Annotated in this window: 37 protein-coding genes (1 of these 37 only partly in view); 21 read left to right on the forward strand and 16 right to left on the reverse strand. The window is 65.7% G+C overall.

What is annotated here, in order from left to right:
• Nucleotides 1-1,434, forward strand: partial view of an NRAMP family divalent metal transporter gene (locus tag EET13_RS01085; RefSeq protein ID WP_168991038.1) — the 3' portion only. It extends 339 nt beyond the left edge of the window; 1,434 of the gene's 1,773 nt are visible here — the last part of the coding sequence; the start codon falls outside the window, past its left edge; its stop codon occupies nt 1,432-1,434.
• 92 nt (nt 1,435-1,526) lie between these two features.
• Here EET13_RS01085 and EET13_RS01090 read toward each other — a convergent pair whose 3' ends face one another.
• Complete coding sequence (locus tag EET13_RS01090) at nt 1,527-2,282, reverse strand: L,D-transpeptidase (RefSeq protein ID WP_122440577.1); 756 nt, start codon at nt 2,280-2,282, stop codon at nt 1,527-1,529.
• 252 nt (nt 2,283-2,534) lie between these two features.
• On the opposite strand from EET13_RS01090, the gene EET13_RS01095 reads away from it, so the two are divergent.
• On the forward strand, nt 2,535-3,467 hold the full coding sequence (locus EET13_RS01095; RefSeq protein ID WP_122440578.1) for a LysR family transcriptional regulator: 933 nt from the start codon (nt 2,535-2,537) through the stop codon (nt 3,465-3,467).
• On the opposite strand, the gene oxc is transcribed toward EET13_RS01095, so the two are convergent.
• Complete coding sequence (gene oxc, locus EET13_RS01100) at nt 3,451-5,202, reverse strand: oxalyl-CoA decarboxylase (RefSeq protein WP_122440541.1); 1,752 nt, start codon at nt 5,200-5,202, stop codon at nt 3,451-3,453. The genes EET13_RS01095 and oxc overlap by 17 nt on opposite strands.
• Before the next feature lie 293 nt (nt 5,203-5,495).
• Here oxc and EET13_RS01105 point away from each other — a divergent pair, with 293 nt between their 5' ends.
• Nucleotides 5,496-7,091, forward strand: a complete 1,596-nt coding sequence (locus tag EET13_RS01105; RefSeq protein ID WP_122440579.1) for a FadD7 family fatty acid--CoA ligase — start codon at nt 5,496-5,498, stop codon at nt 7,089-7,091.
• A gap of 6 nt (nt 7,092-7,097) precedes the next feature.
• On the opposite strand, the gene EET13_RS01110 is transcribed toward EET13_RS01105, so the two are convergent.
• The 3 genes from EET13_RS01110 to EET13_RS01120 form a co-directional block, all read right to left on the reverse strand.
• Nucleotides 7,098-7,565, reverse strand: a complete 468-nt coding sequence (locus tag EET13_RS01110; protein ID WP_122440542.1) for a DUF2231 domain-containing protein — start codon at nt 7,563-7,565, stop codon at nt 7,098-7,100.
• A gap of 8 nt (nt 7,566-7,573) precedes the next feature.
• A complete protein-coding gene (locus tag EET13_RS01115) occupies nt 7,574-9,721 on the reverse strand; it encodes an elongation factor G-like protein EF-G2 (RefSeq protein WP_122440543.1) in 2,148 nt (715 codons plus the stop codon).
• Nucleotides 9,722-10,046: 325 nt separating this feature from the next.
• Nucleotides 10,047-10,454: a TIGR03668 family PPOX class F420-dependent oxidoreductase gene (locus tag EET13_RS01120; RefSeq protein WP_122440544.1), complete on the reverse strand. Its 408-nt coding sequence runs from the start codon at nt 10,452-10,454 to the stop codon at nt 10,047-10,049.
• An 80-nt stretch (nt 10,455-10,534) separates the two neighbouring features.
• On the opposite strand from EET13_RS01120, the gene EET13_RS01125 reads away from it, so the two are divergent.
• The 5 genes from EET13_RS01125 to EET13_RS01145 all read left to right on the forward strand — a co-directional run bounded on the left by EET13_RS01125 (nt 10,535) and on the right by EET13_RS01145 (nt 16,589).
• Nucleotides 10,535-11,020 (forward strand): nuclear transport factor 2 family protein, encoded by a 486-nt coding sequence (locus EET13_RS01125; RefSeq protein ID WP_122440545.1) that lies wholly within the window; start codon nt 10,535-10,537, stop codon nt 11,018-11,020.
• 119 nt (nt 11,021-11,139) lie between these two features.
• Complete coding sequence (locus EET13_RS01130) at nt 11,140-12,213, forward strand: S1C family serine protease (RefSeq protein WP_122440546.1); 1,074 nt, start codon at nt 11,140-11,142, stop codon at nt 12,211-12,213.
• Between the two features lie 108 nt (nt 12,214-12,321).
• On the forward strand, nt 12,322-14,136 hold the full coding sequence (gene treS / locus EET13_RS01135; protein ID WP_122440580.1) for a maltose alpha-D-glucosyltransferase: 1,815 nt from the start codon (nt 12,322-12,324) through the stop codon (nt 14,134-14,136).
• Nucleotides 14,137-14,448: 312 nt separating this feature from the next.
• Complete coding sequence (locus tag EET13_RS01140; protein ID WP_122440547.1) at nt 14,449-15,807, forward strand: maltokinase N-terminal cap-like domain-containing protein; 1,359 nt, start codon at nt 14,449-14,451, stop codon at nt 15,805-15,807.
• A gap of 95 nt (nt 15,808-15,902) precedes the next feature.
• Nucleotides 15,903-16,589 carry a YoaK family protein gene (locus EET13_RS01145; RefSeq protein ID WP_122440581.1) on the forward strand — a complete coding sequence of 229 codons (687 nt, stop codon included), beginning with the start codon at nt 15,903-15,905 and terminating at the stop codon, nt 16,587-16,589.
• A gap of 107 nt (nt 16,590-16,696) precedes the next feature.
• Here EET13_RS01145 and ag85C read toward each other — a convergent pair whose 3' ends face one another.
• Nucleotides 16,697-17,692, reverse strand: coding sequence for a diacylglycerol acyltransferase/mycolyltransferase Ag85C (gene ag85C, locus EET13_RS01150; protein WP_122440548.1), 996 nt, complete (start codon nt 17,690-17,692; stop codon nt 16,697-16,699).
• A 640-nt stretch (nt 17,693-18,332) separates the two neighbouring features.
• On the opposite strand from ag85C, the gene EET13_RS01155 reads away from it, so the two are divergent.
• Nucleotides 18,333-20,519, forward strand: a complete 2,187-nt coding sequence (locus tag EET13_RS01155) for a glycosyltransferase family 2 protein (RefSeq protein WP_168991207.1) — start codon at nt 18,333-18,335, stop codon at nt 20,517-20,519.
• A gap of 122 nt (nt 20,520-20,641) precedes the next feature.
• On the forward strand, nt 20,642-21,097 hold the full coding sequence (locus EET13_RS01160) for a MaoC family dehydratase (protein WP_122440550.1): 456 nt from the start codon (nt 20,642-20,644) through the stop codon (nt 21,095-21,097).
• 34 nt (nt 21,098-21,131) lie between these two features.
• On the opposite strand, the gene EET13_RS01165 is transcribed toward EET13_RS01160, so the two are convergent.
• On the reverse strand, nt 21,132-22,430 hold the full coding sequence (locus EET13_RS01165; RefSeq protein ID WP_211186319.1) for an acyl-CoA dehydrogenase family protein: 1,299 nt from the start codon (nt 22,428-22,430) through the stop codon (nt 21,132-21,134).
• A gap of 191 nt (nt 22,431-22,621) precedes the next feature.
• Entirely contained in the window at nt 22,622-22,843 is a 222-nt protein-coding gene (locus EET13_RS01170; protein ID WP_122440552.1) for a hypothetical protein, read from the reverse strand.
• A gap of 269 nt (nt 22,844-23,112) precedes the next feature.
• Here EET13_RS01170 and EET13_RS01175 point away from each other — a divergent pair, with 269 nt between their 5' ends.
• From EET13_RS01175 to EET13_RS01185, 3 genes are all read left to right on the forward strand, one after another.
• On the forward strand, nt 23,113-23,718 hold the full coding sequence (locus tag EET13_RS01175) for a GNAT family N-acetyltransferase (protein WP_122440553.1): 606 nt from the start codon (nt 23,113-23,115) through the stop codon (nt 23,716-23,718).
• A 70-nt stretch (nt 23,719-23,788) separates the two neighbouring features.
• Nucleotides 23,789-24,130, forward strand: coding sequence for a hypothetical protein (locus tag EET13_RS01180; RefSeq protein WP_122440554.1), 342 nt, complete (start codon nt 23,789-23,791; stop codon nt 24,128-24,130).
• Nucleotides 24,131-24,214: 84 nt separating this feature from the next.
• Nucleotides 24,215-26,326, forward strand: coding sequence for a catalase (locus EET13_RS01185; RefSeq protein WP_122440555.1), 2,112 nt, complete (start codon nt 24,215-24,217; stop codon nt 26,324-26,326).
• Here the strand turns inward: EET13_RS01185 and EET13_RS01190 are convergent, their stop codons facing one another.
• Nucleotides 26,327-27,001: a TetR family transcriptional regulator gene (locus EET13_RS01190; RefSeq protein ID WP_122440556.1), complete on the reverse strand. Its 675-nt coding sequence runs from the start codon at nt 26,999-27,001 to the stop codon at nt 26,327-26,329.
• A 69-nt stretch (nt 27,002-27,070) separates the two neighbouring features.
• Here EET13_RS01190 and EET13_RS01195 point away from each other — a divergent pair, with 69 nt between their 5' ends.
• The 4 genes from EET13_RS01195 (at nt 27,071) to EET13_RS01210 (ending at nt 31,038) form a co-directional block, all read left to right on the forward strand.
• A complete protein-coding gene (locus EET13_RS01195) occupies nt 27,071-28,153 on the forward strand; it encodes a ferredoxin reductase (protein ID WP_122440557.1) in 1,083 nt (360 codons plus the stop codon).
• An 82-nt stretch (nt 28,154-28,235) separates the two neighbouring features.
• Nucleotides 28,236-29,336: a fatty acid desaturase family protein gene (locus EET13_RS01200; protein WP_122440558.1), complete on the forward strand. Its 1,101-nt coding sequence runs from the start codon at nt 28,236-28,238 to the stop codon at nt 29,334-29,336.
• A 146-nt stretch (nt 29,337-29,482) separates the two neighbouring features.
• Complete coding sequence (locus EET13_RS01205) at nt 29,483-29,998, forward strand: SRPBCC family protein (RefSeq protein WP_103849640.1); 516 nt, start codon at nt 29,483-29,485, stop codon at nt 29,996-29,998.
• Nucleotides 29,998-31,038, forward strand: a complete 1,041-nt coding sequence (locus EET13_RS01210) for an LLM class flavin-dependent oxidoreductase (protein ID WP_122440559.1) — start codon at nt 29,998-30,000, stop codon at nt 31,036-31,038. The genes EET13_RS01205 and EET13_RS01210 overlap by 1 nt, the downstream gene beginning before the upstream one ends.
• Here EET13_RS01210 and EET13_RS01215 read toward each other — a convergent pair.
• The gene (locus tag EET13_RS01215; protein WP_122440560.1) at nt 31,035-32,138 is read right to left on the reverse strand and encodes a DUF1214 domain-containing protein; all 1,104 of its coding nucleotides are present in this window, start codon (nt 32,136-32,138) and stop codon (nt 31,035-31,037) included. The genes EET13_RS01210 and EET13_RS01215 overlap by 4 nt on opposite strands.
• The gene (locus tag EET13_RS01220; RefSeq protein ID WP_122440561.1) at nt 32,135-32,722 is read right to left on the reverse strand and encodes a TetR/AcrR family transcriptional regulator; all 588 of its coding nucleotides are present in this window, start codon (nt 32,720-32,722) and stop codon (nt 32,135-32,137) included. The genes EET13_RS01215 and EET13_RS01220 overlap by 4 nt, the downstream gene beginning before the upstream one ends.
• A gap of 28 nt (nt 32,723-32,750) precedes the next feature.
• On the opposite strand from EET13_RS01220, the gene EET13_RS01225 reads away from it, so the two are divergent.
• Nucleotides 32,751-33,986: a sulfotransferase family protein gene (locus tag EET13_RS01225; RefSeq protein ID WP_211189005.1), complete on the forward strand. Its 1,236-nt coding sequence runs from the start codon at nt 32,751-32,753 to the stop codon at nt 33,984-33,986.
• Between the two features lie 136 nt (nt 33,987-34,122).
• On the forward strand, nt 34,123-35,007 hold the full coding sequence (locus tag EET13_RS01230) for an alpha/beta fold hydrolase (protein WP_122440583.1): 885 nt from the start codon (nt 34,123-34,125) through the stop codon (nt 35,005-35,007).
• Here the strand turns inward: EET13_RS01230 and EET13_RS01235 are convergent.
• From EET13_RS01235 to EET13_RS01245, 3 genes are read right to left on the reverse strand one after another with little or no spacing between them, the layout of a single operon-like run.
• Nucleotides 34,997-36,037, reverse strand: coding sequence for a zinc-binding dehydrogenase (locus EET13_RS01235; RefSeq protein ID WP_122440562.1), 1,041 nt, complete (start codon nt 36,035-36,037; stop codon nt 34,997-34,999). The two genes, EET13_RS01230 and EET13_RS01235, sit on opposite strands and share 11 nt — an antisense overlap.
• Before the next feature lie 2 nt (nt 36,038-36,039).
• Nucleotides 36,040-36,252 carry a TOBE domain-containing protein gene (locus EET13_RS01240; protein ID WP_122440563.1) on the reverse strand — a complete coding sequence of 71 codons (213 nt, stop codon included), beginning with the start codon at nt 36,250-36,252 and terminating at the stop codon, nt 36,040-36,042.
• A 53-nt stretch (nt 36,253-36,305) separates the two neighbouring features.
• Nucleotides 36,306-36,911: a TetR/AcrR family transcriptional regulator gene (locus EET13_RS01245; protein ID WP_122440564.1), complete on the reverse strand. Its 606-nt coding sequence runs from the start codon at nt 36,909-36,911 to the stop codon at nt 36,306-36,308.
• Between the two features lie 140 nt (nt 36,912-37,051).
• On the opposite strand from EET13_RS01245, the gene EET13_RS01250 reads away from it, so the two are divergent.
• Complete coding sequence (locus EET13_RS01250) at nt 37,052-38,377, forward strand: cytochrome P450 (protein ID WP_122440565.1); 1,326 nt, start codon at nt 37,052-37,054, stop codon at nt 38,375-38,377.
• A gap of 21 nt (nt 38,378-38,398) precedes the next feature.
• Here EET13_RS01250 and msrA read toward each other — a convergent pair whose 3' ends face one another.
• Both msrA and EET13_RS01260 read right to left on the reverse strand, forming a co-directional pair.
• Nucleotides 38,399-38,911, reverse strand: coding sequence for a peptide-methionine (S)-S-oxide reductase MsrA (gene msrA, locus EET13_RS01255; RefSeq protein WP_122440566.1), 513 nt, complete (start codon nt 38,909-38,911; stop codon nt 38,399-38,401).
• A 46-nt stretch (nt 38,912-38,957) separates the two neighbouring features.
• Nucleotides 38,958-42,146, reverse strand: a complete 3,189-nt coding sequence (locus tag EET13_RS01260; RefSeq protein WP_425294212.1) for an MMPL/RND family transporter — start codon at nt 42,144-42,146, stop codon at nt 38,958-38,960.
• Nucleotides 42,147-42,520: 374 nt separating this feature from the next.
• Here EET13_RS01260 and EET13_RS01265 point away from each other — a divergent pair.
• Nucleotides 42,521-43,307: FHA domain-containing protein (locus EET13_RS01265; protein ID WP_122440568.1), on the forward strand; the 787-nt coding region annotated here is incomplete at its 3' end.

The following is a 43,307-nucleotide window of genomic DNA, read 5'->3' on the forward strand; positions in this document are numbered from 1 at the left end:
CAGGAGATGGTGCTGCGACTCGGTGCTGTGGCACGGGTCGGCCACGCCCGGTTGATATTCGAACGCTTCGGCAAGTTCTGGGGCGCGTTCAGTGTCGGTGATCTGCTGATACTGAACGCCCTGACGATTGTCACCGAATTCATCGGGGTGTCAATGGCACTCGGCTTCCTAGGCTGTCCCAAGGTGATCGCCGTTCCGGCCGCCGCGGTGCTGCTGTTCGCCGTGGTGGCCGGCGGTTCGTTCCGCCGCTGGGAAGCGATGATGTTCCTGCTGATCGCGGTGAACGTGGTGATCATCCCGATGGCACTGCTGGTGCATCCGACCTTGACCGGGACCGTTGACGGACTGATGCCGCAGTTTCCCGGCGGGCTCGACGCCACAGTGCTGTTGCTGATCGTCGCGATCGTCGGCACCACCGTCGCGCCATGGCAGTTGTTTTTCCAGCAGTCCAACGTGGTCGACAAGCGCATCACCACACAGTGGATCTCTTATGCGCGAGCGGACTTGGTGCTCGGCATCGTCGTGGTGATGGTCGGCGCGACAGCGCTGATGGCGGTGACCGCCTTCGGTTTGTCCGGCAGCGCCGACGCCGGGCACTTCACCGACGCGGGGGCGGTTGCAACGGGGCTGGCGCACCACTTCAGCGGCACGGTGGGCATGCTGTTCGCGATCATCTTGCTCGACGCTTCACTGATCGGGGCCAACGCGATCGGTCTGGCCACCACCTATGCCGTCGGTGACGCCATGGGCAAGCGGCATTCACTGCACTGGAAGGTCAGCGAAGCGCCGCTGTTCTACGGCGGATACGCCGTTCTGCTGGCGGTGTCGGCCGCCATCGCGTTCAGTCCCGACCAGGTGCTTGGCCTGGTCACTCAGGGCGTGCAAGCCCTGGCCGGCGTCCTGCTGCCGTCGGCGACCGTCTTTCTGGTACTGCTGTGCAACGATCGCGCGGTTCTGGGGCCATGGGTAAACACCATGCGGCAGAACATCATTGCCTGGTCGACGGTGTGGTGCCTGGTGTTACTGTCGCTGGCGTTGACCGCCACGACATTCTTCCCGAGCCTGTCGACGACCACGCTGGTGGCCGGGCTCGCCGCCGGAGCGGCGGCCGGCATCATCGGCGGCGCCGGCGTGCTGATCGCCGGCCGGCGAAAGGGCGATCGTCGCAAGGCGGAGACGATTTCGCGGGCATTCGGCGGCGGCCTGGATCCGCACGACGTCGACGAACTCGACCACACCTCGCTGCTTACCCGTGCCGAGCGGCGCGCTGTTCGCCGGCAGGACCGGGCCACTTGGCGAACCCCCGATCTGGCCACCATCGCCCGCCCAAGCATGTCGCCGGCCCGTCGTGCGGGCCTATTCACTCTGCGCGCCTACCTGGTGCTGGCAGTCGTGCTGGTCGTCATCAAGGTCGTCGAGGCCGGCCTGGCTTGATCTGCCGGCGCGACCGTTCGCCGATCAGGGGACGGCCGGTCGCCCGTTTGGGGGATGCGTGGATAAGAAGCGCACGTCGCCGCGACGCTCCGCTATGCCACCACTTCGATCGGATCGCCCACGTTGACGGTGTTGAAGTACCAGGCGGCGTTGTCGGGGCTGAGGTTGATGCACCCGTGGCTGACGTTGGCGTAGCCCTGCGAATTGACCGACCACGGTGCCGAATGCACATAGACACCGCTCCAAGTGACGCGAACAGCGTACGAGGCGGTGATCAGATAACCGTCAGAAGAGTTCAGCGGGATACCGATAGTACGTGAATCCATCACCACGGTGCGCTCTTTCGACAGCGCGCTGAAGTTGCCGATCGGGGTGGGGCGGCTGGGCTTGCCCATCGATGCCGGCATCGTGCGAAGCACTTCGCCATTTCGGCTGACGGTGAACGTGTGCGCGGAGATGCTGGCCACCCCGAGCAACTCGTCGCCCGTTTCGAAGCCGTCCGTCAGCTCCTGCACACCCACCGAAATACGGGTGTGGGCCGGCCAGTAGTGGTCGGGAACCCACTGCACGACAAGGCTGTCGACCCACTCGAAATGGCCGGTCATATTGCTCGGTGACATGACGCGAATGGTCCGTTCGGCGGCGCGGCGATCCATGACCGGAGTGGCGAATGTCACCACGACGGGATGTGCCACACCCACCACCGCGCCGTTGCCGGGCAACACCGAAGCGACGCCCGGTACGGGCTGCGGCAGGGGCACCGCGGCGCTTGCCAGGGCACCCGACCCGGCCAGGGCCATCGTCGTGATTGCAACCATAACGAATAGATAACGAACTGCGTGGCGCATGACGGTCACCCTTCGGGACGGTGCAATCAACACAACCGCATTCTAGTGGCTGTCTACCCGCCGCGTGCTGCAGCAAACATCTCGGACTGGCAACGTGACTTTGCTCCGATTGTCATGGCAGCGGTCCGTCGCTAGGTGTTCCCGACCCGCGGCACATGCCCCGATTTTGTAGTCTTGGGCGATTGACACTGGCTGACCGGCCTGTGACACGTTAGCCTCAGCGAGATCGTGCTCCCGGCCGAGGAGGTGCAAGTGCTCTTTCGTCAGCTGGAGTACTTTGTGGCGGTCGCCCAGGAGCGGCACTTCGCGCGGGCGGCCGAGAAGTGTTACGTCTCCCAGCCCGCGCTGTCGTCGGCGATCGCCAAGCTCGAACGCGAACTCAACGTCACCCTGATCAACCGTGGCCACAGCTTCGAGGGCCTCACCCCGGAGGGGGAGCGGTTGGTGGTATGGGCCAAGCGGATTCTCGCCGAGCACGACGCGTTCAAGGCCGAGGTGGACGCGGTGCGCTCCGGTATCACCGGGACGCTGCGACTGGGTACCGTGCCGTCCGCCTCGACGACGGCTTCGCTGGTGCTGTCGGGGTTCTGCTCGACCCATCCGTTGGTCAAGGCGCAAATCTGTTCCCGCTTGGCCTCGACCGAGCTGTACCGCCGGTTGCGTGAGTTTGAACTGGACGCCATCATCGTGCACCCGGCGCCGGACGACAGCCGCGACGTGGATTTGGTGCCGCTGTACGAGGAGCGCCATGTGCTGATCGCGCCGGCCGACATGTTCCCCGTGGGTACATCGGCGCTGCGTTGGCCGGATGCCGCGCAGCTGCCACTGGCATTGCTCTCACCGGACATGCGGGATCGGCAGCTGATCGACGCAGTGTTCGCCAAGCATGACATCAGGGTCAGTCCGCAGGTCGAGACGGATTCCGTCGCAGCGCTCTTCGCGCAGGTTGCCACCGGCCACTGGGCTTCCATCGTTCCCCATACCTGGCTGTGGACGACGCCGACCGGAGGCGAGGTGCGCCCGGTTCAACTGGTGGATCCGATTATCAAAGCTCAGATCGCCCTGGCCACCAACTCAAGCGGGCCGGGATCGCCCGTGGCCCGGGCGCTCGTTGCCGGCGCGCGGGAGCTGGCCCTCGACGAGTTCTTCGAAGTGCGGATGTCGGGAATCAGCCGCGGACGCTGACCGGTGCCGGCGGGGTGGTGGCCGCGCTGGTGGGGTTCAGGCTCGCCAGATGGCCGCTCTCCACGCCGGCGGCGGGGTCGAGTTCGCAGTCGATGATCGACGGCCCCCCCGACGCCACCGCCGCGGTCAGCGCCGCGGTCAGCTCCGCGGGGGTAGTGACGTGATATCCCTTGCCGCCGAAGGCATCTGCGAGTAGCTCATGGCGGGCGCGAGCATTGAGCACGGTAGGTGCCGGATCGCTGCCGGACGCCGGAGCCTCGTCCCCGCGGTACACGCCGCCGTTGTTGAGGATGACCACGGTCACCGGCAGGTTGTACCGGCAGATGGTCTCGATTTCCATGCCGGAAAACCCGAATGCACTGTCCCCTTCTATCGCGACGACCGGTCGCCCGGTCTCCACCGCGGCAGCGATCGAATAGCCCATGCCGATGCCCATCACTCCCCAGGTGCCGGTGTCGAGGCGGTGGCGCGGCAACTGCATGTCGATGACATTGCGCGCCAAATCCAGCGCGTTGGCGCCTTCGTTGACCACGTAGACGTCGGGATTGTGTTGCAGCACGGCGCGAATGGCGCCGAGCGCGTTGTAGAACCGCATCGGATGCGGGTTTTCGGCCAGCCGCTCGCGCATCTTGGCGTCGTTGCGCGCCTTGCGATCCGCCAGCTCGGCGGTCCATGCCGTCGGCGCTGCGATGAGGCGTCGGGTCAGGCCGCCCAGCAGCGCCGACACCACCGAGCCGATGTCACCGGTCAGCGGTGCCGCCACGGGCCGGTTGCTGTCGAACTCCGAGGCCTCGATGTCGACCTGGATGAACTTGGCGTCGGCCGACCACTGCGGCGATTCGCCATGTCCGAGTAGCCAATTCAGCCGAGCGCCGACCAGGACGACGGTATCGGCACGTGCGATCGCCAGCGACCGGGCTGCGCCCGCGGACTGCGGATGCGAGTCCGGCAGCAGCCCCTTGGCCATCGACATCGGCAGGAACGGAATCCCGGTGGTCTCGATGAACTCGCGAATCACGTTGTCGGCCCGAGCATAAGCTGCACCCTTGCCGAGCACGATCAGCGGGCGCCGGGCCGCCGCGAGTAGCTGCAGGGCACGGTCGACCGCGTCGGCCGCGGGCAGTTGTCGCGGCGCCGGGTCGACCAGCCGCCAAACGCTGTCGTCGGCAACGGAGACATCCAACGCCTGACCGAGCACCTCGCCGGGGATGTCGAGGTAGACCCCGCCGGGCCGTCCCGAAATCGCGGCGCGAATGGCGCGCGCAACCCCAAGCCCGATGTCCTCCACCCGGTTGATCCGGTAGGCCGCCTTGACGAATGGGCGGGCGGCGTTGAGCTGGTCGATTTCCTGGTAGTCACCGCGCTGCAGATCCACGATGGACCGCCGGCTCGATCCCGAGATCTGGACCATCGGGAAGCAGTTTGCGGTTGCGTTGGCCAGCGCGGGCAGGCCGTTGAGAAACCCGGGGCCCGACGTCGTCAGGCAGATGCCGGGGCGCGCGGTGAGGAAACCGGCGGCCGCGGCCGCATTCCCGGCCGAGGCCTCATGGCGGAAGCCGACGTAGCGGATACCCGCGGCCTGGGCGGTGCGGGCGAGGTCGGTGATCGGAATGCCGACGATCCCGTAGATGGTGTCGACGTCGTTGGCCTTGAGGGCGGCGACCATGAGGTGGAATCCGTCGGTCAGGACCGGTCCGGCCGCCGTTTCGCCGGGAGATGCCGATTGGGTGGCCATGGTGGCGACTCCTCGTGTCCATGTCTGAAGCGGGGAGCGGAGTGCTCCGGGCCGCGGATGTCTCGATCATCACTTTCTTTCAGTACCGGCGCGGTGTCCAAGACCGAGCTGCTATTCAGTGATTTACGTCGTCTATCGAGGGTCCTGGGCCGGTGCCCCCGCCGGCGGGAGCGCAGTCGATAGCCGCCGGCTATCGAGCGGTAGCGGATCAATATTGGACAAGCGGCGTTGTCACCGGCAAGGTGCTGACCAGGAGCCGATGCGGCACCAGCAACACCGGAGAGGAGCGTGCGATGTCATCCATCACCAAGTCGGTGGCTGAACAGTTCGATTCCGAGGGCTCCGGCGAATCGTCGAACCCACGGATTGCCGATCTGGTGACGGTGTCGGCGACCCGGCGGCCGGAGGCGGTGGCGCTGGTTGTGACCGCCGACCGCGTCGCGATCACCTACCGTGACGTGGTCCGGTTGGCCGACGACCTGGCCGGGCAGCTGACCAGGGCGGGCCTTTTCCCGGGGGACCGCGTGGCGCTGCGAGCGGGCAGCAATGCCGAATTCGTCGTCGCGCTGGTGGCCGCGTCGCGAGCAGATCTGGTGGTGGTCCCGTTGGATCCGGCGCTGCCCGTCGCCGACCAGCGGGCCCGCGCCGAGGCATCCGGAGCGCGCGTGGTGCTGGTGGACGGCGGCGGTCCCGACGGGGACGACGCGGCGATCAGCTGGTGGCCGCTGGCGGTGAGGGTGGGCCGCGATGACGGCGCCCTGTCGGTGCATCTGGATGCTGCCGGGGAACCGAAGCCGGTCACGTCGTCTCCCGAGGGGCTGCGACCCGACGACGCCATGATCATGTTCACCGGCGGCACGACGGGCCTGCCCAAGATGGTGCCCTGGACGCACGCAAACATCGCCAGCTCGATCAGGGCCATCATCGCCGGGTACCGGCTGGGTCCGCAGGATGCGACCGTGGCGGTGATGCCGCTATATCACGGCCACGGATTGATGGCCGCATTGCTGTCGACCCTGGCATCAGGGGGCGCGGTGCTGTTGCCGGCGCGCGGCAAGTTCTCGGCCCACACGTTCTGGGACGACATCGAAGCCGTGCAAGCCACCTGGTACACGGCGGTGCCCACTATTCACCAGATCCTGCTGGAGCGCGCGAAGACGGAACCGTCGGGCACCAAAGCCGCCCTGCGGTTCATCCGCAGTTGCAGCGCCCCGCTCACCCCGGAGACGGCGCAGGCGCTGCACGCGGAATTCAGCGCGCCGGTGGTCTGCGCGTTCGGCATGACCGAGGCCACCCACCAGGTGGCCACTACAGGGCCCGACGAGAAGGAAAATCCGGCAGTGTCAACCGGTTTGGTGGGCAAGTCGACGGGGCCCGAGATCCGGATCGTCGGATCCGGCGGAGTGCCGGTCGGCGCCGGCGAGGTCGGCGAGGTCTGGCTGCGCGGCCCCACCGTGGTGCGCGGCTACCTCGGCGACCCAAAGATCACCGAAGCCAACTTCACCGACGGCTGGCTGCGTACCGGCGATCTGGGGACATTGTCGGCCGACGGCGACCTGAACATCCGCGGCCGGATCAAAGAGCTGATCAACCGCGGCGGGGAGAAGATATCGCCGGAGCGCGTCGAACATGTGCTGGCCACCCATCCCAACGTCTTGGAACCAGCCGTCTTCGGCGTTCCCCACCCGCTCTACGGCGAAGCCGTCGCGGCAGTGATCGTGCCTCGTCAGCCTGCGCCGACTCCCGAAGAACTCACCGAGTTCTGCCGGGAACGCTTGGCGGCCTTTGAGATTCCCGCCACCTTCGAGCTGGCGAGCGAGCTGCCGCACACCGCGAAAGGTTCACTCGACCGTCGCGCCGTGGCCCAACGGTTCGCTCCGCCGGCGTAACCTGGGTCACCGCGGCGACGCGACCGAACCCCACGCCGCTCGCGCGCCGGAGTCGCCGACGCGATACGTCTGGACCAGCGTGGCCGCGGCGGCGGCCACCACCAGCAGCGTGATCACCAGGTGCACAACGGGTTTGACGGCGAGCCCGCGTACCCGGCGGCGGTGGGCGACCGCCAGCGCCACGACGGCCGCAGCCAGTGCTGCCACGAAGTAGGACATCGTCTCGCCGAGATCCGCGTGCTTATCAATCGCCGGCGCCTGGCCGAGCTTGCCGGCCAACCACTCGCCCGAGTCCGCGGTCAACGGCGTCACCACCAGGGTGATGACGGCCAGGGCCAGGGTCAGCCAGACCAGTTGCCGGCGGGCGGCCGGCCACAGCGCGCAGATGATCGCCAGAATCGCGGTCAGCGGACCCAGCACGACGACCAGATGGTTGAGCAATATGTGAGCCGGTAGTCCGTCGACCGTCGACATGAGCCCAGTTACGCGGTCGTCTTCACCCGGGCCGCAGCGGATTCCGGCATGGGTTCGTAGCGGGCGAACGTGCGGGTGAATGATGCGGCGCCATGCGCGAGCGAGCGCAAGTCGATGGCATACCGGGTCAACTCGACCTGCGGCACTTCGGCTCTGACCACCGTGCGTTCGTTGGCGGCGGTCTCGGTGCCCAGCACCCGGCCGCGGCGTCCGGAGAGATCACCCATGACTGCGCCCACGAAATCATCGGGCACCAGCACCGAGATCTCGTCGATCGGCTCAAGCAGGACCACCTTCGTCGCCGCAGCAGCATCCCGCAGCGCCAGTCCGCCGGCCATCTGGAACGCGAAGTCGGAGGAGTCGACGCTGTGGGCCTTGCCGTCGAGCAGGGTGACCCGCACGTCCACCACCGGATAGCCGGCGTGCACCCCCTTTTCCATCTGCGCCCGGACGCCCTTCTCCACGCTTGGGATGAATTGGCGTGGCACCGCGCCACCAACCACCTTGTCGACGAACTCGAACCCGGAGCCCTCCGGCAACGGCTCCACCTCGATGTCGCATACCCCGTACTGTCCGTGCCCGCCGGATTGCTTGACGTGACGGCCGTGGCCTTTGGCCTTGCCGGCGAGCGTTTCCCGTAGCGGTACCCGCAGTTGCACGGTGTCCACGGTGACGCCGTACCGATTGGCCAGCCCGTCGAGCACGACGCCGGCATGGGCCTCGCCCATGCACCACAGCACGATCTGGTGGGTCTCCTGGTTCTGCTCGATCCGCAATGTCGGGTCTTCGGCGGCCAGCCGGCCCAAGCCGACCGACAATTTGTCCTCGTCGGTCTTGGCGTGCGCCTGAATCGCGATGGGCAGCAATGGCTCCGGCATTGTCCACGGCTTCAGCACCAACGGCTCGGCCTTGTCCGAGAGGGTGTCACCGGTTTCGGCGCGGCTCAGCCTGCCGATGGCGCAGATGTCGCCGGCCACCACCGCGGCGGCTGGCCGCTGCTGCTTGCCCAGCGGGAACGACAACGGTCCGATGCGTTCGTCTTCGTCGTGGTCGGGGTGGGTGTTCGCCGACCCGTTGGGGCCGCCGAAAAAGGACGAGAAATGGCCTGACACATGAACAGTGGCGTCGGGCTTGATGGTTCCGGAGAACACCCGCACCAGGCTGACCCGGCCGACGTACGGGTCCGACGTCGTCTTCACCACCTCGGCGAGCAACGGCGCGTCCACGTCGCAGGCCAACCCGGCATGTGCGGCACCCTGGGGGGTGAACACTTCCGGTAGCGGGTGTTCCATCGGAGACGGGAAGCCGCGGGTAGCCACCTCCAGCAGTTCCAGGGTGCCGACGCCGGTGCCGCTGCACACCGGGATCACCGGAAAGAACGAGCCGCGGGCAATGGCCTTCTCCAGATCCTGGATCAGGACGGCTTCGTCGATGTCTTCGCCGCCGAGGTAGCGCTCCATCAACGACTCGTCCTCGGACTCCTCGATGATGCCTTCGATCAGGCTGCCGCGGGCCTCCTCAATGCGATCGGCCTCCGAGGGGTCCGGTGGCCGCGCGGTGCGCTTGCCGCCGGAATACTCGTAGTGCGTTTGCGACAGCAACCCGATCAGGCCCTCGCCGGCGGGCAGGTAAAGCGGTAAAACCTTGTCGCCGAACGCCTCTTGCGCAGCAGCCAGTGCCTCCGGGTAGTTCGCCCGGGCGTGGTCCAGCTTGGTGATCACCACGGCGCGCGGCATGCCGACTTGGCTGCATTCCTGCCAGAGAGACTTGGTCGGCTCGTCGACGCCCTCGTTCGCCGCGATGACAAACAACGCGCAGTCCGCAGCTCGCAACCCGGCGCGCAGCTCACCCACGAAATCGGCGTATCCCGGGGTGTCCACGACATTCACTTTGATGCCATCGTGGGACAGCGAGGCCACCGCGAGTCCGACCGAGCGCTGCTGGCGAATCTCCGCGTCGTCGTAGTCGCAGACCGTGGTGCCGTCGGTGACCGATCCCGGCCGCGACAGTACTCCGGCCGCGACGAGCAGCGCCTCGACCAAGGTGGTCTTGCCGCCGCCCGATGGCCCCACCAGAACCACGTTGCGAATGGTGTCCGGACCATCCGCGGTGGGTGCAGCTCCCGTCCCCTGGGAGGTACTCGCTCTGTCGGCCATCACTTTCCTCCAGTTCTTCCCAGTTCTTCTCAGGTCAGGAATCCAAGCCCCGCCCACTCCCGTAAGCGGTGCGTTCCAGTTCACAGGACGCACTCACAGGACGCCTCCACAGGACGCCTCCACAGGACGCAGTAGCAACTTTTCCCCCAACCGCCGCCCAGCACAAGGCCCGGCCGATGGGTCAAAGGGGGTGCTGCGCCGTCGTCGGCCGTGCGCGGTGCCGGGAATCCGGCGAAGACCGCCTCTGCGCGAAGGGCGCTAGTGCATCTGACGGTCGCGCCGGCCTCGCCCGGGCGCTACCAGTGTGGCCGGTGCGCTAGCGGGGTCAAGCATGCCAGCTGGACCAGCGCCGCACCGACACGGTGACAACCGGCCCGTTCAGCGAAACCGATTGGTATTGGGCATATTTCATGCGCAACAGCCGATATCCGGTGCGCATGGCCGCGCCGTCGCGATGGATTGCGGCGTCTCCGTCGGCCCGGACCCACCACAACCGGGTCCAGTCGTCGTCGTAATGGTCGACGAGCAGGCTGGCGTGCGGATTGCTCTCGATGTTGCTGAGACGCTGCAGGCGCTGGGTGGTCTTGGGCTTCGCGTCGACGGCGGTGAAAACGAGGTCTTGGTCCACCGCGAAAACCACCGGCACCAAGTGCGGGGCGCCCTCGGGCGTAATGGTTGCCAAGCGCGCTACCGGGGAGTGTGTGAAGGCGGCTTTCGGATCGAATTCGCCCACCGGCTCAGCCTAGTGCCCGGCCGCCGCCCGGCTCGGGCCGGCCGCCACGAAAATCCCGGTGTGCGGGCTACCGTTACCTCATGCCGGCGGAGACGCAGATCGCCAATCTCCTGTACCGCTATGCCGAGTGCATCGACGCCGGCGATCTGGAAGGGGCGGCCGCGCTCTTCGAGCACGCACGCATCCGGATCGACGCTGCCGGCAGCGACACCATCGATGCGGCGGGGCTGCTGAGCATCTGGAAGTCGTTGATCGTTTTCTATCGCGACGGGACACCCCGAACCAAGCACCTGGTCAGTAATCCGATCATCGAGATCGACGGGCGTTCGGAAACGGCGCAGTGCCGCAGTTACTACACCGTGCTGCAGCAGACCGAGGATTTTCCGCTGCAGACTATCGTCGCGGGCCGTTACCACGACCGGTTCGAATGCGTCGAGGGCACCTGGCGTTTTTCCTACCGCGACCTGACCCTGATCGACATGGTTGGTGATATCAGTCACCATCTGAGTTATGGCATTGCGCCGGCCGCGGAAGAGATTCGCAAATTCGGCCGCCCGGAGTCTTGAGACCTGCTGAGGTGGGTATTTGGACTACGGTGATGTAGACAAAGTTGTGCTGCGTTGTGCTGCCCGGACCTAAAGGCTGGGACAATTCAGCTTCTTCCCCCGACGCAGGAGGTTACGGGATGAGCAAAAAACGCCACCGCCCGTTGAGGTGGTCATGGTTGGTGGCCGTAGTGGCTGTGCTCGGGTTGGGTTTGGCCACACCGCCGGCGCCCGCGGCCGCGGGGCCGTCCACATTCGCGCTGGATCGCTTCGCCGACTACCCGGCGCTGCCGCTCGACCCGTCGGCGCTGGTCGGCCAGGTAGGGCCGCAGGTCGTCAACATCAACACCAAGCTGGGCTACAACAACGCGGTGGGAGCCGGCACCGGCATCGTCATCGACCCCAACGGCGTCGTGCTGACCAACAACCACGTGATCTCGGGCGCTACTGACATCAGCGCATTCGACGTCGGCAACGGCCAGACCTACGGCGTCGACGTGGTCGGCTACGACCGCACCCAGGACATCGCGGTGCTGCAGTTGCGCGGAGCAGGCGGTCTGCCGACCGCCGCGATCGGCGACGGCGTCTCGATCGGCGAACCTATCGTCGCGCTGGGCAACACCGGGGGCCAGGGCGGAACCCCCCGCGCGGTGCCGGGCCGGGTGGTCGCTCTCAACCAGACCGTGCAGGCCTCGGACGCGCTCACCGGCGCCGAAGAGACACTCAACGGGCTGATCCAGGTCGACGCCGCGATCCGGCCCGGTGATTCGGGTGGTCCGATCGTCAACAACCAAGGCCAGGTGGTCGGCATCAACACGGCCGCCTCCGACAACTTCCAGCTGTCGCAGGGCGGCCAGGGCTTTGCGATTCCGATCGGCCAGGCGATGGCGATCGCCAACCAGATCCGCTCCGGAGGCGGCTCGCCCACGGTGCACGTCGGGCCCACCGCCTTCCTCGGCCTGGGTGTCGTCGACAACAACGGCAACGGCGCCCGGGTTCAGCGAGTGGTGGGGACCGCACCCGCCGCGTCGATCGGCATCTCCAACGGTGACGTGGTCACCGCTGTCGACGGCGTCGCGATCAGCTCGGCCACCGCCTTGTCGGATGTGCTCAACGGGCACCATCCCGGAGACGTCGTCTCGATCAGCTGGCTGTCCAAGTCGGGGGTTGCGCGTACCGAAAACGTGACGCTGGCGGAAGGGCCGCCAGCCTGATCTACGCGGCGATGATCACTGTCGGCAGGTCAATTCGGTTGCGCCGGCAGTGATTGCCCGCATGGTTCCCGAAGTTCCGCCTCGGGTACTCGTGGCATCGTGGAGTTGATGAACGACGCGAGAGAAGCCCCGCGGCACGATCCTTCGCACCATCCCGCCGAGGGCAGCCATGTCGAAGGGGGTGTGGTCGAGCACCCCGATGCCAAGGATTTCGGCAATGCCGCCGCGCTTCCTGCCGACCCGACGTGGTTCAAGCATGCCGTCTTCTATGAGGTCCTGGTTCGGGCTTTCTACGATTCCAGCGCAGACGGCTCGGGTGATCTGCGAGGGCTGCTGGATCGGCTGGACTACCTGCAGTGGCTGGGCATCGACTGCATCTGGCTGCCCCCGTTCTATGACTCACCGCTGCGTGACGGCGGCTATGACATCCGCGACTTCTACAAGGTGTTGCCCGACTTCGGCACCGTCGACGACTTTGTCGCCCTGGTCGATGCCGCCCACCGCCGCGGCATCCGGGTGATCACCGACCTGGTGATGAATCACACCTCGGAATCCCATCCGTGGTTCCAGGAGTCCCGCCGCGACCCCGACGGCCCGTACGGCGACTACTACGTGTGGAGCGATACCAGCCAGAAGTACACCGACGCGCGAATCATCTTCGTCGACACCGAGGAATCGAACTGGACATTCGACCCGGTGCGCCGTCAGTTCTACTGGCACCGCTTCTTCTCCCACCAGCCGGACCTCAATTACGACAACCCGGCGGTCCAAGAGGCGATGATCGACGTCATGCGCTTCTGGCTGGGCCTGGGCATCGACGGGTTCCGGCTGGATGCGGTGCCCTACCTCTTCGAACGTGAGGGCACCAACTGCGAGAACCTGCCCGAGACACATGCCTTCCTCAAGCGCGTCCGCAAGGTGGTCGACGACGAATTCCCGGGCCGGGTGCTGCTGGCCGAGGCCAATCAGTGGCCGGCCGACGTCGTCGAGTACTTCGGCGACGCCAGCACCGGCGGCGACGAATGTCACATGGCCTTTCACTTCCCGCTGATGCCGCGCATTTTCATGGCCGTGCGGCGCGAGTCGCGGTTTCCGATCTCAGAAATCCTGGCGCAGACGCCGCCGATACCCGATATGGCGCAATGGGGGATCTTCTTGCGCAATCACGACGAGCTGACGCTGGAGATGGTCACCGACGAAGAGCGCGACTACATGTACGCCGAGTACGCCAAGGACCCGCGGATGAAGGCCAATGTCGGCATCCGCCGCCGGCTGGCGCCACTGCTGGATAACGACCGCGACCAGATCCAGTTGTTCAACGCGGTGCTGCTGTCGCTGCCTGGTTCGCCGGTGCTGTATTACGGTGACGAAATCGGCATGGGCGACGTGATCTGGCTGGGGGACCGCGACGGCGTCCGGACTCCGATGCAGTGGACACCGGACCGCAACGCCGGATTCTCCACAGCCAACCCCGGCCGGCTCTACCTGCCGCCGAGCCAGGATCCGGTTTACGGCTACCAGGCGGTCAACGTCGAGGCGCAGCGCGACACCTCGACGTCACTGTTGAACTGGACCCGCACCATGCTCGCGGTGCGGCGGCGCCACCAGGCGTTCGCCGTCGGGTCCTTCCAGGAGTTGGGTGGGTCCAACCCGTCGGTGCTGGCTTTCGTTCGGGAAACGCCGGGCAGAGATGCCGGAGATGGGCGGGACGGCAGGGATGGTGATGTGGTGCTCTGCGTGAACAATCTCTCGCGGTTCCCCCAGCCCATCGAACTGAACCTGCAGCAATGGAACAACTACACACCGATCGAGCTCACCGGGCATGTGGAATTCCCCCGTATCGGCCACCTGCCGTATCTGCTGACCCTGCCGGGACACGGGTTTTACTGGTTCCAGTTGTCCAGGGCGGAGGAGAACGCATGACTTGCGCCGACGATGCAGAGCGTAAGCGATGAGGAGGAGCGGCGCTGATGACCGCGCCGGCGACGATGCAGAGCGTAAGCGATGAGGAGGAGCGGCGCTGATGACCGCGCCGGCGACGATGCAGAGCGTAAGCGATGAGGAGGAGCGGCGCTGATGACCGCGCCGGCGACGATGCAGAGCGTAAGCGATGAGGAGGAGCGGCGCTGATGACCGCGCCGGCGACGATGCAGAGCGTAAGCGATGAGGAGGAGCGGCGCTGATGACCGCGCCGGCGACGATGCAGAGCGTAAGCGATGAGGAGGAGCGGCGCTGATGACCCTGCCTGCCAAGCTGCCCTGGTCTGAGTGGCTGCCACAGCAACGGTGGTACGCCGGACGCAACCGCGAGCTGTCCCACGCAGAAGCCGCCGTCGTCGTCCCGCTGAAGGACGATCTCGACCTGGTCCTGGTCGACGTCGACTACACCGATGGTTCGGCGGAGCGTTACCAGGTGATCGTCGGATGGGACGCCGCGCCGGTCTCCGAGTACAGCACCGTGGCAACCATCGGCGCCGCGGACGACCGGACCGGCTACGACGCGCTGTATGACACCGATGCGCCTCCGTTTCTGCTGTCGCTGATCGACTCGTCAGGCGTCCGCGCTGCCTCCGGTGTGGAGGTGACATTCGCCAAAGAACCAGACGTCGAATTGCCGCTGCACGCGTTGCCGCACGTCTCGGACGCCGAGCAGAGCAACACCAGCGTCATCTTCGACCGACGCGCAATCTTCAAGGTGTTTCGCCGGGTCTCCATCGGCATCAACCCCGACATCGAATTGAACCGGGTGCTGGGCCGTGCGGGTAACCCGCACGTAGCCCGGTTGCTGGGGACCTACGAGATGGCCGGGCAGGATGCCGGCGATTCGCCAACCGGTGCTGACCTGGTTCCGCTGGGCATGGTGACCGAATTCGCGTCCAACGCCGCCGAAGGGTGGGCGATGGCTACCGCCAGCGTTCGTGATCTGTTCGCCGAGGGCGACTTGTATGCCCACGAAGTCGGCGGCGACTTCGCCGGCGAGTCCTACCGGCTCGGGGAGGCCGTTGCGTCCGTGCACGCCACCCTGGCCGACTACCTGGGCACGGCGCAGGCGCCGTTCCCGGTGGAGACCGTGCTGGCGCGGTTGGCGTCGACCGTGGCGGCGGTTCCCGAGCTGGAGGAATACGCGGCAACGATCGAAGAGCGAATCCAGAAGCTGGCCGGCGAAACCATCACTGTTCAGCGGGTGCACGGCGACCTGCATCTGGGACAGGTGCTGCGAACCCCGGAGAGCTGGCTGCTGATCGATTTCGAAGGCGAGCCCGGTCAGCCGCTCGATGAGCGGCGGGCGCCGGATTCGCCGCTGCGTGATGTGGCCGGCGTGTTGCGGTCCTTCGAATACGCTGCCTACGGGCCGCTGGTGGACCAGGCTACCGACAAGCAGCTGGCCGCCCGCGCCCGCGAATGGGTCGAGCGCAATCGCACCGCCTTTTGCGAAGGCTATGCGGCCGCATCGGGGAGCGACCCACGGGATTCGACGCAATTGTTGGCCGCCTATGAACTCGACAAGGCGGTATACGAGGTGGGCTACGAGGCACGGCATCGCCCCGGATGGCTGCCGATTCCGTTGCGGTCGATCACTCGAATGACGGCCTGAATCGCGCCTTTCCCGGTTGCGCGGTGCGGCTGTGCGAGCTGGCGCGGCCGCGGCCGAATTCTGCGGACCCCGGCGGTCTCTGGAAGCATGCTCGTGTGCAGAAAGAGCTTTACGACAGCGAAGCGAAGTTGTCCTGGGTCCTGGCGGGGCTGGCCGGCGTGCTCGGCGCTACGGCGTTCACCCACTCCGCCGGATACTTCGTGACATTCATGACCGGTAATGCACAGCGAGCCGTGCTGGGCGTCTTCCGCGACGACGTTTGGCTGTCGATAACCGCGTCGTTGCTGATCGTGTGTTTTGTCGGCGGTGTGGTGATTGCGTCGATGTGTCGACGCCATTTGTGGGTCGCTCATCCGCACGGCCCCACCGTGCTGACCACCTTCAGCCTGGTGGCGGCCACCTCGCTGGACATTCTGCTTGGCGGGTGGGAGCAGACCCTGCTTGATTTCGTCCCCATCCTGTTCATCGTGTTCGGAATCGGCGCATTGAACACGTCGTTCGTCAAAGACGGGGAGGTGTCGGTGCCGTTGAGTTACGTGACCGGAACCCTGGTCAAGATGGGGCAGGGCATCGAGCGTCACCTGGCCGGCGGAAAAGCGGCTGACTGGCTGGGTTACTTCTTGCTCTACGCAAGTTTCACCCTGGGTGCCGCGGCCGGGGGTGTCATCAGCCTGGTGGTCAGCGGATCCCAGATGCTGGCGGCCGCCACGATCGTCTGTGCGATCACCACCGGCTACACCTACTTCCACTCCGACCGGCGTGCGTTGTTGAAGGGGTCCTGACCCGGCCGGTAACCGGCCGGCGCGCACCCGGTGAGCAAAACGAACATCGGCAGCAGCGCTGGCCGTGTGCGCTGCTGCCGATGCTGGCTTTGTGTCTCAGCCGGCTTTCACGTGGCGGGGGCGGTCGGCCCGTTGAGCACCTGCAACATGTCCGGCTTCATGGCAACCAGTTGCTGGTTCCAGTAGGGCCATGAATGCGTGCCGTTCGTGGGGAAGTTGAACACCCCGTTGCGACCACCCGAGGCCAGGTAGGTGTCACGGAACGTTTGGTTGGTACGCAGGGTCAAGCCTTCGAGGAACTTCGCGGGCATGTTGTCGCCACCGAGGTCGCTGGGGTTGCCGTTGCCGCAGTAAACCCAGACTCGGGTGTTGTTGGCTACCAGTCGTGGAATTTGAATCATCGGGTCGTTGCGCTTCCACGCCGGGTCGGTCGACGGGCCCCACATGCTGTTGGCGTTGTATCCGCCGGAGTCGTTCATGGCCAGACCGATCAAGGTCGGCCACCAGCCCTCGGACGGGTTGAGGAACCCCGACAACGAGGCGGCATACGGGAATTGCTGCGGGTAGTAGGCGGCCATGATCAGCGCCGAACCACCCGACATCGAAAGGCCCACCGCCGCATTGCCGATCGGTGAAAGACCCTTGTTGGCCTGCAGCCAGGCGGGCATCTCCCTGGTGAGGAAGGTCTCCCACTTGTAGGTGTAACTCTGACCGTTGCCCTGCGAAGGCTGGTACCAGTCGCTGTAGAAACTGGACTGGCCGCCGACGGGCATGACCACCGACAGGCCGGACTGGTAAAACTCTTCGAACGCCGGGGTGTTGATGTCCCAGCCGCTGTAGTCGTCCTGAGCGCGAAGTCCGTCCAGCAAATAGACCGAATGCGCTCCGCCGCCCTGGAATTGAACCTTGATGTTGCGGCCCATCGACGGCGACGGCACCTGCAGATACTCAACGGGAAGTCCCGGCCGGGAGAACGCGGCCGCGGGTGCTGCTTCACCGACGGCTCCGACTGCACCGGATAACAGGGCAGCTCCCACAGCCGCGACACCCAGTCGGCGGGGCATGGTTTTCGCTGCGCCACGCAGCTTTTCAACGAACTTCATGGCCTGTAACCCATCCCAACTCTCGTCTGCCGCATGTTGCGGTCGAACCTGTCTTGGGCGAGTGAAACACAGCAGGGCGTCGCGACGGGTCTGTCGCCGCCGTAGCGGGATATCGCGGTTGGCTAACGATTGGGCGTCGGCCCGTAATCGGCTGGTTCTGTTGCCGGTTGGCGTCAAATCGGTTGGGCGCCTGGGCAACCCTGCTGCGTACCGGCCGGCGCCAAGAGCCATCTTCATGCGTGAGCCAGGGCCGCTGTTAGTGGTGTTCGCAGGACGGGCTTCAACCGCCTGCTCGGCGCTGCCCGCTTGGCGCCGATAGCTGCTGGATATCTGCCGAACGCAATGCCACGACGGCAGCTGTCGCCACCCCAATGCCGACGATTGGCTATTGGTTCGCTGTGAACACGCTCCTAGCCTACTGTGAATTCACTACCTCTATTGCGATTGCGCTACCATATATCGAATTGATAACGGACCGCGCTTCCTCACGGGGTTATGTCGATTGTCTATTCCAACTCGGGGGAATCGCAGGTTCGGTGGCCATTGCCGGTGCGGTGCTGGAAACCCGGCTGGCAACTAACCGGAACGTCTTTCTTTGGGGATGTTATTGAGTACAAAGGCCGGCCGGGCAGCGCCGATCGTGGACCCCTGGTTTTTATCGATCACGCTGGTTCTGACACTGCTGTGTTTGGCGGTGCTTCTTCAAGGCGTCAGCACCCTATCGGGGTGGGTGCTGCTTGGTGTTTCCATCGCACCGGTTTATGCCACTATCTACAAGGCGGTGCTCTTCACTAAAGCCATGCTCTTTCATCGAGTGTGGGCACCCGAGGCGCCCCTGTCGCTTGACTGTTCTGCGGATGCTCCGGGTGTCGCTTTCATCATCGCTTCCCACCATGAGCCATTTGAGGTGGCGAAAATGACGTTCGACTGCGCATACCTGGCTCCCTACCACGGCCCTCGTGAAATCATTGTCGTCGATAATTCACTCGATACCAGCAGCATCGACTTTATCCGGTGGCGGCAGTATGTCGAATCGCATGCCGGGAAAGTCGACAACATTCGCGTGGTGTTCTGCCACAACCGTCGGCGGGGCGGGCTGAAGCCGGGCAACGTCGATCTCGCTCAGAGGCTGATCGATGCTGCTCACTATGTTGTGCTTCTAGACGTTGATTCATCACTTCCGCTCCACGGTGATTTTCTGGCGCGTGCGGTCAATGAGTTCGAAAACGACGATCGACTCGGCGTACTCCAGTTCCACACGACGGCGACCAACGACCACTTCAATCGCTTGACCGGACCGGTCGCCGTCGCCCAGAACGCGGTGCGCATCGAACACCTGATCCGTGCCCACGGCGGGTTCGCCATGTTCTACGGCCACAACGCGATGTGGCGGCGGACACTGCTCGACATCAACGGCCGGTGGCTGGAGACATACCGTGGAAATGTCGTGGTGACCGAAGACCTACTGAAATCTGTGGGCGCCTACAGCCATGGCTACACCAGCCGTTACCTGGACGTACCCACGGGTGAGTGGATTCCGAGTTCGCTCGATGCGCTCGAGAGCATGTGGATGCGGTGGGCCTACGGAGGCTTTCAGGTTCTGTCCAAGTATTTCCGCCCAATCCTGAAATCCAAAGGATTGTCCGCGGTCCAGCGTATCGACCTGCTGACGTTTGTGACTTCCTATGCGTTGGTCCCACTTCTTTATCCGATCAGCCTTCTATGGTATTTGGTGTTCCCGCCCGGCCGGGTCGGCACCTTGACCTTCATGATGATTGTGGTGCCGCCACTGATCTCTGCCTGGGTGGTGCACCGGCGCTATACCAGCGAACTGAACGTATCGCGCTCAAAGAAAATGAACGACCTCTGGGCGGGCCTATTTTTGATCGACACGTTCATAGTGGTGGTCGCCTTGCGGGCCGTCTTCAACTTTATTGTCGGCATCAAACAAGGCTGGCGGGTTACCGCCAAGGGGCTGGAAGGCCAGCTCCACTGGTGGCAGGTGCCGCGGCGGAATGCCTACGTTATCGGGCTGGCCGGGATCATGCTGATAACCTTGCTTGCGGCCTGGGGGTGGCATACCGGGTTTTCCATGAACCGCATCGTCGACTACCTTCCTCTTGCGCTGGTAGCGGCAAACCTCTTGCTATGCGTCGTGCTCTACGGGCGTCAGGTTCGTAAACCCGATGCCACGATCGAGGGGACTCATATCGATGGCTACAACCTGCGCAATACGTTATTGGGTTCCATTCCACTGTTTCATGGCACGAATGCGCTGTTTCAGCATCAGGTGGCGCTCGCACTGCGAACGCAGATCTATCCGGCGGGTGTGACCGTGGTGAACGAGGGAGAAGCCGGGCGCGAAATCTTCTTCGTTGTCGATGGCACCGTCGAGTCGAGCAGTGGTGGCCGAAGTCTGTGGACCATGGGCAAGGGCAGCTTTTTCGGCGGGCTCAGTTTGATCGCCGAGGAACCCCGCGCCGTGACCGTACGGACAACAGGCGAGTGCGAAATCGCGGTGCTCGAGAAAGCCGCCTTCCTGGGTATTCTGCGGGACCAGCCGCGAGTCAGTCGGCGCGTCGCCGCCCAGCTCGAGGCGCTCGCGAGATCGGATCTGCCCGGGGCTGGCCGAGTTCCGTCGCGGCAACTTGACGGCGAGCCGGCCGTCGCCGGCACCGCCGTCGCCGCGTGGCAGGCCCGCGCTCGCGGACTTAAGCGGTCATCGGCATGGAATCTGGGGCGCGGCCCAGTCTGCCTACCGGCGGAGCTGCCCTGGACACCGGTGGATGGCGCCGCTGCGCGGCCACTGACTCTCCGGCGCGGCTGACCCCGTCCGCCCGGGTTAGTTTCTCCCCGCCGGGGGCGGCAGACGTCTCGTACGGTGGGTAATGCGCATCGGCGGTCAGGGGACACGATCTATGCTCGAACCCCCGACCAGAGGAGAGCTCCATGCGCACGTTCGAGTCACTTGCGGACCTGGCCGCCGCTGCCGGTGAAACCATCGGGCAGAGCGACTGGGTGACCATCACACAGGAAGACGTCAACCTGTTTGCCGATGCGACGGGCGACCACCAGTGGATTCACGTTGACCCGGAGCGAGCGGCCAAGGGCCCGTTCGGCAAGACGATCGCCCACGGCTTCATGACGCTGTCGCTGCTGCCGCGGCTGCAGCATGACATGTATACCGTCAAAGGAATCAAACTCGCAATCAATTACGGACTCAACAAGGTTCGTTTTCCCGCGCCGGTGCCCGTCGGCTCCAGGGTGCGGGCGCAGAGTTCGCTGGTCGGTGTCGAGGACCTCGGTAATGGAGCCGCGCAGGCGACGGTGTCAACCACGATCGAGGTCGAAGGCTCGTCCAAGCCGGCGTGCGTGGCCGAGAGCGTGGTTCGCTACATCTCCTGAGCGCGCGCCCGACACCAACCGCGGTGTGCCGGCGTCAGTATTCGGCAATCGCATGTTCAAGGCGCTCGGCCAATCGCGCCTCGGCCGCTGCCCGGCGGGTCGGAATGTGCTGCGACGGGAAAGGTGTTGTCACCGGCTCGTATTCGCGCAGGGTGCGCCGGGCCACCGTCATCTTGTGCAGCTCGGTGGCCCCATCGGCGATACCCAGTGATTCGGCGCCGACCATCATCTTGACGAACGGCATCTCGTCGGAGACTCCCAGCGCGCCGTGCAGGTGCATGGCTCGCTGGGCTACATCATGCAGCACCTGGGGCATCGCGACCTTGACCGCCGCGATGTCGCGGCGCACCTTCTGGTAGTCGTGGTGCTTGTCGATCAGCCAGGCCGTCCGCAGCACCAGTAGCCGGAACTGTTCGATCTGGATCCAGCTGTCGGCGATCTTCTCTTGGGTCATCTGGAAGTCGGCCAGCCGGCCATGCCTGGTCTTGCGTGATACCGCGCGCTCACACATCATGTCGAAGGCCCTGCGCGCCAATGCAATTGTCCGCATCGCGTGGTGGATCCGGCCGCCGCCGAGCCGGGTTTGCGCGATCATGAACGCCTGACCCTCGCCGCCGAGCACATGATCTGCCGGCACCCGGACGTCGTGGTAGCGGACGTAGCCGTGGCTGGCATGCCTGGAAGATTCCGAGCCCACACCGACATTGCGCACGATCTCGATACCGGGTGTCTCGCCCGGAACAATGAACAGCGACATCTTCTCGTGGGTGTGGGCCTCGGGATTGGTGACGGCCATGACGATGAAGAACGATGCGTGCTTGGCGTTGGTGGAAAACCACTTCTCCCCGTTGATGATCCAGTCGCCCGAGCTATCGCGGGTTGCGGCCGTCACGAACAACCCGGGATCCGAACCGCCCTGTGGTTCGGTCATCGAATAGCACGACGTGATCTCGCCGTCCAACAGCGGTTGCAGGTAGCGCGATTTCTGTTCTTGGGTGCCGAAGAGCGCAAGGATCTCGGCGTTGCCCGAGTCCGGCGCCTGACAGCCGAACACCGACGGCGCCCACCGCGATCGCCCGAGAATCTCGTTGAGCAGCGCCAGTTTGACCTGGCCGAAGCCTTGCCCGCCGAGCTCGGGCCGCAGGTGCGCGGCCCACAGCCGCTGATCCTTCACCTGTTGCTGCAATGGACGCAGGACGGCCATGGTCTCGGGATTCTTCTTGTCATACGGGTCGAGCGTGACCAGATCCAGCGGTTCGACTTCGTCGAACATGAATTTCTCGACCCAATCGAGCTTCGCCTGATATTCCGGCTCTGTTTCGAAGTCCCACACCGTCGCCAACCGTTCCCCGGCGCGGCGTCGCACCGGCATCGCTGATGGAGCTATCCCATGGTAAGGGTGGTGGCGCCCAGTCGTTGATCCGCATGTCATGATGCCGTCGGCGACGGGAGACGCTGGGCAAAACGGCGCCCAGGGCCTCGGGCGCAGTTGGCGCGCCCGGGCCCGGGCGCCGCGGCTAGCGATCAGAGTCTTTGTGCCAGAAGCTGTTTGGCTAGTTCCGCACCCTTGCGGCTGTCGGACTGCGCCTTGCGGAACAAGTCGGCCGTCTCTCGGTCCCCGTCGCGTTCGGCGTCTTCGATGTAAGTTTCCAGCCGCAGTGCGTTGTCCAGGCACCGCTCGGTGTACCAGATCAGGTTGTAGGTCTTGTCGCGGGTGCCGGTCACCTGACCAGTTTCTGTGCCCACCGTTGGTCCTCCCCTCTTTCGGTATTAGTAGTCACTTTCCCGAGCTACCCATCGGGGTCACTTTCAAACATGCGCGACGGAGCGATTCACGTTGACAGATAAGTACTTTGGCTTAAGCGGGCTAACGAAATCGCTGGGGTGACGGATAGGCGGGGCTGGATGCGCCACCGGGCCGGAAGCTCGGAAAGGGGCGGGGTGTGCCTCCGGAGCTTGCCGCTCGCCTGGCGGTCGGGTGGCCGAAACGTTGGCGCTACCACTAGTTTGAGCTGGTGACCCCGCAGGCGCGCCCAGCGCACAAGGCCGACATTAAAGAGCTGTCCCGTACCTTGGCCCAAGCCTTCTACGACGACCCGGTGATGACGTGGTTGCTGCCCGACGACAAGTCCCGGCTCAAGCACCTCTATCGGCTGTTCGCGACGATGACCCGGCACCATCATCTGGCGCGCGGCGGCGTCGAAGTGGCTTGCGAGGACACCGGCATCGGCGCAGCCGCCCTGTGGGACCCCCCGAATCAATGGCGCGAGACGCGCCGGGCGGAGTTGGCCATGACCCCGGCGTTCCTTCGGGTGTTCGGCTTTCGGCAGGCAACCGGACGTGCGGTGCAGGAGGCGATGAAACGCGCGCATCCCGAAGAGCCGCACTGGTACCTGGCCGTCATCGGCAGCGACCCGGGCGTGCGCGGGCGGGGCTACGGCCAGGCCTTGATGCGGTCGCGGCTGGACCGCTGTGACGCCGAGTACTGCCCGGCCTACCTGGAGTCGACCAAACCCGAAAACGTGCCGTATTACGAACGTTTCGGCTTCACCGTCACCGGCGAGATCGTGCTACCGCACGGTGGGCCGCCGATGTGGCCGATGTGGCGAGAACCGCGCTGACCGGCTCGGGCCCGCCGCGCCGGTTCGGTGGGCCGGTTTAGCGGGTCACCGGTGCGGGCAACCGGTGCCAATGGCTACCGGCGACCTCAACGATCCCGCGGACTTCCCCGAGGAAGGCGGTCCCGGCGATACCCTCAACCCGAGTGAATCCACCGACTCCGAGGAGTTGCGCAACGACGACGGCGACATCGTCGTCGACCCGCCCGAGCACTGGAGTGAGGCCGACCGGTTCGGTATGACGGCGCGAGAAGAGCGCGAAGGGGAATCCCTCGATGACCGGCTCGCTGCCGAAGAACCCGACATGGCATCCGGCGCGTGGGAGCAGGAGGGCCCCGGGCGGGCTCATCGAGGCCAGATAGACGGCACGCCGGAGGATGGCGACTCGTTGTTCGAGGTCGTCGACGACGAGTGACGGCCCGGCCGCGGCGCGGGCCTGCCGTTTGCCATGGCCTCAGCCGGGTACCCAAGTGCGGAATTCCTACCGCTGGAGGGACGAATGGCAACCAACGACTCCAACCCCAAGCAGCGACAGCTTGACGACTGCCGGGTAGACGGGAGCACCGGGTACCTGACCACGCAGCAGGGCGTGCGAGTAGACCATACCGACGATGCACTTACCGCGGGGGAGCGTGGGCCCACCCTGCTCGAGGACTTCCATGCTCGGGAAAAGATCACCCACTTCGATCACGAGCGCATCCCCGAACGGGTGGTCCACGCCCGCGGGGCCGGAGCATACGGATACTTCGAGCCCTATGACGATTGGCTCGCCGAGTACACCGCGGCGCAGTTCCTCACCACGCCGGGTAAGCAGACGCCGGTCTTCGTCCGGTTTTCCACCGTTGTGGGATCGCGCGGCTCGGCGGACACCGTGCGCGATGTCCGCGGATTCGCCACCAAGTTCTACACCGACCAGGGCAACTACGACCTCGTGGGCAACAACTTCCCGGTGTTCTTCATCCAGGACGGCATCAAGTTTCCGGATTTGGTGCATGCGGTCAAACCGGAGCCGCACAACGAGATTCCGCAGGCGCAGTCGGCCCACGACACGCTGTGGGACTTCGTGTCGCTACAGCCGGAGACGCTGCACACCATCATGTGGCTGATGTCGGACCGAGCATTGCCGCGCAGCTACCGGATGATGGAGGGCTTCGGCGTGCACACCTTCCGCTTGGTCAACGCCAACGGCCAGGGCACTTTCGTGAAGTTTCATTGGAAGCCACGCCTTGGCGTGCATTCGCTGGTGTGGGAAGAGTGCCAGAAGGTGGCCGGCAAGGACCCCGACTTCAACCGGCGCGACCTGTGGGAAGCCATCGAGGCCGGCCAATATCCGGAGTGGGAGTTCGGGGTGCAGCTGGTTGCCGAAAGTGACGAGTTCAACTTCGGCTTCGACCTGCTCGACGCTACCAAAATCATTCCCGAGGAACAGGTTCCGGTACGCCCCGTGGGAAAGATGGTGCTCAACCGCAACCCGGACAACTTCTTCGCCGAAACCGAGCAGGTGGCCTTCCACACCGCCAATGTGGTGCCCGGCATCGACTTCACCAACGACCCACTGCTGCAGTTTCGCAACTTCTCCTACCTCGACACCCAGCTGATCAGGCTGGGCGGCCCTAATTTCGCGCAACTGCCGGTCAATCGGCCGGTGGCCGAGGTGCACAACAACCAGCGCGACGGCTACGGCCAGCACACCATTCCACGTGGCCGGTCAAGCTACTACAACAACAGCCTTGGCGGCGGCTGTCCGGCCCTGGCTGACGACAACGTGTTCCGGCACTACACCCAGAAGGTCGACGGTCACAAGATCCGCCAGCGGGCCGAGAGTTTCAAGGATCACTACAGCCAGGCCCGGATGTTCTGGAAGAGCATGTCCGCCGTCGAGGCCAAACACATTGTCGCCGCGTATGCGTTCGAGCTCGGCAAGGTGGAAACACCGGAAATCCGTTCGCGTGTCGTGGATCAGCTGAACCGCGTCGACCACGACCTGGCGACCCGCGTCGCCGGGGAGCTGGGGCTGCCCGCACCCGAAGGATCGGAGGGGGAGGGTGCCGAAATGCCTCCGTCCCCAGCGCTGTCGCAACTGAACACCGTCACCGACAGCGTCGAAACACGCAAGGTCGCCGTGCTGGCCGCCGACGGTGTCGACGTGGTGGGTACCCAGACCTTCATCGAGGCGATGCGGCAGCGCGGGGCCATCGTAGAAGTGTTGGCGCCCAAGGCCGGTGGCATGCTGTCCGGCGGATCCGGCGGCGAACTCCCGGTGGACCGGGCGATTACCACGATGTCGTCGGTCCTCTACGACGCGGTCGTGATACCGTGCGGACCCGACGCCGTCAAGGCCCTGTCCGAAGACGGCTATGCGATGCATTTTGTCACCGAGGCCTACAAACACCTCAAGGCGGTGGGGGCCTTCGGTGCGGGCGTCAAGATACTACCCAAGGCCGGGATAACCGAGAAAACCGCCGAGAGCACCGACGCCTTCGTCTCCAACGGGGTGATCACGACTAAGGCTGCGGCCGACGACCTTTCCGACGACTTCGCCGAGGCATTCGCCAAAGTGCTTGCCAAGCACCGTGTTTGGGAACGGCGGACGGATAGCGTGCCCGCCTGATCAGAGTTTGCTGTTCCAGCCGGCGACACCGATCGCGATCATCCGTAGCTGCTTGACCGCGATTCGGTGGATCTCGTCCAGCGCCTCGGTGCTCTGCGCGTCCTCGATCGCCTCGGCGATCACGATCATCGCGTTGACGAACAGCGTCGCCAAGATGTTGAGGTCCTCGGTGCTCCATTCGTTGAGCCCCGGGAAGCGGGCTAGGTCGGTGGCCAGCTCGGAGGTGATCAGCCGGATCTCGGTGCGGATGGCGTAGCGCAGCACCGATAGTCCGGTGGAGCGCTCCCGGACAATGAAACGCCAGTGTTCGCGTTTGTCGGCGACGCTGCCCACCAGGATCTCCACGGACGACTCGATGACCCGGTTGGGGTCCAGCTTGCCGGCGCGCGCCCCGCGTAACGTGTCGCGCAGGCTGCGAAACGACTCGTCGATCAGGACCAGCCCCAGGGCCTCCATCGACTCGAAATGCCGGTAGAACGCCGCAGGCACGATCCCGGCCTCCCGGGTCACCTCGCGCAGGCTCAGGCCGCTGAAGCTGCGGTCCTGCAACAGTTTGAGCGCGGCGGCGACGATGGCCCGCCGGGTGGCTTCTTTGCGTTCCTCCCGCGACACGGTGGCACGCGCCCGGTTCGGGCCGGACCGGTGTGAGCGTGAGCTAGGAGTACGGTCGTTCACTGTGTGAACCCTACCACAGACCTGCGGAAACACTTGACGAGCAGCCCTATCCCGTCGCACCGTGTACATATGTTCACTCAAACTTTGACACAAACCGTGGCGAAGCGAGTCCTGGGGTCCGACCTGGTCGACCTGCTCACCGGTCCGCACGGCGTCGACCGCTATACCGAGCTGGTGGCGCCGACGTGGACGCTGGGTGAGGCCCGCGCCAAGGTCATAGAGGTGCGCCGCGACACGCCGCGCAGCGTCACCCTCATCCTCGCTCCCAACGACACCTTCACCTCCACGAACACCGTCAAGGCCGGTCAGTACGTCAACCTCACCGTCGACATCGACGGACGCCGGCACACCCGCTGCTACTCACCGGCCAATGCCGAAGGCAGCCCGACCCTTGAGCTGACGATTGGTCACCACGACGGCGGGCTGGTCTCGACCTACCTGTACGAGCGTGCCCGCCGCGGGATGGTGGTCGGTCTGGCCGGTGTCGGCGGGGCCTTCGTGTTACCGGCGAAGCGGCCGCGGCGCGTGCTGCTCGTCTCCGGCGGCAGTGGCATCACCCCGGTCATGGCGATGCTGCGCACGCTGGTCGCCGAGGGCCATCCGGGCGAGATCGCCTTTGTCCACTACGCGCGGACTCCTGCGGAGGCGTGCTACCGCGGCGAGTTGCGCTCCCATCGTGATCTACGCGGAGTGCGGGTGTTGCACGGCTACACCCGCTCCGGCGCCGGTGATCTGGTGGGTCGCTTCGGGGCGGACCACCTGGCCGCGGCCATGCCGTCGCCCGATGCGGTTTTCGTCTGCGGCCCAACGGCGTTGGTCGATGCGGTGCGCGAGCATCGTGACAACGTGTTCACCGAGAGCTTCGTCCCACCGGTATTGGCGGCGCCGGCCAGCCCCTCGGGGGGCCGGATCACGTTCGGCGACAGCGGAATTGACGTCGCCGACGATGGCCGTTCGTTGCTCGAGCAGGCCGAATCGGCCGGGTTGACACCCGAAAATGGCTGCCGGATGGGCATCTGCCACACCTGCACCCGGCGCAAGACCTCCGGGACGGTGCGAAACGTGGTCACCGGCGCCGTCTCGACCGCCCCCGACGAGGACGTGCAGATCTGTGTGTCGGTTCCCGTCGGTGACGTCGACCTGTCCCTATAGCGCGACTGTGAATCAGACGACGCCCGCACGGCGTGTTGCGTCGCAAGGTTCACGGTCGTGGACCAACCCGAAAGGAAATACCATGTCATCCACCAAGATCACCCTCAGCCCAGAACAGGCCGACGCATTCGGCCGCGAACTCGACGCGATCAAGGAGCGCGTCCTGGCGGACCTCGGCGAAAAGGATGCCGACTACATCCGCCGGGTTATCAAGACGCAACGCGCCCTGGAAGTCGGCGGACGGGTACTGCTGTTTCTGCCGCCGGCGTGGCTGCTGGGAACCGCGATGCTAGGCGTGTCCAAGATCCTGGACAACATGGAGATCGGCCACAACGTCATGCACGGTCAATACGACTGGATGCGCGACCCGGCCATCTCGGGGCGTTCCTTCGAGTGGGACACCGCCTGTCCGGCCGATCAGTGGCGGTATTCGCACAACTACATGCACCACACCCACACCAACGTCGTGGGAATGGACCGCGATATCGGCTACGGCATCCTGCGGATGAGCGAAGACCAGCCGTGGGAGCCCTACTTCCTGGGCAACCCCGTCTACGCGTTCCTGTTGATGGTGCTGTTCCAGTACGGTGTCGCACTGCACGAACTGGAATCCGAACGCATCCGGGCCGGTGAGATCCGGCTCGCCGACAAGCGTGAGGTGCTGCGGGAGATCTGGAAGAAGACCCGCCGGCAGACCCTCAAGGACTATGTTGCGTTCCCGCTGCTGGCCGGGCCGTTCGCGCCGTTTGTGCTTACGGGCAACCTCACGGCCAACCTGATACGCAATGTGTGGTCGTACATGATCATCTTCTGCGGCCATTTCCCGGACGGCACTCAGGAATTCAGCGTCGAGGAGACCAAGGACGAGACCCGCGGCCAGTGGTACTTCCGTCAGGTCCTGGGTTCGGCAAACCTGACCGGCGGCAAGCTGTTTCATTTGTTGTCCGGCAACTTGTCGCATCAGATCGAGCACCACCTGTTCCCCGACATGCCGGCCCGGCGATACGCCGAGATCGCCCCGGAGGTGCAGGAGATCTGCGAGCGCTACGGCATCCCCTACAACCGCGGGCCGCTGCCCAGGCAGTTCGCCACGGTGGTGCGCAAGATCGTGAAGCTCGCCTTGCCGGGGCGTGCGCCGCGTCAGGCCTCCGCGCAGGAAGCGGTCGCGCTGTCGGTGGCATGACGCTGATCGAGGCCGCGGTGACGCCGTCGAGCCTGCGCATAGCGCGTGCTGTCCCGGCGGAAGCAGGCAGCGCTGTGCGCAGTCTCAATGCGAAACAAAGTGGTAAGCGCGGGGCCACAACAGCCCAACTGGAGGACAATGGGCCCGTGGAATGGACCGGCGCGCGTTATTCAGACAAGCCAACCGTGGAGGCTTCGACGTGGATCGACGCCGATCCCGAGCGCGTCTGGAGTCTGGTCTGTGACGTCGAGTTGATGCCGACCCTCAGCAACGAATTGCAAGCAGTGGAATGGGTCGACGGGGCCACCGGGCCCCGGATCGGCGCCCGGTTCGTCGGTCACAACCAGCACGACGCGTTCGGTGAATGGAGCACCACGTCACAAATTGTCAGCTGCGATGAGCCACACGAATTCGCTTGGGCGGTAGGCGAACCCGACAATCCCTCGGCCACCTGGCGGTTCCGGCTGACACCCCGGGACGGAGGCACCCTGCTGACCTACCGGACACAGATGGGGCCGGGCCGCTCGGGGTTGTCGCGCGCCATCGACGCGATGCCCGACAAGGAACAGAAGATCGTCTTCGTGCGGTTGCGGGAGTTCGAGACCGCGATCGACAAGACGCTGGCAGCGATCAAGAGGTTGGCCGAACACGGGGTCCGCTGATGCGCACCGCCACCACGGTCGAACTTTCCAGCGCCGGCCGAGACACCGTGGAGTTCGTCGTCGAGGCCGAAAAGCTTGGACTGGACGTCTGCTGGGTCGCCGAGGCGTGGGGGACTGATGCGCCGTCGGCGCTGGGCTACCTCGCGGCGCGAACCGAGCGGATGCTGTTGGGATCGGGTGTCTTGCAGGTCGGCACCCGTTCACCGGTCCTGGTCGCGCAGACCGCGATCGCACTGTCCAACCTGTCGTGCGGGCGCTTTCTGCTCGGGTTGGGCACGTCGGGCCCACAGGTGATCGAGGGCCTGCACGGCGTGGCTTTCGGCCGGCCCCTGGCGCGGATGGCGGAGACGGTCGACGTTGTGCAGCAAGCCGTTGCGGGATGCAAAATCTCATACTCCGGCAACGAGTTTCAGATCCCGCGCCCCGGCGGGGAGGCGGTGCCGATGCGGTTGTCGACCCGGCCCGAGCACGCGATCCCGATATACCTGGCCGCACTGTCACCAGCGATGCTGCGACTGACCGGGAGGGTTGCCGACGGCTGGCTGGGCACCAGCTTCGTACCGGAGGGCGCCGCCGGCGCCTATTTCACGCACCTGGACAGCGGGCTGGCCGCCGCCGGTCGCGCCCGGGCCGACATCGACATCTGTCAGGGCGCCGAGGTGGCGTTCGCCGCCGGTGAGGACGAGCTGCGGCGCATGGTCGCCGGCCGAAAGAAGGAGCTGGCGTTCAGCCTGGGCGGCATGGGGTCCGCCAGCACCAACTACTACAACCGGGCCTACAGCCGGCAAGGCTGGGCTGACGTCGCAGCCGCGGTGCGGGAGCAGTGGCAGCGCGGTGAGCGCGACCGCGCGGTCGCGTCGATCACCGACGAGATGGTGCTGGCCACGACGCTGATCGGGACCGAGGACATGGTCCGGGCCCGCCTTAGGGTGTGGCGAGACGCGGGCGTGAACACCGTGCGGCTCTATCCCGCAGGCGACACGCTTGAGGCCAAGCTTTCGACGCTGGGCCGGGCCATCGAGCTGGTCCGCGAGGTTTAGTGCACGGCGGTAGGCGCGTCGGCTAGCGGCACCAGTTCCGTCGCGGGCCGGGCCGGCAGCTCGTCGGTGAGAAACCACCGAAAGGCCAGGTTGCCGCGCGGGTATCCCAGCGTGGTCAGCGAGTTCGGGTGGTGGGAAACCCCGCGCGACAAGACGATCGTCACCGAACCGTCGCTGTTGACTGCCGCGCTGTGGCCATTGATGGAGCAACGGGCATCGGCGGGACCATATGTCGCCATGAACTGGTTCCACACCACCAGGTTCCAGAACCGGCAGGGCGGCGGCCGGTGGGTGATGACCAGCGCTTCGTCGTCGTCGAGCACGAAACTGCCGTAGGAGTAGCAGGCGTCGCGCGCCGACCAGCCGAAGTTGGCGTCGGGCACCTGATAGGGGGCGGCGAATCCGTTTGCAGCATAGTCGGTTTCGTGTCCCAACGCATGGTCGTCGGTGGCCCGGGTGCCGACGGCCAGCGGCACGATGGCAAACATGGTGCGCATCCAGGCGGCGGCCGCACGCAGCCTTGCGGCGGTCTCGGCGTCGCCGTGGCGGATCGGGTCCGGTGCGTCGAGCGCCTCGGCGGTCCAGGTGACCGGGCGGCCGGTGAGCGGGTCGGCCTGATAGTCACGGGTCATCAGGACCGCGGCGTCGGGTGTCGGTCCCAGCTCGAAGGAGAAGTTGCCGTCGGCGTCGATATCGAGATCACTGTCGCGCACAATCGCCACGACCTGGTCTGACCACGCTCCCGGCGATGGTTCGTTGTAGGCGGTGACCGAGAAGTAGACGCTGTCACCCCTGTTGCCGCTGATCCGGTAGCGTCGCGCCGGATCGACCGGGCACATGAAGTAGTAGGCGTCGGTGTTGTCGCCGCCCCAGCGACGGTCCCGCCGGAACGGTGTGTTGACCGCGACGAACTGCGGCCGGCCCGGCTCGGGAAACAGGTAGGCGTCGAAGGCGACGCCCAGGGTGGCCGCGAGTATGCGGTACCCGTCGGCGATGTGGCGGTCGTCGGTCACCGCCCGCTCGCCGTCGAGAAAGCCCCGGTCGAGGTCGCCGAGCGTGTCGAGCAATTCCTGCCACGCTGCCGTCGACTCGTGCGTCATGTGCCGATTCCTTTCAGGAGCAACGTGGTCGTGCGCTCGACCCAGGCGTCGTCGAGGTCGGCGCCGCGGGTGAGCAGGGCCATCAAGACGACGCCGGCGATAGCCTGGGCCAGATCGACGGCCAGATCGGCGGTGGTGGCGTCGGCGCGAACTTCACCATTGGCCTGGGCCTGGTGCAGCCGCTCGACGAGACCACCGCCGATGATGCCGGAAAACCGCTGTAACAGCGCCGCATGCAGGGTCGGGTCCGACGCCATCTCTCCGACCAGCCCGGGCAGCGCCGCCCTGGCGGCCGGCGCCGCCAGCACCGCCGTCGTGCGTCGCACCATTTCCCGCAGATCCTGCGGCAGCGATCCGCTGTCGGGTATGGCCGTCGCGGCACCGATCGGAAACACCGCCTCGTGGACCAGGTGAGCCTTGCTGGGCCAGCGCCGGTAGATCGCGGGCTTGCTGGTGCCGGCCCGCTTGGCGATGGCAGAGACGGACAGGCCGGCATAGCCGGCTTCGCCGAGCAGGTCCACCGTCGCGCGCAGCACCGCCTCGTCGATCCGCGGATCGCGCGGCCGGCCGAAATCGACTACCATTACGAAACCGAAAGTAACATAAGTTGCCGTGACCGTCCTCGACGACCTGGCCCAGCCCCGATTCAGCGAAGCGGCCCAGCAGATCCGCGACATGATGGGCGCGCTGGCCCCGGAGTGCCCGCTGGACGCCGAGGCGTTGCACGCCAGAGCCAGCGCCGACACCGGTCTGGATGACTTCGGCCCAGCCGGCTACCGGGAACGACTTGACGTCTTTGTGGCCGCGTTGCACGACATCGACGGGCTGCACGCGGCCGGGGTGGTCAACTTCTACGGGCAACTGCTGCAGCTGCTCAAGAACCGGCTGCTGCTGGCCGACTTGCTGCGCCGGCATCCCGAGATCGACGGCATCGAGCTGCAACCGCCGGTGGTGATAGCCGGTTTGCCCCGCACCGGCACCACACATCTGCACAACCTGTTGGCGGCGGCGCCCACCTTCCGCACGATGCCGTACTGGGAAAGTGTCGAGCCGTTTCCCCTGCCGTCCGAAGCCGGCCGCAGCCCCGTTGAGCCGGATCCGCGGCGGACCCGTATGGACGTCGCCGTCGCGGTGATCAACACCGTGATGCCCCTCTTCCCGCTGATGCACGAGATGACCACCGATCACGTGCACGAAGAGATCCAGCTGCTGGCCAACGATTTCTCGACGATGCTGTTGGAGACACTGGCCCACGTGCCCCGCTGGCGCGACTACTACCTTGCCCACGACCAGACGCCGCATTACGAATACCTGGCCACCCAACTCAAGGCGATGCAATTCCTGCGCGGCGGGCGGCGCTGGCTGCTCAAGTCGCCCCAACACCTCGAGCAGGTGCCGGTACTGGATCGGGTCTTTCCCGGCAGCATCGTGGTGTTCACCCACCGCGACCCGGTGCCGGTGGCGCTGTCGATGATGGCGATGATCACCTATTCGGCGCGCATGCACCGCTGGCCCGTGCCGGTGGCGGAGATCGCGGCGTATTGGATGGACCGGCTCGAGCAGATGCTCACCGCGCTCGTGCGCGATCGCGACACCATCGGTCCGCAGCGTTCGCTCGACATTCGCTTCGACGACTTCATGGCCGGCGAACTCGCCGTTGCCAAGCAGGTGTATGAACTGGCCGGCGAACCGTTCGGCGAGGCGGAGCGCGCCGCGATCACCGGCTATCTGGACGGCCACCGGCGCGGGCGGCTGGGAAACGTCGAAACCTCGTGCGAGATGTTCGGGCTGACAGCGGAGGATCTGCGGGCCCGGTTCGCGCCCTATGTCGAGCGCTTTCTGACCTAGCGCTGCGGCTGGGTACCCAGCTTGGCGCCGAGCCTGTAAATAGGCAGAAGAAGTGCGAGTAGCAGCCTGCGAAATTACAGGCTCGGTGGCCGGCTGGGTGGGGCGAGCGCTACCTTCTCAGTACATGACTCAAACCATGACCACAATGCCCGCCCTGGAGGGCGTCGAACACCGGTTTGTCGAGGTAGGCGACGGCGTGACCATCCACGTCGCCGACGCCGGTCCGGCCGACGGGCCGGCGGTGATGCTGGTGCACGGCTTTCCGGAGAACTGGTGGGAGTGGCACAAGCTGATCGGCCCGCTGGCTGCCGACGGCTACCGGGTGCTGTGCCCCGATCTGCGCGGTGCGGGCTGGAGCTCGGCGCCGCGCTCGCGGTACCTCAAGAGCGAGATGGCCGACGACCTGGCTGCGGTGCTGGACCGTTTGGGTGTCGCATCGGTCAAACTCGTCGCCCATGACTGGGGCGGGCCGGTCGCCTTCATCATGATGCTGCGCTACCCCGTCAAGGTGACCGGCTTCTTCGGGCTCAATACCTCGGCGCCGTGGGTACGCCGCGACCTTGGAATGCTGCGCCACATGTGGCGGTTCTGGTACCAGATCCCGATGTCGTTGCCGGTCATTGGTCCGCGGCTGATCGCCGACCACAAGGCCCGCTACTTCCGGATGCTGACGTGCTGGGTCGGGGGCGGATACAGCGTGCCCGACGAGGACTTCCGGATGTACGTCGACTGCATGCGCCAGCCCGGGCACGCCGAAGCCGGCTCGCGGTGGTATCGCAGCTTCCAGACCAGCGAGATGCTGCGCTGGCTGCGTGGCGAATACAACGACGCGCGGGTCGACGTGCCGGTGCGCTGGCTGCACGGCACCGGCGATCCGGTGATCACGCCCAACCTGCTGCGCGGATATGAAAGCCGGGCAAGCGATTTCGAGGTTGAGCTGGTCGACGGTGTGGGCCATTGGATCGTCGAGCAGCGGCCCGATCTGGTGCTGGACCGGCTGCGCGCGTTCCTTACGGCTTGACCAGGATACGGATCGGGTTGCCCTGCTGGCGCTCCAGCTTCTCGATGCCCGCCGGCAGGTCGTCGAGGGCGATAACCTCGCTGATCGACCGCGAAATATCAAGGCGTCCAAGCGAAACCAGTCTTGCCAGGGTCTCGATGTCGACGTTTTGGTAACCGAGATGACCGAGCACCTGCTTGCGGGTGACCCCCAACAGCACGGTCGGCCCGATGCTCGGCGACTCGGCGCTCATCCCCACGCAGACCAGCCGCCCGCCGTTGGTCAACGCGCCAAGGGCCTGTTCGAACGTCACTTTCAGGCCGACGGCGTCGAACGCCACGTCCAGCAACCGCCCGCCGGTGACCTCGGCAATCTTGTCGGCCAGCCCGTCGTCTCGGGTGTCGAACGCATAGTCGGCGCCCAGTTCCAGGGCGCGTTCCAGCACCGCCGGGTTGATGTCCAGGGCGATCACCGGTGCCGCCCCGACCAGCCGGGCGAGCTGGACGATGTGGGTGCCCACCCCGCCCACGCCCCAGACCCCGACCGATTCGCCGACGCCCACCTTCGCGGTTCGGACGACGGCGCCGAACGGTGTCGACACCGCGTCGGCCAGGATCGCGGCCTGCTCCAGGGGAACGTTGTCCGGCACCCGGGTCAGGCCGGCTGCCTGCGCCACGGTGTATTCGGCCCATGCGCCGTCGTAGGCGAAGGCCATCAGCTGGATGTTCAGGCAGTTGACGACGTCGCCGCGGCGGCAATTCGGGCAGCTTTGGCACGGCCGGCCGGCGGCCACCACCACCCGGTCACCCTCGGCCCAGCCCGTCACGTCGGGACCCAACTTTGCGATGGTGCCCGAGGCCTCGTGGCCCTGGGTCACCACCGGTTTCTGGGCCGGGAACGTGCCGTTGATCAGGCTCAGATCCGAGTGGCAGATGCCGCAGAAGGCAACCTTGACCAAGACCTCGCCCGGACCCGGCTCGGGTATCGGAACAGCTTCCAGCGCAACCCTTTTGGTATCCGCATAGAAGCGTTCGGCGCGCATGGTGGCCATGGTCACTCGACGCCGATCGTGACCTCTGTCGACTTGATGAACACCGTTGCGGGCTGGCCGACCTGCAGGCCGAGTTCGACCGCCGCGTCCTTGGTGACCGACGACGTGACGATCTGGTCGCAGCCGTCGAGTTTGACCTTGACAATCGCCATCACGCTGCCGAGGTCGACCTCGGTGATGGTGCCCTTGAGCTGGTTCCTGGTCGATAGCCGCATCGCAGTCCTTTCAACAATTCACCCGGGGTGTGCGACGAGCGTAGTGGGCCCGTTCAGGAGCGAGGACCCAGGAGGGCTATGGATGCATCGACCGCCGGTTCGACGATGTCGCGGACGGGTCGCCCGTCCTCGACGGCGAGCGCGGTCAGTTCACGCAGTCCGCCCAGCAGGATGACCGACAGCGGCACGGTTAGTGGCGGCAGGCTGACCCGCCGGAAGCCCGGGCTGGCGCTGAGTTCGATCAGCAGTGTGGACAGCACCTGCAATCCGCGGCGCTGGACGGGCCGCGCGACGGCCCCCAGTGACGGGAGTTCGCGAATCCAGCTCAAGGTGATCGCCTGCCGGGACTCGATGTGCCCAACGTAGGCCTCGACAGCCTGGCGAATCTGCTGGTGCCAATGGGCGTCGGGATCGACTGCCGCCTGGATGCGCTCGCCGAGCTTTTCGACGTCGGCCTGCAGCAGCTCCAGAAAGCACTGCTCCTTGCCGCTGAACTGGTCGTAGAAGGTGCGTTTGGAGGTGCGGGCGTGGCGGACGATGTCGGCAACGGTGGTCGCGCGGTAGCCGCGCTCACCGATAGCAGCGGCGAGGCCGTCGAACAGCCGAAGCCGAAAAGGGTCAATTTCGGCCGGCGCGGCATTGCCGGCAACTGCTGTCACCAACGCTCTTCCTTCGCGGATCGGTGTGGAGCTTGTCAGCCTTGGTACCAAAGGGTACCGTGCCAGGATAAGCCTGCGGTACGCCGCGGTACCATCCCCGTGTTCATGCAGCCCGGGGCGGATGTTGGGAGTCCATCTCGATGAGCCACGCAATCACCGATGCGCCAGCACAACCGGCAGTCATGTTGCCGCCGGCGCCGCGGATCCCCAGCCTGATCCAAGGCCTCATTTTTGCAATCACGCGCCGCGGCATGATGCGTCGGCTGGCGCGGCGCTATGGCAACGTCTTCACGCTGAATATCCCCATCTATGGGCGGGTCGTCGTCGTCGGTGACCCGCAGCTGGCCCGACAGATATTCACCACCAGCCCCGACGAATTGGGCAACATCCAGCCGAACCTGAGCCGGCTGTTCGGCTCCGGCTCGGTCTTCGCGCTCGACGGTGATGACCACCGCCGGCGGCGGCGCCTGCTGGCACCGCCGTTTCACGGCAAGAGCATCAAGAAATACGAGGCCATCATCGAGGAGGAGACGCTGCGCGAGACGGCTCGCTGGCCGGAGGACGAGCCGTTTGCGACGCTGCCGTCGATGATGCACATCACCCTCAACGCCATCTTGCGTGCGGTTTTCGGGGCCGACGGAGCCGAACTCGACGAACTGCGCCGGCTCATCCCGCCGTGGGTCACGCAGGGGTCGCGGCTGGCGGCGATGCCGAAACCGAAACGCAACTACGGCCGTTACAGCCCGTGGGGCCGGCTGGCGGAGTACCGGCGCCAGTACGACGTGGTCCTTGACAAGCTGATCGACCGCGAGCGCTCGGACCCGAACTTCGCCGACCGGACCGACGTGCTCGCGTTGATGCTGCGCAGCACCTACGACGACGGATCGCTGATGTCCCGCAAGGACATTGGTGACGAGCTGCTCACCCTGCTGGCCGCCGGGCATGAAACCACCGCGGCCACGCTGGCTTGGGCATTCGAACGGCTGACCCGGCACCCGCAGCTCCTGGCTGCCCTGGTGGCGGAGGCCGACGCGGGCGGTGACGAGCTGCGCCAGGCGACGATCCTGGAAGTCCAGCGGGCCAGGACCGTCATCGATTTTGCGGCCCGGCACATCTATTCCGACGTATATCGGCTCGGTGAGTGGTCGATCCCGCGCGGGGATTCGATCATCATCAACATCGGCCAGATTCACGACAATCCCGTCGTATTCCCCGACCCGCAGCGTTTCGACCCGCAGCGCTACCTCGAACGTAAGCCGTCGACGTTCGCCTGGATCCCGTTCGGCGGCGGCACCCGCCGTTGTGTGGGCGCGGCGTTCGCCAACATGGAAATGGATGTGGTGCTGCGAACTGTGTTGCGTCACTTCGTCATCGAGACGACGACGGCACCCGACGAGAAGTGGCGCTGCCGCGGTGTCGCCTACATTCCCAAGGACGGCGGACAGATCGTGATGCGCCGGCGCTGACCGGTTCGCCTACGGGTTTGCCTATGGGTTTGTTGAGGCCCGGCGCGGCAGTTTCCAGCCCGGGCGGACGTAGTGGCAGGTGTACCCGTAGGGGTAGCGCTGCAGGTAATCCTGGTGCTCGGGCTCGGCTTCCCAGAATGCTCCGGCCGGGCTGACTTCGGTCACCACTTTGCCCGGCCACAGGCCGGAGGCTTCGACGTCGGCGATGGTGTCCGACGCGATCCGTCGTTGCTCGTCGTCGAGGTAGAAGATGGCCGAGCGGTAGCTGGTGCCGACATCATTACCCTGCCGGTTCTTCGTCGTCGGATCGTGGATTTGGAAGAAGAACTCCAGCAGTGCGCGGTAGTCGGTGACCGCTGGGTCGTAGACGATTTCGACGGCCTCGGCGTGGCTGCCGTGATTGCGGTACGTGGCGTTGGGGGTGTCGCCGCCGCTGTAACCGACGCGGGTCGAGATGACACCGGGCTGGCAGCGGATCAGGTCCTGCATGCCCCAGAAGCATCCGCCGGCCAGGATTGCCGTGTTGGTCGTCATTGCCTTCTCTCCTTCGGTGGGGTCGTCACGGGCCCACGATCCGAGGTTAGTTGCGGCTGGCCGACATCGCCCAAAGCCAGACCACGCAGTCGGGGTCGACTCCGTCGGCGCTGCCGGATGTCCCACGCGATGCCCCGGCGTACACCGGCACCAGCTCTGCCCCATCAGGTTCGGACGGTTCGTCATCGGTGCCGGGATCGGGTCGGTTGCTCGGGCGCGACGGCTCGGCGGGGACGAGGGCTTGCGGCCGCACCTGTCGCCGTTTCGGGCGCTGCCGGGTGGGCCACCAGTTGGCGTTACCCACCAGCACCGCAAGCGAGGGCACGGTAATGGTGCGGACCAGGAAGGTGTCGAGCAGCAGACCGACGCCGATGATGAAGCCCGCTTGAACCATGGTGCTGATGCTGGCGAACAGCATGCCGAACATCGACGCGGCGAAGATGATTCCGGCGGAGGTGATCACGCCGCCGGTCGTGCCGACGGTACGGATGACGCCGGAGCGGATACCGTTGGGGGATTCGTCGCGAATCCGCGAAACTAACAGCATGTTGTAGTCGGCGCCGACGGCGACCAGCACGATGAACGCCATCCCCGGAACGCTCCACCCCAGGGGCTGGCCACCGATGAGCTGGAATGCGATCACCCCGACGCCCAATGCCGACAGGTACGAAACAACCACGGAGGCAACGAGATACAGGGGCGCGACGACCGCCCGTAGCAGCATGATCAAGATGAACAGCACCACGGCGATGGTCGCGACGATGATGAACCGGATGTCGTGGTTGTAGTAGTCGCGCATCTGGGCATACGTCGGGGTGGTGCCCGACATCGCGATCGACGCGTCGGCCAGTGACGTATTGGGCTGGGCGCTGTGGGCGGCGTCGATGATCGCCTTGTCCTGGTCGAAAGCGGCGGTGCTGAACGGGTCTAGTTTCGACTGGACCAGGTAGCGCACCGCGTGCCCATCGGGTGAGACGAAGATCGATGCCAGGTCTTTGAAGCGGGCGTCGTTCATCGCTTCCGGCGGGATGTAGAAGCCGGACATGCCGGGTTTGGATGCGTTGAGCTTCATCGACAACAAGAATGCGGCGGCATCGGACAGGCCGCGGCCCATCTGTTTGGTCTGCTCGGTCAGTTGCTGCACCCCGTCGGCCACCCGCTGGCTGCCGTCGGCCAGCGCATTGGCTCCCTGCTGCATTTCGGCCAGTTGCTGCTGTAAGCCGCCGGGACTGCCCAGGCCGAGCGATTGAATTGTCTGGACCGCCTGATTCAGCGATGCCCGCATGGCCTGCAGCGTTGCGACCAGATTCTGGACGTCCGGGGCGGCCTGCAGCTGTCTGGCGACATCGGCGATCTGATCGAACGCCCCGGAATTGCGGGCGTTGACCAGCACTTGCAGTTGGTCTCGGGCGGTAGCGCAAGCGGGGTCGGTGGTGCAGACCGGGCTGGCGTTGAGTCCGGCCAGCACCGGTCCGGCCATGTTAAGCACCTCGTCGATGCTGCCGGCATTGCTGTGCAGCCTCGCGGCCAGTTGCTGGATCTGTCGCAGTGTCGTGCTGGCGTCGACTTGGTTCGCCACCCGGGATGCCTCGCCGGCCAGGCCGTTGATCACCGCGATCGCCTGGTTGACCTGGCCGGTGATCGCGGCCAGGGCGTCGGCGAGCTTGCGGGACCCGGCGGTCAGCGCATCCAGGTCCCCGTTGGCGCCGGCGATCTGTTGCGACGCATCCGACAACTTCCCGCCGACCTCGCCGGCTTGATAGCTGAGCTTGGCTTCCTCCAACGATTCGCCCTTGGGTCGCGTGATACCGCGAACCATGGCGATGTCGGGCAGCTGGCTGACTCGCTGCGCCATCTGCTCGAGATCGGCGAGCGCCTGCGGATTACGCAGATCGTGCGGTGAGTGGATGTAAATGTATTGCGGGATAGTCGAACTCGGCGAAAAGTGCCGGCCCATCGCCTCATATCCGACATTGCTTTCCACCCCGGACGGCAACGCCGCCCGCGCGTCGTAGGTGTAGCGCACCATGGTCGCGCAGCCGGCCAGCGCGACCAGAACCAGCAGGCTGGCCGTCAAGTGCGCGATCGGACGACGGACGATGTGAATTCCCGACCGCCGCCACAACCGGCTAGTGAGCTCCCGTCTCGGTGCGATCCACCCACGCCGCCCGGCGAGCACCATGACCGCCGGCAGCAGGGTGACTGCCGCCAGGAACGCGATTGCGATCGACACCGCCAACGCGGGCCCGACAGTGGAGAACACGCCCAGACGGGTGAACGACATGAAGACGAAGGTGACCGCAACGGTTGCCGCGGAGGCCGCGATCACTTTGCCGATGGACGCCAGGGCGCGGGCAATGGCCTGGTCGGAGTCCACTCCGCGGCGCAGGCATTCGTGGTAGCGGCTGATGAGGAACACCGCGTAATCGGTACCGGCGCCGATCATCATCGCGGTCATGAACACCACGGTCTGATCGGATATGCCCAACCCTAGACGGGCCAGACCGGCAACGACTTGCTGAGCCGTCACCAGCGACAAGCCGATAGTCAGCAAGGGCAGGAACATGGTCACGGGGTTGCGGTAGACCACCAGCAGGATCAACAGCACCATGACGATGGTCGCGGTCTCGATCACATGCAGATCACGCTGCCCGATCGCGGACATATCGGCGATGGTGGCCGGCAGCCCCGTCAGGTTCGCGGTCAGCGCGGACCCGGCGACCGTGTGCTTGACGATGTCGGTCACCCGTGTGTAGGCCTGGGTGGATTGCGGTGAGCCCAGTTCACCGGCGATGCTGACCGGGATGAACCACGCTTTGTGGTCTTTGCTCTCCACGACTTCTCGCAGTGGCGGCGCGTTGATGAAGTCCTGCACCGCAACCACGTCGTGGTTGTCATGGCGCAGCCGGTCGACCAGCGTGCGATAGACGTCTTCGTCGGCCTGGCTCAGCCCGTGCTCATCGGTGAGCACCACCACGGCGACGTTTTGCGATCCTGGCTCGTGAAACGCCTCGGCCATCTGCTTGGCGGTGACCATGACGGGCGCATCCTCGGGCAGGATCTCCACCGTGTGCTCGCGAACCACCTGAGTAAGCGGCGGCAAGGCCACCGATAGGGCGGCCGCCAATGCGACCCAGAAACCGATGACGAGCAACGGTCTGCGCACCACCAAGCGGGCCAGGCCGGGGAAGATACCGCCGGTCGGCAGGCCGAGGTTAGGGTTGCGGCGCAGCACTATGGGGCTTTGGGGGCGCTGTAGGGCGTTTTGGCTAGGCTTGAGCGTCAAACGCGAACGGGGACAATGTAATCCGATCGCCATTTGCGGAGTTCGAGCGGGGGCTGGACACGTGACGCACTATTGGACAACTCCAGATTCTTCGTCGGTTGATCTACACAGCGGGGTGCTCGGTCTGGGCTACCCGCAAATGTGTCGTCGTTAACGTGTCGGCGCGCCGCGAAATCTCATCGATCTGAGCTGCCCGGCCGGCGGCCGGCAGGCCTCATGACGCCCGGGTGAGGTTGTGACGCCCGGCCGGTGGGTAGATAACGGGCGCGGTCCTGGTATCCAGACAGCGTGTTCGGCGAGGAAGGTGACGGAAGGTGGCAGCCATGCGGACGCAGGCCTTGGCGGCGCCGTTGACCGTGTGGGTCGGCACGACCATGTACACCTTTGCGCCTGGCCGCGACGTCACGGTGGGCCGCGACATCCGGTCGGACGTCTGCCTGGACGGGCCCGACAGCACCTGGGTGTCGCGTGAGCACCTCGTGCTGAGGTTCGACGGCGCCCACTGGGTGGTGATCGACCGCAGCCGAAACGGCACCTATCTGGACGGCGTGCGGGTGTCGAGGGCCACCATCCGAAGTGGTCAGCACATCACCGCCGGCGACCCGCACCGGGGACCACGGCTGATTTTCCAGCCCGGCGTCCCGACCGGCGCGGCCGTACCGGGCGCCCGGACTGGCCCCGCTGCGCTTACCGCGCCGAGTCGACCGCCCGACCCGGTCCCGAGTACGCCAAATCCGCCACCGACGCAGGCCCCGACCCTGCCCGGGTTTCCGGCGGTCCGGCTGCACCCGCCGTCCGGGCCGCCCGACGAGCCCACACCATTCGAGCCGGCCTCACCCGGTGAGCCCAGCTCACCCGAGCCGGCGTCACTCAGCGAGCCAGCACCGGAGCCGCCGCCGCCCGGCGAGCCGGCTCCGGCCGACTCGTCCCCGGCGGCCGAACCCGCGACGGTAGGCCTCGAGCCGACCGCCGAACTGCCCGAACGCGGCGCTGCAACGGGTGAGTCGGCCGAACCGGACGACTCCCGGCCTGGGGAGTCCGCCGCCGGGGCCGCGGCAAGCGCCGGACCCAAGCCCCCAGAGCCCAAGCCCCCAGAGCCCAAGCCCCCAG

The sequence above is a fragment of the Mycobacterium attenuatum genome, assembly GCF_900566085.1.
GTDB classification, from domain to species: Bacteria; Actinomycetota; Actinomycetes; order Mycobacteriales; family Mycobacteriaceae; genus Mycobacterium; species Mycobacterium attenuatum.

Excerpts from the sequence above, each read along its gene's own strand:
- EET13_RS01115 (WP_122440543.1), bottom strand. The coding sequence starts at position 9,721 with ATGGCCGACAGAGCGAGTACCTCCCAGGGGACGGGAGCTGCACCCACC.
- EET13_RS01185 (WP_122440555.1), top strand. The coding sequence starts at position 24,215 with ATGGCAACCAACGACTCCAACCCCAAGCAGCGACAGCTTGACGACTGC.
- msrA (WP_122440566.1), bottom strand. The coding sequence starts at position 38,911 with ATGACGACCAACACGGCAATCCTGGCCGGCGGATGCTTCTGGGGCATG.
- EET13_RS01230 (WP_122440583.1), top strand. The coding sequence starts at position 34,123 with ATGACCACAATGCCCGCCCTGGAGGGCGTCGAACACCGGTTTGTCGAG.
- treS (WP_122440580.1), top strand. The coding sequence starts at position 12,322 with ATGAACGACGCGAGAGAAGCCCCGCGGCACGATCCTTCGCACCATCCC.
- EET13_RS01125 (WP_122440545.1), top strand. The coding sequence starts at position 10,535 with ATGCCGGCGGAGACGCAGATCGCCAATCTCCTGTACCGCTATGCCGAG.
- EET13_RS01140 (WP_122440547.1), top strand. The coding sequence starts at position 14,449 with ATGACCCTGCCTGCCAAGCTGCCCTGGTCTGAGTGGCTGCCACAGCAA.
- EET13_RS01160 (WP_122440550.1), top strand. The coding sequence starts at position 20,642 with ATGCGCACGTTCGAGTCACTTGCGGACCTGGCCGCCGCTGCCGGTGAA.
- EET13_RS01215 (WP_122440560.1), bottom strand. The coding sequence starts at position 32,138 with ATGACGCACGAGTCGACGGCAGCGTGGCAGGAATTGCTCGACACGCTC.
- oxc (WP_122440541.1), bottom strand. The coding sequence starts at position 5,202 with ATGGCCACCCAATCGGCATCTCCCGGCGAAACGGCGGCCGGACCGGTC.
- EET13_RS01110 (WP_122440542.1), bottom strand. The coding sequence starts at position 7,565 with ATGTCGACGGTCGACGGACTACCGGCTCACATATTGCTCAACCATCTG.
- EET13_RS01210 (WP_122440559.1), top strand. The coding sequence starts at position 29,998 with ATGCGCACCGCCACCACGGTCGAACTTTCCAGCGCCGGCCGAGACACC.
- EET13_RS01105 (WP_122440579.1), top strand. The coding sequence starts at position 5,496 with ATGTCATCCATCACCAAGTCGGTGGCTGAACAGTTCGATTCCGAGGGC.
- EET13_RS01090 (WP_122440577.1), bottom strand. The coding sequence starts at position 2,282 with ATGCGCCACGCAGTTCGTTATCTATTCGTTATGGTTGCAATCACGACG.
- EET13_RS01130 (WP_122440546.1), top strand. The coding sequence starts at position 11,140 with ATGAGCAAAAAACGCCACCGCCCGTTGAGGTGGTCATGGTTGGTGGCC.
- EET13_RS01240 (WP_122440563.1), bottom strand. The coding sequence starts at position 36,252 with ATGCGGCTATCGACCAGGAACCAGCTCAAGGGCACCATCACCGAGGTC.
- EET13_RS01250 (WP_122440565.1), top strand. The coding sequence starts at position 37,052 with ATGAGCCACGCAATCACCGATGCGCCAGCACAACCGGCAGTCATGTTG.
- ag85C (WP_122440548.1), bottom strand. The coding sequence starts at position 17,692 with ATGAAGTTCGTTGAAAAGCTGCGTGGCGCAGCGAAAACCATGCCCCGC.
- EET13_RS01235 (WP_122440562.1), bottom strand. The coding sequence starts at position 36,037 with ATGGCCACCATGCGCGCCGAACGCTTCTATGCGGATACCAAAAGGGTT.
- EET13_RS01195 (WP_122440557.1), top strand. The coding sequence starts at position 27,071 with ATGTTCACTCAAACTTTGACACAAACCGTGGCGAAGCGAGTCCTGGGG.
- EET13_RS01180 (WP_122440554.1), top strand. The coding sequence starts at position 23,789 with ATGGCTACCGGCGACCTCAACGATCCCGCGGACTTCCCCGAGGAAGGC.
- EET13_RS01220 (WP_122440561.1), bottom strand. The coding sequence starts at position 32,722 with ATGGTAGTCGATTTCGGCCGGCCGCGCGATCCGCGGATCGACGAGGCG.
- EET13_RS01200 (WP_122440558.1), top strand. The coding sequence starts at position 28,236 with ATGTCATCCACCAAGATCACCCTCAGCCCAGAACAGGCCGACGCATTC.